Genomic DNA, 57671 nt, shown 5'->3' with positions numbered 1-57671 from the left:
TCATTGTGCCGACCTACATCCAAGAAAACACTCGCACACACTATCGCGGCACAAACACTTGCCGCACTGATGGTCACATACTTAAACCACCTCCTCCCACGTTGGCGTATCGAAACAAAAGTAGCAACAGGCTGTGACGTGTCATCAGGCAATCGCTCCATCATTTGAGAAGCAAAGTCATCAAAATAGCCATCGGGCACCCTGAAAGGCTCCCTGCGACCAAACTTTTCGACAATGAATTTTTCTTCGCTAATCATATTATCCATATATTGTTTAGACTGTCTACCATTTAAAAAGTTTAAACATTTATCTATTATTATTCTGTTTTAAGGCTGGATTCAAATAATGTCCTTGTTAGATTTTAATTTTATTCTCAAAGGCAGGATATTAAGAAAGCAAGGGAGTGTAGCAAGCCGTGCGATCAAGCGTACTTACATTTTCAATCAATGAGAAACCCAAAGATCGAAAAATATAACCCCTATTTTTATATAAGCTCGTTCTAAAATTTAAGATATGCCATAATTTGGACTTATTTTCGAAGTCATAATGTACGTGAGTGAAAGAATGTAGCAAACTACACAAAGAAATGAATTTGCCATTTGAGACGAGAGGTAACCTAAAAATAACAAAGCGTATTTTTATATATTCCAAGTAACACATACATAAGTAATTTTTCAAACCAACCTTCATATTACATTCTGTTATATATTTTAAGACCATTCTTAAAAATGCATCCATACTTGTCATACATCGATGTACCACATTGTACGAGCAACAATACACGTGCTCACTCACTTTGTTCCAAATATTTTTTTACCTTCTTCACGGCCAAGTGATAACTTGCTTTCAACGCTCCCTCTGTTGTATTCAGCAGCGAGCTCATCACCGCATATTTCATTTCACCGTAGTATCTCAAGTTGAAAACCATGCGTTGCACATCGGGTAGCGTCGCTATAGCCTCTTGAAGCAATGCCTCTGCATCGTTGCCATCAAAATATGGGTCTGCTAACAATTTGGTGGCCACGCCATCGTCATGGTCCACGCCTACCCGGTTGGACAATCTTTCACGACGCAAAAAATCCAAACTCTCATTAACCGCAATGCGATAAAGCCAAGTGGAAATTTTAGATTTATTCTGGAAAGACGCTATATTAACCCATGCTTTAACAAATGTATTTTGAAGAACGTCATTGGCATCATCGTGCGATAGCACCAAATGGCGTATCTTCCAATACAGAGACTCGCCGTATCTCGTCACTATTTGCGAGAAGGCTTCTCGCCGGCGTTCTGGGTCTGCGAGCATGTCCATCACCTTTTTATCGTCAAAGGTTCTCACGTCTTGTATATTGATTTGTCGCTTAGAGGTAATTTTTTAAATGTTGATATATCACGTCGTCAAATCCATAAACATCATCAAACGATTCGACCAAACCGCTTGTGTCAGGATACATCGTATAATATAAGATGAAAATAGGCACCGAAGGTTTAACGCCAACCCATGTCACCAACTTCTTCATGTCAAGCGTATCGGCCACAGACTTCATGTTATCGGTCATATCGTCTTTGCTTACATTGACTGGCGAGACATCGGCGTTAATAGAATATTTTATCTTTTCTATCAGTCGGTCGGCTTTGTCATCAAGCAAAAAAACTGTCAGTTCGAACGGTTTTTCAACCCGAACGCAACCATGACTCACGTCGCGTTGTTTTTGGTCAAACACACTTCGCGACGAGGTGTCATGCAGATATATAGAAAAATTGTTCTTAAACCTGAACACCATTCGGCCCATAGCGTTACCCTGACCGCCTCTCTGCACCACCGCATACTGTCCACTCAAAAGCATGTCGGCGGTTACCTTGCGCAGGCTTACCTTTTGTCCTGTGGATCGCTGAATGACAAAATAGCGACGCTGGGCAAAATAAGCCGAGTCGCCTGCGTGCTGTGCAACCGTCTTTCGCACAATGCTTCGAGGCATGACCCATTGCGGATTGATGTTGACGTGCGTCACGCTACTTATCATTTGCGGTGTCTTACTGCTGTTGGCCCCAAAGGCCGTGCGCATAGTGAGCCATTTTTTTCCGTCAACAGCCAGCAGATGATAAGATGGTATATTGACCAACACGTATTTCTCATGAGATTCTGGTGTGTCGGACATACGCCACCGGCAACGCTCCATGTTCACCAATATTTTGGTACGTTCGGCCTTGCTGACATGACCATCGTGCAACATACGCTTCAGCTGTCGATAAAAAACACTTTTTGTTTCCACCTCGCGCATGTATTCGGCTACACTATCCACACGAACCTTATCCAAAGCTTTATTGTAAAATTCACGTCCCGCACGCTCTACCTTAATATCGAAAAGCGTACGAAAAGCTGTACGCTCATCGTCTGTGTCAAGTTTGTCCAAATGGTTAAAAGCGTACATGGGATTAAAAAAACCAAAACGTTGGCCAGCTACATAGCGCAGATAAGCCTTGGTCAAATTATATTCCAACCTGCCCGCGACCTTATTAATTTGATTGTCTCCATTGTCAAAATCCAGTTCCCTGAAACGCCTAATGTCATCCGCAATGCGCGTCAACCTGAATTTTTTTGTGCAGAAACCCATATCTTCCACAGCTCGAAGACCGTTCAACAAACTGTCAGCACGATGGTCCAACCCACGCCTGTCTATCCAAACGAGTGGATTTCTGTTGCCATAATAGCTACGCGTACGATAGTCAGCAGCCATCGAGTCATCGTCCCATTTGGCCATTTGGTCTATATGCTGGCGTATTTTCTCATTGCTAAGCCTGTACAACGAAGTATCAAGCACGGCATAATCGGCTATCGATAGATTGCCGTTAATGTTAGCCTTCTTATCATGGCACGACACCAGCAACAGTGACGCAAAAACTATAAGGAGCGAAACGCTACATTGTTTCAAGGGAAAAAAAGATTCTTATCTGATAGAAATTTTGCGTACCATCTTGCCAACTTTCACAATATAACAACCTTTAGGCAAGTTTAGGTTATAGCTCTTGTCAGCCCCATCCACCTTGATGCTCATCACTCTAACGCCAGTGATATTGTAAATGTACAGAGTCTCGCCTGTCGCTCCCGTTACTCGCAACACAGATTCGGAGTTGATAGAAATGGTAATAGCTTGAAAATCGTTGTCGACAATTTCAACAGCGGACGTCGCCGACGACGTCATAGGGACGCTCATCAGCATAAAAACCATCAGAAAATAGGAAAAAAGCCTTTTATACATACGCAAAATTACCATCTTACGGTTTGTGCAAAGATAATATATTTTATCTACAATTATTGCTTTGGCATTCTTTTTTTATTGTCTAATTAAGATTATTTAACGACTTAATAAAGTAATCAAAACATTTCATCAAAATGTCTATCCCATCTGGCAAACCATCATAACCATGCTCTTTCCATACATGAAAATATATGACAAAACACCTTGCATACGTCGATTATTTGCAAGCAACCATATGTTTGGTCACAAATAACGCAAAAATGCAGAGTGTTTACAACCTATTGTAAACCAAATACATATCTCTTTCTTCAAATATTTTATCGATAAATTGATACTTACGGCACTGCCATTAGATACTAATCGTGGCATGATTAAGCCCTATACATACCGTGAATAAACACCAAACAGCTTGCCATTACGCCCTAAACATGACGCGAATAAATAGTTATGACAGCAAAAAATGAAAATAAAAAATAGAAAATTAAAAAATCATGGACGAACACCAACAATTGGCACGCTAAAACAACAATTTAGACACCCCTGTTTTTTGTGATATTATTTTAACATGTGCTGGACATTCTATGAAACATTGTAGTAAAAAAAGTATGAGAAAATAGCATGATAGGCAATTATAAATACGCGCTGTTGTCACGCCAATTCATTTGGAGGTTTCAAGGCCGCTGCGTTTGTCGCGGTGGTAACTACGGTATTCGTCCAACGGAATTTCAACATCAGGCTCTTCCAACACGCCATCATGGGGCAAACGGAAACGGATGTACTTGATGTTAAGTCCACGCTCAATCCACATACGCTCATAATAAGTCTGAATGTCGAGAATAGGATCTCCCACGAGTTTTTGGGGCGTGTCATGATAGAGATCGGTGGTACAGATGTCGGTTGGCAAGTGGTTTTTTTCCACCATGCACATGGTGTAGGTGAAAAGAAAGTTGGAGTCGGTCTTGAGATGGACAAGCCCTCCATCCACCAAAAAACGGCGATAGCGTTCCATGAAGTAAGTGGAAGTGAGGCGTTTGCGCGCGTTTTTCATCTGCGGGTCAGAGAAGGTGAGCCAAATTTGCCCCACCTCGCCAGCCGAGAAAAAACGATCTATTATCTCAATATTGGTGCGAAGGAACGCCACGTTGGGCAAGCCAAGCTGTAAAGCCTGCTTGGCGCCTGTCCACATGCGCGCCCCTTTTATATCCACACCGATGAAATTGATGTCTGGATAGAGCCTACCCAAACCCACAGTGTATTCCCCCTTGCCGCAACCCAACTCTAACACGATAGGGTTGTCGTTATGAAAATAGGCTTCGCACCATCGCCCTTGCATGTCAAAGGGCACGTGCTCGATGACCGAATGTGGATACTCGAAGACATTTTTCATCTCTTTCATCTCCGCGAACTTGGCTAATTTTCCTTTTCCCATAACGCTTGTTTTGGTTGCAAAGATACAACAAAATAGTCGCTTTCGGCCCTGATGGGTACAAAAAAAGCAACGCAAAAACCATGATTGGCAAGCGCCACAGATGACGTACCCTACTCCAACGCACCAAAAAATACGCATGTGCCGACCATCACGCCCATGCGTCACCAAATTGGCGAGGCGATGAGAGCACAGCGGCATGCAAAAAAAATCCCGCTCGAATGATCAAGCGGGAGTCATGTTTTTAGTATCTTGCTTATTCTATCACGACGGTAGTCCAACCATGTTTGTCCTCAATGGTGCCATATTGGATGCCTCGAAGCGTGTCGTAGAGTTTCTTGGACAAAGGGCCAGGCTTGTCGCCGAAGTTATAACGCTTGCCCGTATCCATATCGTCCAAATAGGAAATGGGCGAGATGACAGCCGCCGTGCCACAAGCCCCTGCCTCTTCGAAGGTTTCCAACTCGTCCTCAGGGATGGGCCTGCGCTCCACTTTCATGCCAAGATCCTCAGCTATCTGCATGAGACTTTTGTTAGTGATGGAAGGCAAGATAGAGGTCGATTTTGGCGTTACATAAGTGTTGTCCTTGATGCCAAAGAAGTTGGCCGCGCCACATTCGTCGACATATTTTTTTTCTTTTGAATCGAGATAGAACTCACTGGCATAGCCTTTGGAATGTGCGATAGAGTTAGCTTTGAGCGAAGCTGCGTAGTTGCCGCCTACCTTGAACGTGCCAGTGCCAAGCGGAGCGGCACGGTCATAGTCGCGCACGATGACGTATGGGTTGCTCGAGAAACCACCCTTGAAATAAGGACCAACGGGCGATACAAATATCATGAAGCAATATTCCTTGGCCGGATGCACCCCAACCTGCGCACTCGTACCGATGAGCAACGGACGGATATAAAGCGTGGCGCCACTCTCATAAGGTGGTATGTAGGCTTGGTTGAGTCGCACAACCTGCTTAACCATCCGCTCGAACAGTTCTGTGGAAACCTCAGGCATCATAATTCCACGACACGTGCGTTGCAGGCGAGCAGCATTTTCATCCATCCTGAACACACGAACCTTGCCGTCCGGACATCGAAAGGCCTTCAGCCCCTCAAAAGCTTCTTGGCCATAGTGCAAACATGTGGCAGCCATGTGGATGCTGAGATATTCGTCCGAAGAGACCTCTATCTCACCCCATTTGCCATCTCTATAATAACAGCGCACGTTGTAATCGGTTTTCAAATAGCCGAAAGACAGGTTGCCCCAATCCAATTGTTTCATAACGAATTAATTTTATTGTTGTTTATAGTGGGATTATCACAAAAGTACAAAATATAATGATACATTGCAAGCAAAAAAGCTTTTTTTAATCAGCCGACAGTATTTTTTGTATCTCGGCATCGGTTTTGGTGAGCCTATCTTTGCAAAGTTTGATGAGTCGTTGAGCGGTTTTGAGTTGCTTTGACAGTTCGTCTATGTCCAACTCATTGTTTTCTAATTTCTCCACAATACTCTCCAATTGCTTAATAGCATCTTCATATTTGGGTTCGTTAGCCATAATATTTCATTGTTTTAAAGGATTTGTTCATAAAACCGAAAGCTATTCCACCACCGATTTGACGCTGCCATGCTCCAGACGTGTCACGATATGGTCTCCGCGCTTGAGCTGGTCGGCATGGCGCACGGCTTTGTTATCGAGCAAGGTGATGCTGTAACCACGGCGCAGGATGAGCTGTGGGTCGAGCGCCTTGACCCGAAATTCCAAGCGCCCAAGCTCATTGTTGGCTCGCTCCAAACGACGCTCCACCAATGGGAGGAGATTGGCCGAGGCCAATTGCAGCCGGTGTCCGGCTGTCGAGACATTGTGATTGACAAGTGAAACCATTCGGGACATAAGCCGATCGAGGTGCGCCTCTTGGCGAGTTTTGACCAAGGAGAAAAGCATGGGCACACGCTCGGCAGATCGGTCAAGGCGACGACGCTCCTTATCCATGACCTGTTTGACGCGCATGGCAACGCGCCGCTCGTAATCGTTGATACAAGATAGCACCGCTACCAGATTGTCGATAAGAACCGCGGCAGCGGCCGTGGGAGTTTTTACACGGGTGTTTGACACCATGTCGAGAATGCTCTCGTCACGCTCATGGCCTATGCCGGTGATGATGGGCAGTGGGAAATTGGCCACGTTCTCGGCCAACTCGAGGGTGTCAAAGCCACTAAGGTCGGCCGTGGCGCCACCTCCACGGATGATGACCACCACGTCGAAATCATCAACGTGACGATTAATCTCGTTGAGAGCGGCCACGACACTTTGCTCCACACGCTCGCCTTGCATGACCGCAGCAAACAGCCGGGGATAGAACTTGAAGCCGTAATCATTGTTCGAAAGCTGACTATAGAAGTCGCCATAGCCCGCCGCACTCTCACTGGATATGACCGCCACGCGCTGCGCGAACATTGGAATGGTGAGTTCTTTCTGCATGTCAAAAACTCCCTCTTGCCGCAGTTGGCGAATAATCTCCAACCGCTTGCGTGCCATGTCACCCATGGTATAGGTGGGGTCTATGTCTTGCACAATCCACGCGAAGCCGTAAGCCTCATGAAAACTCACCGCCACTTGCAACATCACTTTCATGCCAGCACGGAGCGGCTGGCCCGTGACACCCTCAAATTTGGGGCGCAATACCTGCCACCTTTGCTTCCAGCACTTGGCAGAGGCACGGGCTATTGGTGTTGCCGAAAAGATATCTTTCTGAACTAACTCCATGTAGCAGTGCCCACGAACCTCACGTGCTTCAGACAGCTCTGCTTCCACCCAGAACAAGCTATCGAGCGTAGTTTCGAGCACATCGCGCACGAGCGAGTTCAGCTCGAATAGTGTGAGTGTGGTCTTCTGCATGTCAAACCCATATATAAAAAAGTGTGGTGAGTGTTATATCAGGTGACTATAAATAAAGTCGGAGGTAGTCAACAAACTGTCGTAAAAATTATTTGTCCTTGCCCATCAAGTAGGCTTTCCAATAATCAGGGACGCCATAGCCATAAACATTGTCAGGATAAGAAGCCCTGTCGGCCGACCGACGCACGAGGTCCATGATTTCTACAGCCGTCTTGTGGGGCAACGCCTGCCACAAACAAGTGACCATTCCACAGGTAATGGGAGCGGCAAAAGAGGTGCCGTTGGCCGTACCAATGACTCCAGAGCCATCAATAACCGTTGACTTATAACCTTGCGCACCCACATCAGGCTTAACGCGGCCATCAAAGGAAGGCCCTACAGAGCTGAAATTAGCATTGATGCTATCAGCCGTAAGGGCTGCCACCGCGAGAATGTTCGTGGCGTCAGCGGGACAATTGGTACGCTTCCATGGTCGGGAGCCCTCATTGCCCGCGCTGTTGACAAGTATCATTCCCTTGCCCGCAACCATTGAGGCGGTGCGCGAGATGAGCGTGGTCTTGCCGTTCTGCTCACGGTATTTGTGATTGGTGGACTTGTCGTCAAACTTACTGTAACCGAGTGAAGAGTTGATGACATCGGCCCCGACGGAGTCGGCGTATTCAACAGCTTGGGCCCAATAGTCCTCTTCTACCAAGCTCTCATGGTCGCCATCCTCGCTCCTGAGCAACAAAAACGAAGCGTGGGGAGCTGTGCCAACAAACAGGCTGTCGACGTTGGCGCCAATATCCGAGAGCACCATGGTGCCATGATCAAGCAGATCGTAGAGGTTGGCCGTGTAGGGATAGGCGAAGTCGCGCTGCCCAATGATGTTCACATTCTTGAAATAACCTATGCGGTTGACATTCATAAAGCCGCCGTCGACGATGGCTATGAGCATGCCGTCGCCACGAAAGCCAGCTTCATGGAGCTTCAAACCGTTGAGCATTTTTATCTGGTGCCATCCCCGTCCATAGTGATGAGTCTTGAGCATACGTTGGGCCAAGGTGTCAGCCACAATGGAATCGGGCTTGGTGGGATAGATAGAATCGGGTGCGGTAAATACCTTCGTACAGTGAGTTACAAAGTCAAGTTCAGCCAATTGGGGCGCAAGGCTGCTCTCGGTCGACTTGATGAGCACAGTGTTGTTCCATTTGCTGCCGCCGATAACCTGCAAGCCGGCCTTGCGAAGACGTTTGAGATATGTGGCAGACAATGGCAAATCAGTGGAGTCTACGGGCAGACTCTGTTTGGCTCTACGATGCAAAGCCTTGGCGGATAAAAATTTTTCAGGCTTTTTTAACGTGTAAGCAGAGCCTATTTTGTCTTTAAGTTCTACCCTGAAGATATTGAAATGACCACCGGGATAGGCTATTTTTTTGTTGGGCTTAGCCGAAACAGCCATAACGCCAAAAACGAGAAGAGTAAGGAAGAAGATTTTTTTCATCAAAATTTTTCTTTATGTTTTTTGCAAAAGTAACCGTAAATTAGCAGAACTCCAAAACTTTTTAGTACTTTTGCAATTAACCTATGGAGAAAAAAACAATGTCGAACACATTGGAATTGGGTACCAAGCCAGTAGGCCCTTTGCTCATGCAATACGCCCTACCAGCCATCATAGCGATGACCGCCTCATCCCTATACAATATTATTGACCGAGTGGTCATAGGCCAAGTGGTCGGCCCAATGGCCATCTCCGGGCTTGCCATCACGTTTCCTTTCATGAACCTATCGGGTGCGTTTGGAGCCGCCGTGGGCGTGGGTGCGTCTACAGCCATCTCTGTAAAATTAGGCCAACACGACTATCATACAGCTGTAAACCTGTTGGGCAATACCGTGACACTGAACCTTATCGTGGGTTTTGCACTGGCGGTGATCTGCTTGTGGCTACTCGATCCCATACTCTATTTTTTTGGAGCAAGTGAACAAACCATTCCGTATGCACGAGATTTTATGCAAGTTATTATGGCTGGCACCATGATAACGCACATGTATTTTGGAATGAATGCTGCCTTGAGAGCCGCTGGTAAACCTCGACAAGCCATGTACGCTACGATATTTACAGTGGTGATGAACATCATATTGGTGCTCGTTTTTATTATGTGGCTTGGGTGGGGTATACGTGGAGCGGCCTTGCCCACCATCATATCACAGGCCACAGCCATGATTTACCAGCTTAAATTATTCGCCAACAAGAAAGAAATTTTGCATTTCAAACGAGGTATTTATCGTTTGAAATCCACCCTCGTGAAGAACATTGTAGGTATCGGTATATCTCCATTTTTAATGAACGCATGCGCCTGCATTATCGTTATCTTTATGAACAATCAGTTCGTGAAGTACGGTGGAGACCTTACAGTAGGCTCTTACGGCATAGCAAACGCCATCGGAACCATGTTCGTGATGTTTATTATGGGTGTGAACCAAGGCATGCAGCCGATAGCTGGCTACAATTATGGCAGTCAACAAATAGACCGACTGATGGAGGTCTTGAAACTTTCCATTATCACGGCGACATGCATCATGACCGTCGGATGGCTCATCGCGATGTTCCTGCCCTATTATTGTGCTCGCATGTTTACCACCGACGCAACGTTGATAGCCATGTCCATCCATGCCATTCGCATCAACATGCTACTATTTCCAATTATCGGGTTTCAAATGGTAGTTACCAATTTCTTTCAGTGTATCGGGAAAGTGCAGATCAGTATCTTCCTTTCTTTATCGCGCCAACTGTTGTTTTTACTGCCGCTTTTAGCCATACTACCACTGTTTTGGGGGGTGGATGGCGTATGGTATTCACTTCCGGCATCTGATCTTACGGCAGCAATCGTCGCGGCGATAATCATGCAAATATACATGAAAAAAATCAAGAGACAAATACAACAAAAACCATGAGCAATCCAAAGATTATCATTAACATTGGCCGTCAAATAGGCTCAGGCGGACATGTTATCGCCAAAAGGTTAGCTGAAGAGTTCGATTGCGCTTTCTACGACAAGGAATTGCTCAACCTTGCAGCTAAGGAAAGTGGCTTCAGCGAGAAGTTTTTTGAGCAGAACGATGAAAAAAAGGGCTTCTATAAATCAATGTTTCATATCCAAGTGCCTTTAATGGGGGAGAACAATTTCTACAAAAACGACTTCTCACAGGAAAACCTTTACCTCTTCCAGAGCAACGCCATACGCAAAGCCGCAGATGAAGGCAGCTGCGTTTTCGTGGGCAGAACGGCCGACTACGTGCTGCGCGACTACAAAAACACGGTAAGCATTTTCATCACGGCAAGCATGGACCAACGTATCCAACGTGTATGCAAACGGCTCAATTGCGACCGCTCCACCGCAAGAAAAGCGATCAAGAGCGAGGAAGAAAGTCGCTCGTCGTACTACAATTATTACACCGGCAAACGATGGGGACACTCTGAAAGCTACGATTTGTGCGTCAACTCGTCCATCCTCGGCATTGACGAGACGGAAAAATTCATCGCCCAGTTCATCCGCCAGCGATTTGATCTGTAAGCAAGCGGCATACCCATATCCACAATAGACACACCATGGACACATACGCCAAACAAGTGAGTGATTACCTCTCGTTGATGACTGACACGACGTTGTTGGTCAGCGAGCATGACAAAGCCAACATGGATATTCTGATTACCATGCTTGGCGAGGTGGACAAAGATATCATTTGCGCTTACTTCGGCATTTTTGGCAAACCCAAACAAACGCCCGATGACATTGCGGCCAAATACAAAATAACGCCCCAAGACGTTCTTACCATCATAGAAAAAGACTTGAGAAAGATAGCTATCACACCTGAATGGCAGATGATGCGACTGTCTTTCTCACCCACTATCAAACGCAAATTGGCTCATGGAATTAGGTAAAATTATCGAGCTTCCCAAGATAACAGACCCACGTGGCAACCTCACCGTGGTGGAACAGCTCAAAGACGTCCCTTTCAATATAAGCCGGGTGTACTGGACTTACGACGTGCCCGGAGGCGAACACCGAGGTGGCCATGCGCACAAGCATTGCCGCTCGCTCGTCATCGCGGTTAGCGGCGCGTTCACGGTAACGCTTGACGACACTCACCGCAAGACCTCTTTTCTGCTCAATCACCCTTATCAGGGATTGCTTATAGAGACCGGCGTATGGCGCACCTTGGACGATTTCTCGTCCGGGGCAGTGTGTCTCTCAATAGCCGAGGACCCATTTGACGAGGACGACTACATCAGGGAGTACTCAGAGTTTGAGCTATACAAACAACAATTGTCCAAGAAAGAGCTGTGACAAACTACTTTGACATCGTACGATTCGAGCCGAGTCTGGCCGACGAGTGGAACGATTTTGTAGCCCATTCGAGACAAGGCACTTTCCTTTTCAATCGCCGATACATGGACTATCATGCCGATCGGTTCACCGACCACTCTCTCATGTTCCACTCAAAAGGGCATCTTCGAGCCCTGTTGCCAGCCAATGCCGTGGGCGACACATTATGGTCGCACCAAGGACTCACCTATGGCGGCTTGCTCACTGACGACAAGGTCACGGCCGTGGACGTGCGCACAATGCTCGAGGAAATGGGAAGAATGCTGCGTAAACAAGGCTTTTGTCGAGTGGTTTACAAGCCCATACCGTGGATTTACCACTGCATACCATCAGAAGAAGACCTCTTCGCGCTTACCAACACGTGCCACGCCCGTCTTACCGAGCGCAATATCAGTTCGGCCATCCGCCTTTCCCATCCTGTGAAATGGCGACGAGACCGACGCTGGAAAGCCAACAAGGCGCACGCGGAGGGCATCGTCGTGGAGCAAAGCGACACGGAATCCGACTTGAAAAGTTTTTGGAACGTGCTCACCGAGAACCTTCTCCATGCACACAATGCCATCCCAACGCACAATTACGAGGAAATTTCGCTGTTACGATCGGCGTTCCCAGACAATATCAAGCTGTATGTAGCCAAGCATGACGAGCGTGTATTGGCAGGAGTGCTTCTGTTCATTACACCTCGCGTAACACACGCGCAGTATATATCCGCCAACTCTCAGGGCAAACAGTTGCATGCCATTGACGCTATTTTCAAAACCATTCTTGCCAACGACCATGCCAACGACGCGTTCTTCGACTTTGGCATTTCCACCGAGAATCATGGACAATGGCTCAACGAGGGGCTTATAGCCCAAAAAGAAGGCTTCGGCGCACGCGCCGTGTGCTATGACTGGTACGAATGGCAACTTTAATCCCTTATTACCTATTATGAACATTCCCTACCTCTCTTTAAAGAGCGTCACCGCCATGCACATGGACGAAATCATAAACGCCGTGGACGGCGTGGCGCGCTCAGGTTGGTATCTTCAGGGCAAGGCCAACGCCACTTTTGAGCGCGACTACGCCGCCTTCATAAGCACGCAGCATTGCATTGGATGTGGAAATGGTCTCGACGCGCTCACCCTTATCTTTCGCGCCTACAAAGAGATGGGCGCAATGCAAGAAGGCGACGAGGTCATCGTGCCGGCCAACACCTACATAGCCTCAATACTCTCCATCACCGAGAACAGGCTGACACCCGTCTTGGTGGAGCCAAACCCTGACACCTTGCAAATAGACGAGAGCCGCATAGAGCGAGCCATCACCTCTCGCACGCGAGCCATCTTGATAGTGCACCTCTATGGTCGCAACGCTTGGACACCCCGCATAGAGACCATTTGCCAAGAGCGTCAGCTCAAACTCATCGAAGATAACGCGCAAGCCCACGGATGTTTCGCGCCCAAAAAAGACACCAACGGCAACCTTTTCCGCACGGGCGCCATTGGTGACGCCGCCGCGCACTCGTTCTATCCGGGCAAAAACCTTGGCGCTTTAGGCGATGCTGGGGCCATCACAACCAACGACACAGAGTTGGCGAGCATTGTCCGCTCCATGGGCAATTACGGCTCAAGCAAGAAGTATGAGTTTCGCTACGAGGGCAAAAACAGCAGGCTGGACGAACTTCAGGCAGCTGTACTAAGCGTCAAGCTCAAGTATCTCGATACGGACAACCGCCGCCGAAAAACTATCGCGGGCTTTTATTACGCCAATATAAACAATGCGGCCATTGAGCTCCCAGGGCGAAGCCAATGGGCCGCCGCCAAGCCTGTCGACGCAAACGGGCTCACGCATGGCGAACGTTGCGTGTACCATATCTTCCCAGTGTTATGCGCCCAGCGCGACCATTTGCGCCGCCATCTTGCCTCATGCGGCATTGACACGATGATACACTACCCCATCCCACCCCACCAACAGGCTTGTTTCAAAGCATGGAACCATCTGTCACTGCCCATAACCGAGCGCATACACGCGTCAGAGCTCAGCATACCTTGCAATCCCACGATGACTGACGAGGAGGCGGCTTGGGTTTGTCAAAGCATCAACAGTTTCCAGCCAGCCACATAACCCAATGGTTCACAACAAGAAAAAGCCATCTCGCGCGCATCCCTCAACAGGTCAGCGAGATGGTTTTTTCTATTTATTTTAGCCATTCGGAAAAACGCTTCAGTCCTTTGTCATCCCCGACTTAAATTCTCCCATGACAGGTTGAAAGCCCTCATTCCTTCAGCATTGGCTACATGGCCGCACGCACAGGAAACATGTAGAAATGGCGATCGCTATCATAGTCTATCATCCATTGATCCACCACGATATGGTCATCCAATGCCGTGACCTCAAGGGTGTGCTGTCCCTCCGTGAGATATATGTCTTGTACCTTGATTGCCTGACCACGCAACACGTTCTGTTTCCACCCCTCTGACCCGTAGTTTTCTTTCAACGAGAACACCATCGGCGCCGCGCCGTCAACGCTTACGGCATAACGCAAATCGCCGCTATCACTTGGCTGTGTTGGTATAAGTGCCATATAGAGTTTGGCAGGGCCAGTTTTGGCATAAAATTTAAACGATATTTTTCCATTTTTTGGCACCGAAACGGCTTTCATAGAGTGCCCTAACATGTCTACCGTCTGTGTGCCCACGGTACAAGCGGAATAGTCACACGCATTGCGAACAACGCATCCATCAGTTGCCAGATTTGACCTTGCGGGGGAAGCGTCGCCGTATTTCCTAATTTCATCAGAAGTTAGATTGTCGGGCAATACGGGTTCTTGGAAAACAGGCAGCCCTCTCGGGGACCTGCTCATCAACCCATCCCATTTGCCGCCAGCCATCGTCTTGTTATAATAGTCCGTAAGCCTCACTATCTCTTCATGTGCCTTCCAACTCCTGACAGCCGACTCCAAAGCCTCCCGATCCCCATGAAAGCTCGACGGCCGCCCGATGAGGCGCGCCTCTTGGGCTTGCAAATGCTTGGTCGCCATAGCCGCGGCGCAATACACAGGATATTTCACCGCCGCAAAAAAAGCGTCTTTAAGCTCGGGTCTCAGCATCGTCTCCGCATGGGCCACACGCCGTTTCACCTCTGCGTATTCCGCCAAATAGCGTTCCAACTCATTGCCAAACTCCTCTGCGTTAAAATCAGAGTTTCTCACCGGTGTGCAACCATCTTTATAAGTATTATGATCCACTTCCACTTGGCTCCAGCCCATAAACTCGGGTTTACGAATAGCACACAACCGATAAAAATCTGTCATAGGCCGCACCAACTCTTGCCCGACCGACTTGCCAAACTGCTGTACAAGCCAGTTCTCCAAATGCTTTTGAACCGTATTGGCACGCACGCAGTCTATATTCCAAGCCATATCCATGAACAGGCTCAACTGGTACGCCGCCACCTTTGGGTCGTGTATATTGGCTATCCACAGACGGTGGGCGTTATGGTCGTAGGCACGTCTCATCTGGTGATAGAGCAGTCCGGGCTGGGTGGTGGCAAGCCACAAATAGTCGTGCGGCCGTCCACAATAGCTCAGGTGGTAATACACACCCGACCCACCGCTTCTTTTTTGCTGATATTGATTAGACAAACGTGTCATATAACCGTAGTTGTCATCGCACCACATTAGGCACACGTCATCGGGTACACGTAGCCCGTTCTCGTAGATTTCTAACACCTCCTTGTAGGGTATGAACACTTGCGGCACCTTGGCAAGGTCTCTGTTCACCTCCTCAGCAAGCAGTTTGCGTTGCGCGTCAATAACTGCCTGCAAGACTTTACGTTTCTCTTCAAGCGTGCGCGCGCCCTCCATGGCGTCATCGCGCGTCCCCCTCATTCCGATAGTATATAGCGCATCCATGCCAGATGTTTCTCGGGCACGTTCCCGCCAATAGCTCAACACCTGATGTCGATTGCTCATAAAGTTGTATGGGCCACGCTTCTCCGTGTTCCACTCGCCCACATTATTACGCAGTATCGGCTCACTATGGGACGAACCCACATAGATATCGAACGAGTCGACCACCTCCTTGTTTCCTCTCACCTTAAAAAATGCGGTCGTCCCCTCGTGCATAGCGGGCCACAAGGCATTGCCACGCAGTCGCAACAAAAGTTCGCAGAGCTTATGATAATAGTTAGGGCCTAACAAGCCCGTTCTCGAATGAGGGTCTATTTTGCGTTTGTCCCACACACGTGTCGACCAGTCCTCGCCGTTGACAAACACACCACGAAACTCTACAGACGGGCTTTGCGTTGTTTCGTATCGATCGTCGAGCGTGAGCCGATGTTTGCGCTCGGGCCTCGCGTCACCCCAGTATATCCAAGGCGACACACCCGCCAACCTCGACAATTCGAGTATGCCATAAGCTGTTCCACGGCCGTTACTACCCACAATAATTATCTTGCGATCACGCACACCCAACCAAAAGGCATCTGGCTTGACTATAAAATTAGCGTATGGAACGCGATATTTGTCTATAGCTTTCATCTCTTTGTTATTAGCCATATCAAGCTGATAGACTTCTATACGGGCGTTGTCCTTGCGGCGAGCAGACTTGCCCGTCACGGCGCGCATATCCGACTCAAACATTTGAAGGGCTTTTTGCACCACCGTGCCATACCGTTTTTGGACGGCATAAGCTACGTGTCCCCCCGAATACCACACCAACTCCCCTGCTTGCATCGTCATCGAGGCAATCAAGAAAAGAGCTGTTACATAACATCTTATATTCATCTTTTGATTAATTTTAGCTCATTAGCCACCATGCCTAAGCTTACTATAGGCATCCAGCAAGCCACAGCCGACAGGCCTGTCAAACAAAACGATCGCATACATGTTTCACAAAGATAATAATTTTAGAATTGACCATGAAATTATTTGCGCTTTATTTGCGTTTTAAACAAATATTAGGTACTTTTGCCAAACATCATCGGTTATACAAAACAGCTATGACAATATATCCAAAATTAATTACAGACGCACTCTCCACGGTAATTTATGCCGGCACGAAAAAAAACCTCATCGAGAGCGACATGCTGGCTGACACACCGAGCGTCAACGGCAACAAAGTGACTTTCACGCTGATATTTCCACGCGAGACTGACCCATTCCTCAAGTCTACACTCAAAGCAGCCGAGGCCGCCATACATTACCATGTGGGCCAAGATGTGGAGGTGAGCATAAAGACAGAGTTCAAGTCGGCCCCGCGTCCCGAGGTAAGCAAGCTGTTGCCACATGTGAAGAATATCATTGCCGTAAGCAGTGGCAAAGGCGGCGTGGGCAAAAGCACCGTCTCCGCCAACCTTGCCATCTCATTAGCCAAGCTCGGTTACAAGGTGGGCTTATTAGACACAGATATTTTCGGCCCCTCCATCCCCAAGATGTTAGGCGTGGAAGACGCCAAGCCCTACGCCGTGGAGAAAGATGGGCGCCAACTCATCGAGCCAGTACAGAAATACGGTGTAAAGTTGCTTAGCATCGGCTTCTTTGTCAATCCAGACACGGCCACCCTTTGGCGGGGCGCCATGGCCACGTCCGCGCTGAAGCAACTCATCGCCGACGCCAACTGGGGCGAGTTGGACTACTTCATACTCGACACGCCACCGGGCACTTCAGACATACACCTCACGCTCCTGCAAACACTCTCCATAACAGGGGTGGTCATCGTGTCAACACCCCAGAACGTAGCTTTGGCCGACGCGCGCAAAGGCATAGACATGTATACCAACGACAAGGTGAACGTGCCCATTTTGGGCTTGGTGGAAAACATGGCATGGTTCACGCCTGCCGAACTGCCAGAAAACAAATATTACATCTTCGGAAAGGACGGCTGCAAGAACTTGGCCAAGGAGATGGGATGCCCATTGTTGGCACAAATACCCATCGTGCAGAGCATCTGTGAGAATGGAGACAAAGGCACGCCCGCCGCTCTTAACGTCGACACCATCACAGGGCAAGCTTTCATCAACTTGGCGCAAGCTGTGGTCACCGTGACCAACAGGCGCAACAAGGACAAGCCCAAAACACCTATTGTCGAGGTGAAGAAAAGCTAACCCACCCCATAGCACCCCTCCAGCACTTGTTCATGCCCGAGCCAAAACATTGCCGACAATATTGGCAAAGCTGGCTCGGGCATGTTAATACAAGCGTGTGCCGCGTGAAATAAAGTAAAAATTTAATGATAAAAAATAGGCCTTTAAAACTACCCCAAATAGCAATAACAACATCAAAAAAACCGCATAAAACATTCTTTATTTGCCAAGAAAAATATGTCCATAGCACGTTAAAGCACCAATGACGACGCCATTAAGGTTTAATCACAGCGGCTTTAGAACCTAATTGCGACACGTTTGGTATCTTTTCATGTTACCATTAATGCTTAAACGCAAAACCATTTTACAAAGATATTTGCGCCATCTCATCCATAAAACGCATATCTCGCTGATTATTAACAGTATGGCAATATGCTTGATTTTGGGCGTATTTCGAGCAAAGACAAAAGAATTTTCAAATAAACGAAGCTCAACGAGGGTTTTGTTCGTTTTTTTTATCATGATTTTCCACCATGAACAAACATGTTGTAAATAATTATAAAACTTTCAATCGGCTTGCCTTTTTCTTAATTCTTTTCTATAACTTTGCATTTATGAAGCGTATTTTTGCAGTAATAGCCAGCGTCACGCTGTACATCACGGCCATGGCCCAGAGCTCGTTCGTGGAATGCGAAGACACTTGCAAACATATTCACGGCATAGACTTGAGCCACTATCAGGGCACGGTGTTTTGGGAAGCCGTGGGCAAGGCCAAGATATCTTACGTTTATCTTAAAGCGTCGGAGGGTGGTAATCGCATAGATCCCAAATACAAAATGAACATCGACTTGGCCCACCAATACGGCCTTAAAGTAGGATCATATCACTTTTACAGACCCAAGACACCCCAAAAGACGCAAGTGGATAACTTCAGGGCACAGTGTCGCCCCATGGATCAAGACCTTATCCCAATGATAGACGTGGAAACAACGTCTGGGCTTTCTGTCGACGCTTTTCGCGATTCGTTATTCACGTTCCTCAAATTGATAGAGCAAACATACGAGCAAAAGCCCTTGATATACACCGGAGCCAATTTTTACGATCGCTATTTGTTAGGGGCACTTCACGGCTACAAGGTAATGATAGCTCAATACACCCAACGAGTGCCAGTGCTGAAAGACGACCTTGACTTCATGTTGTGGCAATACACTGGTAAGGGACGGCTTGACGGCATCAGTGGCTATGTGGATAAAAGCAGGTTTATGGGCGATTATAACCTGCGCGACATCAGGTTCAGGCACAAATAAAAACATGCTGGCAACATATAATTCAATCTAAAAACAACAATAGAAACAAACAAGGCAAAATGGCTATTATTAAATGTCCGGAATGTGGACGACAAATCAGCGATAAGGCACCAACGTGCCCCAACTGCGGCGTGGAAATCGCAGGCAAGGTTATCAAGTGCGCACAGTGCGGCGAAGTGTATTTCAACAATCAGGAGTCGTGCCCCAATTGTCATCACCATACGCCCCTATCTGTTCAGATAAACAATGACAACACTGCCGAACTAACGCAAAATGAAAAGGAAACTAAACAGCAGGCAGACATTCCAACAGTACAAATACCGGTACCACCGATAAACCACTCATCATCTATCAGTTCAAAGCAGCAACCCCCAAAACGAAAAAAAAGCATCGCCGGGCCTGTCATCATCAGCCTGATCATAGCCGTGGCACTTTGCGGCGTATGCTTCTACTTCTACAACAACACCAAGAAAGAAAAAGAGATGAACGATTATGCCTTTGCCATGAAAAGTGACGACCCTTTGGTGTTGCAAACTTATCTAAACAACAATTTGGACGCGCCTGCGGAGCATCGTGACTCGGTAATGGCACGAATGGAATTTTTGAAACGGCAAGACAGCGATTGGTCTAACGCCTTGGTGAGCGGATCGAAGTTTGCTCTGCAAGACTATTTAGCCAAACATCCTGACTCAGAGCATGCGCAAGAGGCACGCCACAAAATAGACTCCATAGACTGGGCAGATGCCTCCAACGAAAATACGCTCGAGGCCGTGCAGCTTTATTTGGCACAACATGCCAACGGCGAGCATGTGGACGAAGCCAACGCAGCCTTGAAAAAAATAAAGACCCAAACCGTAATGCAGGAAGACAGGGCAATTGTGACACAGTCTTTGCGCAGATTTTTCCAAAGCGTAAACGCACGTAACGAGAGTGGTTTGGAAGATGCCGTCACGCCATTGCTCACAAACTTCTTGGGCAAAACAGACGCTACCAAGGCTGACGTGCTCACCTTTATGCGCAAGATATACAAGGACGACATCATCAACATGAACTGGCGCCTCAACAACGACTACAAGATTGACAAGAAAGAGATAGGAGACGAGCGTTACGAATACACAGTGAGCGTATCTGCTCTGCAGAGCATTGAGCGCACGGACAAGGACAAAGAAAAAGAAGCGCGCTACCGAATCAAGGCCACCATCGACCCCGATGGCTACATCTCTGCCATGACAATGACCAAAATATTGGAATGACCATAAATTCCACGTTCACGGCATGCGTGCTCATGGCATGCTATGAGCAAACCTAAACACAGGCAGCCGTCGCTATTGTGCGACGGCTGCTGTCATTTTTCATTCCACTTCCATGCTAATCCGCCCCGAGAAGCTCACCACCACTTCCACCTCGAAACTGCTCATGCTGTCGGGAATGGCAAGCTGGGCTATATAATGCACGCCACGTTCGTCTATACGCTTGAATATCAAATCGCTCAAGACGGCTTGTCCTAAAAAGTCGGCAGGCACCTTGGCGGCAAAGTCTTTTTTATGAAAATCGCTTGAGAAGAGCTTGCGCGAACCATGAAATATATGCAGGTTGACGATATTGTCATAATAAAAATGGTCTACGCGAACATCGTCATCATTATACGTGCTCTTCACCACCTTATATGAAGTGGGGTTTACCTGCACATAGCAGTGGTATCGCTCACCACCAAAAGCCACCACAGTGTCGCGCTTAATGAGCTTGTTTTGATTGACCGACTTGAGCCTGTTGGCGGCAAACAAGGCGGCATCCTCGCTGTCAGAGCTCAGCATGAGCGACACCTCCTCGCCCGCCTGGTTGCGAAAAACAAACAAATGGGCCGTTTGGCGAATGATGGGATAGCGCGCCTCGACAGAGCCATGAAGCACAAAAGTGTCTTTAATAATCTGAAAATAAACAGGCTGAATGGTGCTGTCAGGATAATACACGGTATCGCCTTTCACCCGAAAGGCCACATCCTGAATATCCTCATTGACCCAAATACCTTGCAATAGCTGCTTGGCTTTCAGGTCTTCTTCTACCGCTTGGGGCTTGGCCTTTCTTTCCTGACAAGAGAAAAGAGCCATGCCACACATTATGAACAATAAATATTTCTTTTTCATTGTTTGCGTCATTGCATACGCCATTGCAAAGATACAACATTTTGCGAAAAATCAAACGAATTACTCCCTTAATATATTTTTTAGTCAACACTTTTTAATCGCGTCGCCAACAAGAAATACTCAAAATGCCAACATCCACTCGGCTACATACGTAAAAAGAAAGTGAGAGGCAACCATGCCAAACGACTTTCGTACCCATTTATGTCCATTTAACAATAAGCAGATAGCATTAAGCAATGTGTCACAAAACCGCATGCATATTTCTGAGAGCCCATTTAAAAATTCTTTTTTACTTTTAGGCGTTGAAGACTTGTCTCGTTAATTTAAATTTGCTATCTTTGCATTCAATGATTGAACTCAATAGACATATTGAAATACTTCTGCTTGACAACGATTGTGTTATCATTCCAAACTTTGGAGGCTTCACGGCACATTACGTCGAAGCGCGCAAAGACGAGAAAGACAACACCTTTCTGCCGCCTATGCGTACCATTGGGTTTAATCCAAAGCTCACGCTCAACGACTCTCTCCTCGCCCAATCGTATGTAGAAGTGTATGACATCAGTTATCCAGACGCTGTGGCTCGCATCGCAGACGAGGTAAGAGAACTTAGGCAACACCTTGAATTCGAGGGACAATATGAGCTGAACGACATAGGCATTCTCAAACTGAACAGTAACGGAGCATACGAGTTTGATCCATGCAGTGCCGGTATATTGACACCATCGCTCTATGCGCTGAGCTATTTTGAGTTTGACACCATCTCACCATCAGAACGCCCCGCACTCACGACAGCTACTGCCACAACCCACGATGAGGTGTTGGCGACTGCGTCAGAAAACACTTCGCAAGACGAAACTTTGACAGCAGAAAATGCCCCCCTAACTGGCGCTCTCACAAGCAGGAGCGCCATAATATGGCGAAACGTCGCTATTGGATTTGCTGCTTTTATCGCTTTTTTGCTTATCCCAGCGCCTTTGGCCAACAACAACGGCCAGCTCACAACGGCTGAGGTGAACACCAAGCTGCTGGAATACATCACGCCCAAAGATGTCACCATAGGGCAAGAGCAGGTGGAAGCAAACATCAAACGACTACAAACAAAACCTGACAAGCCATTCGAGACAAAAACAAATAACACGCAACAACGACCGAAACAAGAGGGCTTTACCATCGTACTCGCAAGCAAGGTAAGCAAAAAAAACGCATACGCCTACGTGAGCGACCTGCAAAAGCGTGGATTTAAAGACGCTCGAGTGTGGTTAAAAAAGCGTCATAACAAGGTGGTATATGGATTGTACAACACACACACCGAAGCATACAACGCGCTGAACAAGCTCAACGATAGCAAAGAGTTTGCTGAGGCATGGGTAATGAAAAACTGAATTGGACATGAAACGAATTAATTGCCCAAAATGCGGAAAGCCTATCGCCTTTGACAACAAGAATTACAATGACGCACACCTATTGGCTTTTGCGTGCCCTAATTGTGGAAAAAAATTTGCAATCAGGCAAAAAAACATGATCAAGCAGCATGAACCAGAGGCGGAACAGACTGTGCCAAAACAAGAAAGCGTGGGATGTCTTTTAGTAATAGAAAACGTATTCCATTACAAACAAGTCATTCCCCTTGTCATGGGAAATAACATTATCGGGCGCTTTATGAAAGACACCCGTATCAATTGCCCCATTATGACCGACGACCCGAGCATTGATATTACCCATTGTGTAATAAACGTGAGTCGAGACAAGAATGGAAAATTGAAATACATACTTCGTGATGGGCCAAGCAACACGGGCACATTTGTAAGCCACGAGATATTGGGCGACCGCGAGCAACGTGTCATCGAGGATGGCACGCTCTTCACCATCGGCGCCACTTCCATTATTCTCAAGGCCGAAGAAGAGAAATAAGCCATCCGCGAAAAGATTATACCAACTCAATATCTACCAATACTTGTCGCACGGCAAACACGTCATGCAATTTTCTTGCATTGCTGAACGTTTCTAAAAGAAATTATGTAATTTTGCATAATAAGCTATAAATAAAGGTAGATTGACATGCTGATTGATTATCAAAAAGTAAACATATATCAACAAGACAAGTTGATATTGGAAAACGTTAACTTCCATGCCGACGAGGGAGAGTTCATATATATTATCGGAAAAGTGGGGTCTGGCAAGAGCTCGCTGTTGAAAACGATGTATTGCGAACTGGATATCGAGGAGGAAAAGACCGAAAAAGCCGAGGTGCTTGGTCGAGATTTGAAAAATATAAAGCGCAAGGAGGTGCCAGCCTTAAGAAAGGAAATGGGCATCATCTTTCAAGATTTCCAATTGCTGCATGACTGCTCGGTATTTGAGAACCTGCGTTTCGTGCTTCGAGCCACGGGCTGGAAGAACAAGGAAGAGATTATACAGCGTATAGACGAAGTGCTGAACGCCGTGGGCATGATAGACAAAAAAGACAGCATGCCACACGAGCTTTCGGGCGGTGAGCAACAGCGCGTGGCCATCGCGCGGGCACTGTTAAATCGTCCCAAGATGATTATCGCTGACGAGCCAACAGGTAATCTCGACCCCGAGACGGCCACTAACATCGTAAAATTGCTCAAAGATATCACAACAAAAGGCACCGCCGTGGTAATGTCCACGCACAACATCTCAATGCTTGACCGTTTTCGGGGTATCGTTTACAAATGCGAAAACAGTATCATTTCTGATATAACAACAGAATACAACACTTTGGAAATAAGCGAAGAAGAAGTGGACGAATAGCATGTTGGAAAGAGGTCTTTCAACCTAAACACCCAAAACAAAGCGAAAATAACACGTCAGACACTATAATCAAAACTGAGAACATGAAGGTACTTAAATTTGGAGGCACATCAGTGGGAAGCCCGGAACGCATGAAAAGCGTGACTTCCTTGGTAACAGCAAGCGGAGAACCTACGTTCATAGTGCTCTCCGCCATGAGTGGCACCACCAATTCGCTTGTGGAAATATGCGACTATCTCTACAAAAAAAATCCAGAAGGTGCCAATGACATCATCAACAACCTTGAGACAAAATACGCCAAACACGTTGACGAGCTATACTCGACAGACGAATACAAGCAAGCTACCAAGGATTTTTTGGACAAGGAATTTGAGTTCCTTCGAACGTTCACCAAAGACATTTTCACCAGTTTCGAGGAGAAAGTCATCGTGGCGCAGGGCGAGATTATATCCACGAATATGGTAGTGAACTATATGAAAGAAATTGGTATCAAAGCTATTCTGCTCAATGCACTCGACTTCATGCGCACTGACAAGAACGCCGAGCCTGACTTGCCGTATATCAAAGATAAATTGAAAGCGGAGATGAGGCAGAACGAAGGCTACCAAATATACATGACACAAGGTTTTATTTGCCGCAACGCTTACGGCGAAATAGACAATCTCCTACGCGGAGGCTCAGACTATACGGCCTCGCTTGTCGGCGCGGCGCTACCCGCAGAGGAAATCCAGATATGGACAGACATTGACGGCATGCACAACAACGACCCGCGCGTGGTAGACAATACCGAGGCCATCAGGCAGTTAAATTTCGAGGAAGCGGCAGAATTGGCCTATTTCGGAGCGAAGATATTGCACCCCACCTGCGTGCAACCCGCCAAGTACGCCGGCATTCCTGTGAGACTGAAAAACACTATGGAGTCAACTGCAGACGGCACTATTATCAACAACGAGCTTGCCCAAGGTAAGATAAAAGCCATCGCCGCAAAAGACAATATCACGGCTATCAAGATAAAATCTTCACGCATGCTGCTGGCGACAGGTTTCCTGCGCAAGGTGTTTGAGATTTTCGAGAGCTACCAGACACCCATAGACATGATTACAACATCAGAGGTTGGCGTCTCGATGAGCATTGACAACGACACTCATCTGGACCATATCGTGGACGAACTGAAAAAATATGGCACCGTGAGCGTGGACAGGGATATGTGCATAGTATGCGTGGTGGGCGACCTTGACTGGGGTAATGTTGGCTTCGAAACATTGGCCACAGATGCCATGAAGGACATTCCAGTGCGAATGATAAGCTATGGCGGAAGTAACTACAACATTTCTTTCCTCATCAAAGAGGCCGACAAGAAACGAGCTCTGCAAAGCCTCAGCGACACCTTGTTTTAACAAGCTACCACACATCGCATAAGCATGAAAGAAGCATTTCCCACAGATGTGTTTCGGAATGTAAACATACCATTCTATCACTATCGACACCACGCTATTACGGCAAACAATATAATGCCTGCGTAAGGCCGCCAATGCGCATGGATACAAAGTGCTATGGTGGCCATTCGCTCCGTCGGTGCCTATAGAGAGGCCATGACAAGCCACTACCATCACAGACCTTTGCCACCAGCATATACATCAGACGACCCTGTTTGTCAACAAGGAATTTCAATTATGAACGCATTATCCATTGATCTTTTCACGATTATTTCAAGCATAGTGCTATTACTTTTGTCCATTGCCTCGGCGCTGCTCAATCCTTTTTTTAGATTTAGCAAAAAGCGGTATGACAAATACACCGGTACGGACCAAGCCTCCGCGATACCGTCCGTGTCGCTAATACTCACGCCACTCGACGACATAAGCCAACTCAAAAAAAATCTGCCGGCGTTCTTAAGCCAGACTTTCCCCACTGCCTATCAAGTGGTTATTGTCATAGAACAAGGAGATCACGACACGGAAAGCCTTGTTGCAAATATCGTCAACGAGACGAAAAACAAGGATGCCCAAACAGATATCTACATCACGTACATACCCAAAACTTACAGATACGTCAGCAAAAAGAAACTCGCCATGACGCTTGGCGTCAAGGCTGCCAAATATGATTGGGTGCTCTTCACGGAGCTATCCTGCCGCCCGGCGTCCGCACAATGGCTCACGTTGATGGCTCGACACTGCACGCAAGACAACAATCTTGTTATTGGATACACTGCCTACGACAGGGCCACGCCATCCTTTCGACGCTTCGAACGCATGTACGAGTCACATTATCTCATGCGCGCCACAGCCAAAGGAATGCCCTTTCGTACCAACGGTTACAATCTGTTAATGCGCAAGAAAGACTTCATGGAGCAAGATGGATTTCTTGGAAACCTGCATTTAATGCGTGGAGAATATGACTTTTTGGTTAACAAATACGCGCGAAAAAATTGCGCAGCGCTTGAAATATCGTCTAATGCGTGGATTGTGGAAGACGCCCCCACTGACAAAACCTTTCTCAACAAACACCTCTACTTATTGGCATCGAGCTCGTATCTTAACCGAAGAGCATGGCAAAAACTGCTTTTCATCATGGACCATACTACCTTACACCTCTCTAACCTGTTATGCGTGATGGCCGCTATATACGCTGCCTTTCGCGACAACTGGCCGTTATTAGGCACCGCCGTGGGGGCTTTTCTCATAGGTGTAACTCTTAGAGGCTTATTCGCGCGCCGCGCCGTGACAGATTTCGAAGAGAGCATCTCGCCGCTAAAAGCACTTTTTTTTGAATACACATTAGCTTTCAGACGGCTGCAATACAAACTGCGCTATCGAATGGCAGACAAGAACGACTTTACCACCCACAAGTTATAAATGTCATGCAACGACTTAAAATACTCTTATTCTTGCCCTCACAAGCTGATACAAACGACATTCACCACGAGCTTGTGACACGTCTTGCCTCTGAATTGGAACCACTCGCGGACATCGACTTGTACACGTCCACTCATATACCGAACACCGAAAAACTTACCTCTTATTCTCTTGTGCATGTTTTTGGATGCTGGAGTACATCGTCTATCAACCTCCTTGACAAAGCCTACGACCATCACATACCCACCGTCTACACTTTGTTAGGCGGACTGCAACCTTGGATTATCAACAAACGCAAGCTATCGCGCCGATACGCTTTGCAGCGAAAAGTCACACAACAAGCCTCTGCCATACACCTATGCAGCAAGCTGGAATGCGACACTTTCTCCCAATTGGCATGGAACCAACGCTTTACGCTCATCATGAACCCCGTGTTGACCAACCAGTTGTCCTTCGCCGACATGGCCTCTGCTATGCTCAAACTCTATCAAAAGACACTCGACACCAATGCCCAGCTGTTGCTGTCGCAAGCATCATGCCAAGCCATCGGCCACTTGTTACAAATTGGATTGGACAAAGACACGCTCTTCGACGAGCAACATATCAAATCGCTACAAGATACCCTCACACAACTTTCACCTACCGATTGGCGTCGCATCATGATTTACGCTAACGACGAACATGTTACAAATATTATCAAAAAAGGGTTGCAACGCATACAATTCTCGGAGCCTAACGTCGTTATTGATAATATAGACAGGTTTTACATCGTACGCTCCTATCCCGATGGCGATCTGCCAAACGAGCGACTCTGCTTTCGCGGGATGATAACAAAAGGACGTCTCGACGATAATATCAAAGCCACAGAGACCAATGAGCGACTGCTGTGCGTTCAACTATTAAATCTCAAACACGAGATGGAGAACCACTCCGCACCCCTACTCCATGTAGCCAATGTATACACTACATTGCGCTTCTATGACATGGACGAAGACCGATTAAAAGAGCTTGTCAAAACATTGGGCATTGAGGATTTTGCCGCCCGACTTATGGTCGTCTTGCAAAACGTGATGCGTCTCTCCGAAGGTTTTATGCCTTTCGTGGCCAAAGACGACAAGCAACGCAAAAATATGCAAAGAAAACTCACCAAATTCAATACTTGGCCAAGCATTGGCAACAAACGTTCATAACAAACCAGACACTTTATACATGAGATATGGAAAACAAATACGACATTGAGAAAGATATGCGCTATCTGCGCCTTCTATCCAAATCTTTCCCCACCGTGGCAGAGGCCAGCACCGAGATCATCAACCTTCAGGCTATACTGCACCTACCCAAAGCCACCGAACACTTCTTGGCCGACTTACACGGAGAGTACCAAGCCTTTCAACACGTCTTGAAAAACGCCTCCGGAAACATAAAGCGCAAGGTCAATGAACTATTCGGCATCTCCCTGCGTGAGACCGAGAAACGCGAGCTATGCACACTCATCTATTACCCAGAGCAAAAATTAGAGCTCGTGAAAGACACCGAGCGAGACATCAACGACTGGTACCACATCACCATTCACCGTTTGGTAGCTGTTTGTCGCACAGTGTCGAGCAAGTACACACGCTCCAAAGTACGCAAGTCTCTACCCAAAGATTTTTCTTACATCATCCAAGAATTGCTTGACGAGCGATCCGAAGATGTTAACAAGGCCGCATATATCAACGTCATCATAGACACCATCATAGACACTGGTCGGGCAGACGACTTTATCATTGCCATATCCAATGTGATACAGCGTTTGGCTATAGACCAGCTGCATATACTTGGCGACGTGTATGACCGAGGGCCCGGAGCACACAAAATCATGGACATTCTCGACCACTATCACAACTGGGACATCACATGGGGCAATCACGACATTGTATGGATGGGGGCTGCAGCGGGCAACAACGCATGTATCTGCACAGTGCTTCGGCTGTCGCTGCGCTACGCCAATCTCACCACACTCGAAGACGGCTACGGCATCAACCTCCTGCCATTGGCCACCTTTGCCATGGAAACATACGGCAATGACCCATGCGCCGAGTTCGCACCGCGTATAGCTGACCATGACACCCGCATAGACTCTAAAACCAAACGGCTCATTGCCCAAATGCACAAGGCCATATCCGTGCTATCTTTCAAGCTCGAAGCCAAACTCTATGACGACCACCCCGAATGGGGCATGCAAGACAGAAAACTATTCGAGCATGTCGATTTCAAGAATGGAACCATAGACCTCTACGGCAAAACCTACCAACTTACCAGCTGTAACTTTCCTACCATAGATCCCAAAAATCCAAACCAACTGTCGGCAGAGGAGCAAGAACTCATCGAGAAATTGCACCACAGTTTCTCTGTATGCGAGAAACTGCAAAAACACATACGCACACTCCTTAACCACGGATGTATGTATGGCATCTACAACAACAACCTGCTATACCATGCTTCCATACCCCTCAACGACAATGGCACGCTCAAAGAGGTGGAAATTTTCCCGGGCTGTAAACGTGCTGGCCTTAAGCTAATGAAAGGTATCGGACAGCTCGTTCGCACAGCCTTCCAAAACGACTCCACCAACATGGACAAAACCTACGCCATCGACTTTTTCCACTATCTATGGTGCGGGCCGAACAGCCCACTATTCGACAAAGCCAAAATGACTACCTTCGAGCGCTATTTCATCAAAGAGAAAGAGGCGCATACCGAACCGAAAGGCAATTACTTCAAATTTAGAGAGGACGAGAAAATATGTGACTACATACTCGATGCCTTTGGTGTCAAGGAGCCTAATCGGCACATCATAAACGGCCATGTGCCCGTCCATGCGCGTGATGGAGAGAAACCTATCAAAGCCAACGGCAAGCTAATGGTGATAGACGGAGGCTTCTCGCAGGCCTATCACAAAGAGACTGGCATTGCCGGGTACACGCTTATCTACCACAGCCGCGGCTTCCAACTGGTGCAACATGAGCCTTTTACCAGCGCCAAAGATGCCATTTTGAGGGGCTCTGACATCAAGTCGACCACGCAAATAGTAGAGATGTCGTCCAATCGCATGCTGGTAGACGACACTGATATTGGCACCGAGCTGCGATCGCAAATAGCCGACCTCGAAGAACTGCTTTACGCCTATCGACACGGATACATCACCGAGCGAGAAACTCGACGATGACTTGCCCAACCAAACGACAGGTCACGCCATAAAAAAAGTAGCGCGAAGATTGACAAGCAACGCGTTTTTGTACCACACATTTCTATTTTTCTCAAACACCAATTAACACAAGGCACGATTCGCGCCGTGCCTTGCCGTGGCTTGTCACAGGTGCCAACGCACTGGCCTTGGCACCACATCCCACTGATGAGAATGACAAGGTAAAAACCATAAAAATATGCGCCACCATGAGCCGCGCGAGAGTTCGGCATCGAAACAACCCACGAACGATGTGTGATCTCAACTGATTACATGGACGAAAAAATAATTGAATTTATCTGACAAAAGCCGCTAAATAATGGCCGTATACACAAATCGAGAAACTCTTGGCCAAAATACAGCCAAAATACAGCCACTTCGACAAATGCTTAATAATCATATTATTACAAAGAAAAAGACACAGGCACAAGCCTAAAAAGCCTTGAGGGCTTTGCCTTTAATACCCAATCGCGCGCCAATTAATACTCAATCGCGCTACGTTGAGACTTTAATCGCAACGGTTTTAGCACTCTTACGCCACATGATAAGATATTAATGGCAAATCGCCAGCTGAACAGAGAAAGAAAAAAGAAAAAGATAAAAAGAAAAAACAAGATTTTTCACGCTAAAACGATCGAAAATAACACCTCTGTTTTTGTGATTTAAATTTTACTTTTGTCAGGAAAAAGAGCGAGTAATTGTAACATGCAATAAAAACCAAACGAACTCGCTATTTGAACCCAAAAGATACCAAGAGATGCTAAAACACAGTTCTTGCCCCCTATAATGATGATACACGGTAACAATTATTAGTACCATCTACAAATAGAAAGGCTGGCACATGCTCCGAAACATCATGCCCCTTTTATTTGCCGTGACAAAAAGTTTCAATATACTATAATTATTCCAATGATTATTTTTCGCCAAAAACAACAAGTGAAACCCACGATCAACCAATCGTAAGTTCCACTTGACAGATATAGTGTCAGGTATTAGAAGGGCAGATCATCGCTGCTCTCGCCACCAATATTGTCGGCCGGAACATTGCTCGGAGCATTGTCAAGTGGCTGCGCAGGCTGAGCGACAGGTTGCGCTTGAGCCGTGGAAGCGTCTGCGTTAACATGATCCACCCGAAAAGCACTGATATCATTGAAGTAACGATCTTGCCATGCACGAGCGTTGATGTCTATCCATACACGCACGTTATCACCCTGATGGATATTAAATTGTTCTATCTTGTCAGCGCCGAACACTCTGAAAAGACAAGTGCGTGGATACTGGTCTTTGGTCTGAATGACAAACTCTTGCGACTTCCAAGGGTTACCAGTACGACTGGAAACGCCTTCCTTGGCAGGGTATTCCTTGATGATAACTCCCTCTACTTCTATTCCTTGTAATGACATGTTATGTGTAATTTAGATATGTTTACTAAGTGATTACGGTATGCGAAATTAATCAAAATATTAAGAAATAGCAAACAAACGCGTCATAAAAAACAAAAAACAAGAAAAATATGCGATAGTATCTCGCCATTATCTGTTTTTTTATTAACTTTGTCATTAAATATAACTAACTATTAATAGACATGAGATTTACATTATCCAGTACTGCGCTCAACAGTCGCCTGCAAACGCTTTCCAAGGTCATTAATAATAAAAACTCTCTCCCCATCCTTGAGAGTTTCTTGTTTCAAGTTCACAATGAGCAACTCACCATCACCGCATCCGACAGCGAGAACATGATGCAGAGCACATTGCAATTAGACAACGCCAGCTCAGAAGGCAGCTTTGCCATCCCAAGTCACACCATTCTCGACGCCGTGAAAGAGCTGCCAGAGCAGCCCCTGACGTTCGAGGTAAATCTCGAGTCGTTCGAGGTGACCGTGGAATACCAAAACGGGCAATACCAATTCGTGGCACAAAACGCACAGGAATATCCCCAAGCAAAACCGCTCGAGGGAGACGTTCATGCAATAACCATTAGCGCCGACGTGATGTACGAGAGCATATCTCGCACTCTCTTCGCCACAGACAACAACGAGATCCGCCCTGTGATGAATGGCATACTTCTCGACATGACACCAGACTATTTAGCTTTTGTAGCAAGCGACGGCCATAAATTAGTGCGTTGCAGGCATTACGGACTGAAAAGCGAGGCGCCCATCTCGCTTATCCTGCCTAAAAAACCCGCCACACTTCTCAAGAACAGCTTGGCTAAAGAACAAGGAGACGTGGTGATAAAGTTTAACAACCAATCGGCAGAAATCTCCTATTCAGAGGGCGTGCTCGTTTGCCGGCTTTTGGAAGGAACTTTCCCCAATTACAACGCCGCTATCCCCACGGTAAACCCCAACGAGCTTATAATAGATCGAAGGGCTCTGCAAAGCGCTATAAAGAGAGTGCTGCCATTTGCCAGCATGAGTAGCCAGTTGGTGCGTCTCAAACTCGACGCAGGCTGTCTCGAGGTATCGTCAGAAGATATCGACTTTGCCACGAAAGCCAAAGAGCAAATCGTATGCGAATACAGTGGGCAACCCTTACAGATAGGTTTCCGAGGAGACTTCCTCATGGAGATACTCAACTCGCTCGACTCTGACGAGATAAAGATGCAACTCGGAGATCCAAGCAGAGCTGGCGTGATACTGCCAGGTACTCAGGCTGAGGGCGAAGACTTGCTCATGCTCATCATGCCGCTATTGCTCAACGATTGAAAAAGAAAATGAAACTAAACCTCACAAAACCACTGATAGTATTCGATTTGGAGACCACGGGATTGGACTTGGCCACAGATCGAATCATTCAGATATCGTATATCAAAGTAAAACCCAATGGCGACGAGGAGCGAAAGAGCATCTTCGTGAACCCGGAGAAAAGCATTCCGCCCACTGTACAAGAGTTGACGCACATCACGGACGAGATGGTGAAAGACGCACCCACGTTCAAGCAAATAGGCAAAAAGCTCTGCGACACATTCGTGGGATGCGACTTCGCGGGCTTCAACTCCAACCGTTTCGACATACCCATGTTGGCCGAGGAGTTTTTGAGAGCGGGCATCGATTTTGATTTCACGAAATGCCGGCTTATCGACGCACAAAACATCTTTCACAAAATGGAGCCGCGAAACCTCGCGGCCGCGTATCGATACTACACCGGGCGCAAGATGGAAGACGACTTCCAAGCCCACCGCGCCGATGAGGACGCCGAGGCTACATATCGCGTGTTGCAGGGGCAAATGGACAGGTACAATCCTGAAAAACCAGTCGACCCTGAAAAAACATTGGCAAACGACATGGACACGCTTGCCGATTTCTCAGCCATGAACGATAACGTTGACTTCGCAGGACGAATCATTTGGCAAGAAATGACCGACGCACAAGGCAATCCCCTGCTTGATGACAAAGGCAAACCAAAGAAACAAGAGGTGTTCAACTTTGGCAAATACAAGGGCACACCCGTGATAGAGGTAGTGCGAAAAGATCCAGGTTTTTGCAGTTGGATGCTCTCAGCCAATTTCACCCTGAATACCAAGCAAGCGCTCACACGCATCCAACTGCGTGAGGCCAAGCTCAACATGCAGGCTTAAAAAAAGACTTTTGCCAATATGTCCATACGCCATCTTCTCTCCATGTGTTGCTGCTCGCTCGCCGTACTCACTACGACAGCCCAAGAACTAAACGCAAAAATTCTGGTCAACCATAACCAGATACAGGGCACTGACGCTTCGGTTTTTGACAATTTGCGACAAACACTCGAGCAGTTTGTCAATGATAAACAGTGGACTAACCTTAAATTTCAAAAAAGAGAGCGCATCAATTGCAGTTTTAACATCACCGTGACCAAATACGACCAAGCCACAGGCGTGTTTACATGCAAAGCTCTTATCCAAGCCAATCGCCCAGTGTACAACGCCTCGTACACCACAACGCTGTTTCAAATAACAGATAACGACTTCAACTTCAAGTTCAACCAGTTTGACCAACTAAACTGGAACGAGCAGGCGGTGGACAACCAGCTCACCGCGCTCATGGCCTACTACGCATACCTCTTCATCGGCATGAACCTTGATAGTTTTGCGCCACAGGGCGGAGAGAGCGTGTTACAACGGTGCATGAACGTGGCCAACAACGCACAAAGCCTTGAGTTTACGGGATGGAAATCGTTTGACAGCGACCGAAACAGATTTGCTATCATCAACGATTACCTTGACCAAGCCATGACACCCTTCAGGCAGTTGCAATACGATTACTATCGCAAGGGGTTGGACGAGATGGCCAACAACGCCGCTCGAGGGCGTACGGAGATAACCACAGCCATAGAGAACGGACTGAAAAGATGCCACGAACAGCGGCCCACAAGCATGTTGCCACAGATATGGACAGACTATAAGCGAGACGAGATAGCCAATATTTACAAAAGTAAAGGAACGCCCAAGGAGAAAGAAACGGTATACGACATTCTCTTTTCCATCAACCCTTCCCAAAACAACGCGTGGGAAACAATCAAGCAATAAAGCTCATGCTGAAACAACTTCATGTCAAAAATTTCACCCTGATAGACCAATTGGATATCGACTTGCACCAAGGGTTCTCTGTCATCACTGGCGAGACGGGCGCTGGCAAGAGCATCATTCTCGGAGCGCTACACCTCTTGTTGGGGCAACGGGCAGACTGCAAGCAGATCAAGGCCGGCAAAGACAAATGTGTGGTAGAAGCGCATTTCGACTTGTCAAATTACAACATGGAAAGTTTCTTTAACGAAAACGACATAGACTTTGAGCCTCAAGACTGTATCGTCAGGCGCGAAGTGAACTCCAACGGCAAGAGCAGGGCATTCATAAACGACACTCCCGTGTCGCTCAACACCATGCGAGAACTGGGCGAGCAGCTCATAGACATACACAGCCAGCACCAAAGTTTACTACTGCAAAAGTCCGATTTCCAACTCAACGTGGTTGACATCATGGCCAAAGACGGCAAAATCATGGGAGCGTACCGCAAAGCTTTTGACGACTATCGCCATGCGCAAGAGGCCTATAAAAGTTTTGAGGACAGCTACAAACAGAACCAAGAGAACGAGGAGTTCTTGAGATTTCAATACACCGAACTGGACAACGCTAAGCTATCCCAAGGCGAGCAAGAGGAGACGGAACGACAAATAAAAACGCTCACCCACGCCGAAGACATCAAGACTGGGCTTTACACGGCGTTCAATTGCCTGTCAGGCGAGACAGTGGGAGCCTTGGACCAACTACGAAATGGCATTGACGAGCTGGAAAAAATTGCCAACTTGTGCGATGGCTTGGACGAGCTCACCACGCGCCTGAACTCAGCTTACATCGAATTGAAAGATATCGCGGGGGAGATTGAGACTCGAACGGACAACATAAGCTATGATCCACAATTGCTACAAAGCCTCACGGAGCGCATAGACTTGATATACTCATTAGAGCGAAAGTTTCACACGGATACGGTGGAGGAGCTTATCAAGAAGCGCGACGATTTACTCTCAGAGCTTGATGGCATTGAAAACGGAACGGAAAGACTGCAAGAACTCAAAAAGAAGATGGACGACACGCATCGCCAGTGCGTGGCCGAAGCCGACAAATTGACCAAAGCCCGCAAGGAAGCGGCTGCCTTGGTGGAGCGTGAGATGAAAGCAAGGTTAGCGCCATTGGGTATTCCGAATGTCAAATTTGCCATCAAATTTGAGCGCAAAGCATTGTCGCCCATGGGCGCGGACAGCGTCTCTTTCTTGTTCAACGCTAACGGCAGCGAGTCGCTCCAGCCTATATCGCAAGTGGCGTCGGGCGGCGAGATCGCGCGCATTATGCTATCACTTAAAGCAATGATCAGCGGAGCCGTGAAATTGCCGACCATCATTTTCGACGAGATAGACACTGGCGTGAGCGGCCGAATCGCGGAGAAAATGGCACGCATCATGCGCGAGATGGGCAACAATAACCGGCAGGTCATATCCATCACGCACCTGCCGCAGATCGCAGCGTTAGGCAATGTGCACTACAAGGTGAGCAAGACAGACTCGCCGCGGGGCACCGTCAGCCACATGAGGCAGCTCAACGAAGACGAGCGCACCATAGAGTTGGCCCAAATGTTAAGCGGAAGCGATGTGTCGGAGGCTGCCATGGAAAACGCGCGCACCTTGCTTCGCAATGGTTCGGAAACTGCTAAGCAGGCATGCCAAGACACACCCCACACTGTAGGCGTCACACAAAACTAAAGTTTCCATGCCACTAACTTCATCTATCAAAATTTTAAATCAATGAGAAAGACTACCATATTTATCCTATTTTTCTCCCTCCTCATAGGGCAAGCCACAATGGCTTGGAGCCAGCCGGCAGCCGTAAAGCGAGCGGCAAAAAGCGTTTTTTCCGTCACTACGTTCAAGGACGATGGATCCATCCACGGCTCTGGCTACGGTGTTTTCACCGGGAAAGCGGGTGAGGGCATCGCCATGTGGAACCTATTTGACGGCGCCAAGCGTGCCGTCGTGGTAGACACGCAAGGTCGTTCGCACGAGGTGGACGTAATCTTAGGCGTGTCGGAACTGTATAACATCTGCCAATTCAGAGTAAAAAACATAAACAACGCAGGGCTGCCAACCATCACCACAGACGTCCCGGCCACCTCGGCGTACTTGGTAGGATATGACATCAAGAAAGCGCCCATCAAGCTAATAAAGCCCGAGAAGGTCGAAAAATTCATGACCTCAAACAATTATTATATTTTCAAGGATATTGACATCTCAAACACAGACCTTGGAAACCCTATCGTCAACGTCAACGGACAGCTCATGGGTATCATGCAACGACACAAAAACGGTGGTCAAGCTTTCGTTACAGACGTGCGCATTATCAACACGTTTAAGACCAATGGGCTATCTCTCAACGACCGTTCCATGCAAGCCACAGGCATTCGTCCCGCACTCCCTACAGACGAGCAACAAGCCATACTGATGCTAATGATGGCGGCTCAACAAGGTGACAGCGCACGCTACGAGGCTTATATTACAGATTTTATCAACCTTTTTCCCACTTCCCACGTGGGTTACCAAACTCGTGCCACACGCCTAATCCAACAACGAGAATTAGCCAAGGCGGACGACATTCTCATGCTATCACTGAAAAACGCAACCCAGAAGGATCAAGCATACTGCGACTACGCTCAGGCCATGTTCCGCGCCGTGGCATTCAAAACGGACACCACCTACACTCAATGGAGCTTCAGTCGCGCGATACAATTGGCCCAAAAAGCCTACGAGATAAACCCACAGCCAATATACCGACACCTTCAAGCGCAAATATTGTATGCCGAGGGTGACTACCAAAAAGCATTAGACATATACTCTGCATTGCAAAAAACACCGCTCGGGAAGAACGGGGAGGTGTATTATGAGGCCGCGCAATGCAAGATGGCACTAAACGCTCCCAAGACCGAAATTATATCATTACTCGACTCCGCGGCCACAATAGCCAAAGGACCGGCAGCGGCACCTTACGTCTTGGCGCGAGGAAGATATTACGACAACGCCGGAGAGTATCGCAAAGCGTTTACCGATTATCTGACTTACGACACATTGGTGAACTATCGTGGCACACACGACTTCTACTACACAAAGTTCAAATGCGAGATGAATTTGCGACAATACCAGCTCGCACTCAACGATATAGCGCACGCCATCGTACTCAATCGCACCGAGCCCACGTACTATGCCGAGATGGGAAACTTGCAATTACAAGTAAACAAACTTGAAGACGCTGTGAGAACATGCGACATGGGATTGGCCATAACACAAGAATACACAGACCTTTATATCATCAAAGGTATCGCGTTGTGCGAGCAATCCAAACGCATGGAAGGCTTGAAAGCATTGCAAAAAGCGCATGAATTGGGCGATAGTAGGGCGCAAAAACTAATTGATAAATATACCAAATAATTGTCTATACAAAACAATGCTCAAGGCAAGCCATATTAAAAAAGCTAACAATATATTTAGAAAATCCAACCATTCAATCATCGAAACATGATCAAAAAGATGAAAATAAAAAGACTTCTACTCTGCTTAGTCATGGTGTCATGCACCATAGCGCTGTCCGCTGCCAACAAACGTAAAACCATTTATATGTTTGGCTTCGCGACTTCATTTAACGATTCCACGGTGTATTTTACCGAAGTTCAACAAGTAGACTCCGCTTACATCGACTCAAAGACCAAGTTTCTTTACAGCCGAAACAGCTATTCCTACCAACTTCGGGATTATTTGGAACAAACGGGATTTCCCAATGCCACTTGCGTCACGTCCTTTGCTTTCACACGCAAAGAAGCGGAGAAGAAATATTTAACACTTCGCAAGAGATACTTGGAGGGCGCCAAGTTTAATATCAAGTACCTAAAATTGTCCGATTTCAAATACAGCGCCATTGCGCCAACCGAGCAATACACCAACGAAAACGGCAGATAGGCAGACATGGAAAATTCTAAAACATACTATTTTCGTGTTGCAGACTTCAATATCCGTATAGTATTCAAATCAAATGGTGAAAAGAAGGATGGCGCTTATGAAAATGGGTTGCATTTAATTCCATCATTGATACCATTCCAAATAGACCGGATAGACAACGACGATCCTCTCTTCGAGCTGGTCGTTGACGATGACTTGCGACCGCGTCCAAAGCAAGAGCGCGAGCCAATCAAAACTTTCGACACCGGCAACGGCGATACCATCGTAGACCTTCTGAATGACGGAGGATACCAATATATTGTCAAAGACATCCAAAAAAAAGACTGTTGCCTGCTCATCACTAATAAGAATTTCGACCATTGCCAGTGTGCCCTCAATGGCAATTTTAATATGCGTCGTTTTGGCATTAATAACGCTTTGATGCTTGCTTTCGCCTTTTCGAGTAGCAGGTTTCAAACCGTTCTCATGCACGCCTCGTTAGTGAGACAAAACGGATACGGCTATGCTTTCATTGCCAAAAGCGGCACAGGAAAGTCCACGCAAGTGAGCATGTGGCTACGATACCTGCCTGGATGCGACCTGATGAACGACGACTCCCCCATTGTCAGGATCATAGACAATCAAGCGTACATCTACGGAAGTCCATGGAGTGGCAAGACCCCATGCTATCGCAACACCAAAGCCAAACTCGGCGCCATCACCCAAATAGACCGTGCCAAAGCCAACTCTGTTGAGCCTTTGGCTCCTATCCAAGCGTTTACAACCCTTCTTCCCGCCTGCTCGTCCATGAAATGGGATGTTGACATCTATCATCATTCGTGCGACACCATTACAAAATTGCTGGAAACCACAGGCATATACACATTGCATTGCTTGCCCAATCGAGAGGCTGCGGAAGTTTGCAACAAGGCTATTAGAGTGGAATGAGACATGACATTGACATATAAAACGATTCAATGCAACCTACAGAGAACCACAATACGCAGAATATCAAAACCATATCATTTCCGAACGCTCTATTGATACCAGAGTTGGTGAAAATAATGGACGAGGGGCACACGATCACAATCACCCCCAAAGGAGTAAGCATGCGTCCGTTCTTGGAGAGCAAACGTGACAAGGCGGTATTAAAAAAGGCCACCAACCCCCAAGTAAGTGATGTTGTTTTGGCAGAGGTTGCGCCCAGAAGATATGTGCTACATCGCATCATTAAAATAAGCGATGGCATTGTCACGCTACGCGGTGACGGAAATATCGGCGTGGAAAAGTGCCGTGTCAAAGACGTAAAGGCCGTAGCTATAGGCTTCTATCGCAAAGGTCGCGAAACCTTGGACCGTACCGATGGGCGTAAATGGAAAATATACTCATGGGCGTGGACCAAGCTGTTTCCCATCAGGCGTTATCTCATAGGAGCATACAAAAAAATATGGATACCCATTTTCGGGGCAATATGAACAATAAAAATAACAAGAAAATATGAGAATTAAAAAAGGCTTTAATATCCGCAATGTGTGCGGACAATTCTTGGTAATGGCAGAAGGCAAGGAAAACTTGGATTTCACTGAGATTATCAGCATGAACGAAAGCAGCGCGTTGCTATGGGAAAAAATACAAGGAAAAGCATTCACGGCAAAAGACCTCGCACGCATATTAATGGACGAATATCAAATTGACGATAACACACCATTGCCCGAGGAGAAAGCCATGCAAGACGCCGAGGCCGTTATTAAACAATGGAAGGAAATTGGTATGATAGAGGAGTAATCTCAGCATCGTTTGCCATGATCGGCCCAACAAATGGCACAAGGGCTACTTTCTATACCGAAAGTAGCCCTTGTGCTATCTTGACATAGTAGCCACTTAGCGACAAACTATCCTATACGCACGCATACGCACACTGGCGATCGACCGTATAGCCTGAGCTTTCAAGTAATATCGTCAGCACAGTCGCACCGTCACACTTACTGAATGACAGCCACCAACGGTCTCTCCAAGGCCTTCATGTAATGGTCTATACGTACCTGCCACTCTTCCTGACATCTCACATCGTATTTGCTCCACGCACTGCCAAAATAGTAAGTGTACCGTTCTTTGTTCTTCAATGCTTTTTTCACGCCGACAGCATGCCCGGCGATGCCATCATCATGCCCGCCATAACGCAACATCCGGGTTTGCGCGCCATACGGGAAAAGGGCCGCCACGTATAGCTGGAATCCATACTTGTCAGGCTGGTCAGTGGGGTCGGCATATTGTACAAAATTCTTACCCAAGACAACACTCTTCGTGTCTGCCGTATGTATCACTACGCCAGCGGCTAAGTCGCACGGCTCGCTCAAACCCTCATACCACACGATCATTTTATTGAAATTGGAGCCCTTGTCAAGACTGATGATGCGATGTTCCACCACGTTTGGGTCGTTTTTTATCCTTGTCGGGTTAAAGACAAGCTCCACGGTAAACCTTAACGGTCCATTGTCCAATATTTTATATGTCTTATAACAATATGGCATCAATAGGTCATTATTAACCATCAACGCCGGCGCGCCACATCCGAGTGTAGGTCCCACGGCGTAGCAGTCGAGACCGTCACCATGATCAAGATGGAAAGATGTTTGCAAGCGACTTTCCCATTTCTTCTTGTCATTAGTGGGTTTTTCATTTCCCGCAATAAAGCCCTCAAGGTTTTTATAGTAACGATCAGACATTTGCAGTTCCTTGCTATTCTTGGTCCACACGTCTATGCCATAGCTTTTCTCGCCCGTGCGTTGCAACGCGGGACCATAAACACGATACATGCCACGGTCGTTCTCCCACCCTATGTCATCCTCGCGCATGGTGTACAATTTACCTTCCACCCATCTGCGCATAGGGGCTGGGTGCCCCACGCTTACTGTAAACACAGTTTGGCCACAAGGTTTCACCGCCGCGTCGATAAGCAACTTGCCGTCATGCGTTATTTGGTAAGTCTCCTCTTGCCCCATTTGGTTTCTTACAATGAAAGGCGTGCCATTGTCAACACCCAACCGTCGCGTCACTTCAACCGCGTCTATCTCCACCAACTCCTGCCGTTGTGTTGGGGCGTCATTGTGCACGGTGATGGTAACGTCAGCTGCCCAAAGTGTCATGGGGGCGAACAATAGATTAGCGAATAAAAGTCTGAAAAGTTTTGTCATACGTATAATTAGTTTTTAATTTGTTGTCAAATGTTCCTTAAACCACGACGTGATCTGCCTGAGCAAGTGATTACGCGTGTTTCCACCGAAAATGCCATGATTGCGATTGGTATAATACAGCTGTTTAAAATCCTTGTCGGCCTGCACCAATGCCTCGGCATACTCGAATGTATTTTGCGGATGCACGTTGTCATCGGCCAATCCGTGGCATATCAGCAGCGCGCCATGCAGCTTGCCGGCCCTAATCAACGCGTTGTCATCGTAGCCCTCCGGATTTTCCTTGGGGGTGCGCATGTACCGCTCGGTGTATACCGAGTCGTAGTAACGAAACGAGGTGGGAGGCGCCACGGCCACGCCGACCTTGAACACCGGCCGTCCCTCGCTCATACTCATGAGCGTGCAGAAACCGCCATAAGACCATCCCCAAATGCCTATGTTATTCTTGTCCACGTAGGGCAACGTGCCCAAATACAGAGCGGTCTCCACTTGATCGCGCGCCTCAAGGTAGCCCAATTTTAGATAAGTGCATTTTTCGAAAGCCGCCCCGCGACCGCCAGTGCCACGCCCATCCACACACACTACGATAAATCCTTGCTGCGCCAAGTACTGGTCGAAGGCGCCACCCTGCCCCATCGATCCAGCGTTCCACGAGTCGGTGACCTGCTGACTGCCAGGCCCACTATATTGGAACATGATGACCGGGTAGCGCTTGTCGGCGCTGAAATTGGCGGGCTTGACCATCCATCCATCGAGCTTGATGCCGTCGGCGGTGGTAAAAGAGAACATCTCCTTGGGCGTCCAACCATATTTCCGTATCTTCTCCTTGAGCGCACGGTTGTCTATATGTGTGGCCATCACCTTGCCGTTGTTATCTCTCGTGGTATAGACGAAAGGCGTGTTACGGTCGCTCCACGTGTTAAGAAAATATCTGTAATCGCCTGAGAACACGGCGTTGTTCCAACCACGCTGGTCTGTCAAGCGCTCAGTCTTGCCATTTTTATGTGTCACCAGCACCTGCCTGTCGTGCGCGTTGAGTGTGGCAGCTTGGTAGTAAATGTCGCCCTTGCCCTCGTCATAGCCATACACATCGGTGATGTCGCACTTGCCATCGCCCACCTTTCTCAGGAGTTTCCCATTGATATCATAGAGATACAGTTGCATAAAGCCATCCCGATCAGACGGCAACAGTACATAGTTTTTGCCTATGACCACTTTGGCCATCGCCTCCTCCTTGACATATTTGGGCACGCTCTCCCTGACAAGCAGTTGGGCCACGGTGCTGCGTGGGTTTACGGTATAAAGGCTCAACTCGTCCTGATGACGATTCATGGCGTACACCACTATCTTGTCCGCATCGCTCGTTGGCTGTATGCGGGGCATGTAATCCTCCTTGCCAATCGGCACCTCCAACTTTTGCGAGCGATGGCTTTTAATGTCGTAACTCCATGCCGACACGGTGGAATTGCGCTCACCAGCCTTTGGGTATTTATAACTGTAATTGCCTGGATAAAGTGCATAGGTCTCACGCGCGGGGCTCAAGCCCTTAAACATTTGCAAGCTATACTCCCGCACATTGGTCTCGTCATACTTTATCCAGCACAGCATGGAGCCATCAGCGTTGAACGTCAGGGCTCGACTTAACCCAAACTCCTCCTCGTTCACCCAGTCTGGAATGCCGTTGATGATTTGTCCAAACTTGCCGTCCTTGGTCACTTGGCTCTCGCTATTGTCATACAATAGTTTTACCAAGAATATATTGTTATCCCGTACAAAAGCCACTTGGTTGCCATCGGGCGACCATACGGGGGCTTGCTGGGGGCCTCCGTCCGACAGCCGTTCCAGCTTATGGCTACCTATATTATATATGTAAAACTCGGCCTTGTACGACCGCCTGTACACCGGCTGCCGCTTGGTGCAGATAAGCATGCGCTTGGCGTCTGGCGACATGATATAGCCGTCAAACGATGTGAGCCGCTCACCCTGCGTGTCATCCACGTCGAATAGTACAGCCGTCTGTTTGCCCGTCCTAAACGAGCACTGCACAATGCGCTTGCCATCTTGCGATATTTGGGCGTACTGGTCAGTGCCGGCTATAGGATTGACGCCCGTGATGCGTTGGGCGGCAAAATCGCCATTCGTCAGCGATCTCAAATCTATACGGTTAGCGCCATAAACAGTGCTCGCGGTCAATAACATCACTATACAGGTGGTTAATATTTGTCTCATGTCTAAGATATTTGTGGTTGATAGCAGCAAAGTTAGCCATTTTTTCGGTAATTTTGTAGTCATGAAGCCACAAATCATGCCAAATTCTGATAAAGATTCTTTATTTTCCGGCAACACCAAACACAAAGATTTCGGAACATGGCTACGCGAGCGATTTGCTTTCAGGGTGCAAAAGCTGTCTGTAGACGCAGGTTTTACCTGTCCCAACAGAGACGGCCGCATCTCGGTGGGTGGTTGCGCGTTTTGCAACAACCGCGCTTTTAGCCCATCGTTTTGTGATGGTCGCAAATCCATCACACGTCAATTGGAAGACGGCAAAGCCTTCTTCGCCCACAAATATCCATCCATGAAGTATTTGGCCTATTTTCAATCGTTCACCAACACCTACGCCCATTTAGACCGATTGAGGGCTATGTACAGCAAGGCGTTGGCCGTACCCGATGTAGTGGGCATCGTGATTGGTACCCGCCCCGACTGCGTGAGCGAAGAGCTCTTGGACTATCTCGAGGCGTTGAGCCACCGCACTTTTCTGATCGTGGAATATGGCATTGAGAGCGCCAACGATCATACGTTGCGCCGCCTGAACCGAGGGCACGACTTCGCATGCAGTCGTGATGCCATCGTCAAGACTCACCAGCGAGGCATATTGACAAGTGGGCACGTCATCCTCGGATTGCCGGGCGAGGACACCAACGAGTCCTTGCGCCAAGCGCCCATCATCTCTGACCTGCCACTCGACATATTGAAGCTACACCAACTGCAAGTGGTGCGTGGCACTGCATTGGCCAACGACTATACCCGCCAGCCGTTCCCACTCTACACCGTAGACGAATACATCGACCTCATCATACGCTACGTGGACAAGTTGAGGCCCGACTTGGTTCTTGATCGGTTTGTAAGCCAAAGCCCACCAGATCTTGTCATCGCTCCCAAATGGGGACTAAAAAACCACGAGTTCGCCGATTTGCTTAACAAAAGGTTGCGCGAGCGCGCCGGCTGAACTACGCCGAGCGCATGCCAGGCGTGTCTCTCAGAGACATCAGCACGCCGTCCTTCCTGTCAAGATAATTGGTAAAAATAAAATTTTAAACGCCATGTTTCTTTGCCCTCAAACGGTAAAGAAAACAGCATTTCTCACCCATTTAAGAAACTACCCTATGGCACGCCGTTGCCATTGATGCCCAATGGCAACGGCTTTAAGGCTCAATCATACGCCGTTTCAAGCCCAAACGGCGCGCGATTAGACACCATTCGCCCCACGATTAGACCTTAAACGCGAAGGCATCCGCACAGGCAGCAACCGCAACAAAACGGAAGGCGATTTTAAACTACTTATAATCAGGCATATACAAAATACCTCTTTTCTGTCCGGAAAAGAGGCCAAGACACTACAATTTGTCGTTTTATTGCAAAACAAAAAGGTGTTGTCAATTATTTTGGGCAACATTTATACCTTGCGTCTTTATTTCTTTCACACACGTTAAGCACGCAGAAAAATATCCTCTTAAAAAGAAGAAGAAATATGTTTTGTAACACTTTATTAGTCTAATTGAAACTTTCTCATAACATTAAAGTTGTTATTTTGCATGCGTAAATAAAGATTAAAACTTACTTAAGAATGAAAAAATTATTAGGAGTGAGAGCTAACATCATGACGCTCTTCCTGTTATGTCTGTCTTTCACAGCACAAGCAGAAACGCAAACCATGCGTGGAAAGGTGGTTGACAGCCAGAATGAGCCTCTCATTGGCGTGAGTGTGGTGCAAAAAGGTACGAACCAAGGCACTATAACAGATGCAAATGGCGATTTCACTTTAGACGTACCCGAGAAAGCAAAGATTGTTTTCAGCTACGTAGGGTTCAAAAATCATGAGATGGTATGGAACGGTCATGGTCCCGTGCACATTGTCATGAAACCCGACCGTACCATCCTCGACGAGGTGGTCGTGGTGGGCTATGGCACACAGAAGCGCATAAACCTTACGGGAGCCGTGTCTACCGTTAATAGCAAAGATTTGGAAAACAGGTTGTCGCACTCAGTGACCAATATGCTACAAGGGTCGGTGGCAGGCCTTAACGTCACCACCTCGTCTGGCAAACCCGGTTCTAATGGTGCCATCAATATTCGTGGTGTCAACTCCATTAACAATTCCGACCCGTTAGTAGTCATAGATGGCGTGACAGGCAACGCTGGCGATTTGTCGCGCCTTAACCCAAACGACATCGAGTCTATCTCTATCATCAAGGATGCCTCAGCAGCCGCTGTTTATGGTGCAAGGGCAGCCTTTGGCGTTATATTGGTTATCACCAAATCGGGTAGCACGATCGCTTCACAATCGAGAAAGTCGGTTGTGGTGCGCTATAGCGGTCGTTTGGGATGGGAGCAACCCACTACATCAACCGATTATGAGAACCGGGGATACTGGTCTGTGTACCATGTGAACAAGTTTTGGCAATCTAACAGCGGCACTAACTATGTGCAATATAATGACCACGACATGGAGGAGCTTTGGGCTCGCGTTAATGACGAGACCGAAAATCCGGAACGTCCATGGGTAATCGAGGAGATGCGCGGCGGGCGCAAGCAATGGGTTTACTATGGCAACTACGACTGGTGGGACATGCTGTTTCGCGAAAAGCGGCCCATACAGCAACACAACCTATCTGTAACAGGTGCCCGAAACGGAATAAGCTATATGCTTTCAGGCAACTACAATCGCCAAGAGGGTATAGAACGAGCTCATCCAGACGTATTCAATCGGTACAACTTGCGCTCAAAGATAGATTTCGAGATGACAAAATGGGCTAAGCTGTCAAACAACACCTCTTATTATAGCTCTGATTATACCTCTATCGGCTGTGGAGATGTAGACGATGCGATAGCTTACAGCTCACGTCATGCCATGGCCTGTTTCCCTATGAAGAACCCAGACGGTACATGGATTTATTCCACACCTTATATTAAATACAAGGTGGCCAACGGCAGACACATCATATTAAACGAAAACACACATCGTAATTTGGACAAACAATTCAACTTTTCCAATACCACCCGTCTTGTCCTTCAACCGATCAAGCAACTTGCCGTCACGGGCGATTTCACTTATCGATTTTATCAAAGACAACACACTGGCCGTACATCAGAACTGTGGTATCGTGAATATCCAGATTCTCCCTTGGTTTCGTACAATACAGGTGCGGGCGAAAATCAGTTGGACGAATCTGTCGTTACAAACCACTTTTATTCTACAAACGTATTTGCCAATTACGATGATACCTTTGACAAGCGGCACCATCTATCAGCAATGGCAGGTTTCAACTATGAATACTTCTACCGTAAAGGCGTGTCGGCTTGGGGCAGAGATCTGTCTTCCATCTACTTGGACGACTTAAACTTAGTGGGGCAAAACGAAAATGGTGAGACCGAGACCGGTGTGGGTGGCGGTCAAGCCGAATATGCACTGTTAGGTTTCTTTGGACGTGTCAATTACGATTACTTAGGGCGTTATCTTGTCGAGGTGAGTGGTCGCTATGACGGCTCTTCACGCTTTGCCAAGGAAAGTCGGTGGGGATGGTTTCCCTCCGCGTCATTGGGATGGCGCGTTTCTGAGGAACCTTTCTTCCATGCTGTGAGAAAATGGGTTGACAATCTGAAACTACGACTATCGTTTGGCTCGTTGGGCAACCAAAACGTATCTTCTTACTACACCTACATGCGATTGGTATCTATGCACAACTTCAGCAATTATACATTCGGCGAAGGTAGCTCCATGCCCAAATACTCATCTCTGAGCGCACCTATCTCTGACAATTTGACGTGGGAAACGGTGCAACAGTGGAATGGAGGCTTAGACCTGTCAATGTTTAACAGCCGACTGTCTTTGGTGGCCGACTTCTATGTTCGAAACACCAAAGACATGCTGACGGCAGGTGTGGCACTGCCTTCCGTATATGGAGCGTCCGTGCCAAAAATGAACGCTGCCAACATGCGCACCGAAGGCTATGAGCTGTCGCTCAACTGGCAAGATAGGTTCAACCTTGCCAACCAGACATTCAGCTATCATATCGGATTTGTGATGAGCGACTATAAGAGCACTATCACTAAGTACGACAACCCTAACAAGTCGTTTGCCAAAGCGCATTATGTGGGGCAACGCTTGGGCGAGATTTGGGGCTTCACCACCGATGGCTTGTTCAAAACCGATGAGGAAGCCAAGGAATATGCCAAAAAAGTGGACCTGAGCTACAGCAGCGGACGTTTGAGAGGAGGCTGGATGGCTGGCGACGTGAAGTTTGTAGACCTTGACGGTGACGGCAAATGGGGCATTGGTCAAAACACAGTGGACCATCCCGGCGACCGAAAGATATTGGGAAACTCGCTGCCTTCACTCTCATACGGCATTACGGCAGGGTTCGATTGGTACGGTGTAGATGCGTCGGTATTCTTCCAGGGCACAGGCAATCACTATTGGTACCCCAGCGGACATACGATGAACTTCTGGGGTGGCTTCTCTTATTCATACCTAACCTACCTTCCCAAAGATTTCTTGGGCAAACTGTGGTCTGAAGAAAATCCAGACTCTTACTTTCCACGGCCACGCGCATACGGTGCCACCGGTGGCTATTTGGCAGAGGTGAATGATCGTTATTTGCAAAACATTCGGTACTTGCGACTCAAAAATCTGACCATCGGCTACTCACTTCCGAGTAAGTGGATCCGTCGTATCGGTATGGAAAAAATAAGGCTGTATTTCTCGGGTGAGAACATATGCTACTGGTCTCCCTTGAAAAAAAACACAAAATACATTGACCCCGAGGCTGCGTTCAACCGTAACAGCTCCGTAATGAACAATGCCTATTACCCCTGGCCATCTTCTTATATGTTTGGCGTGGATGTCACTTTCTAACTCACACTATCAACAAAACAAACATTTACAAAATGAAAAAACCAACCCTCAAGATATTTTTTGTCCTTGCATTGGCATCTTTGACCTCATGCCAGCAAATGGATCTCATGCCAAAGGACCAAATGGTCGAGTCTGAATACTTCAAGAAAGGAACCGAACTCGAACTATTCAGCAATCCATTTTACAACGCCATATTAGACAAATCGCCTTTCGACGAGGAAAGCGACGTGCTTGTGACCTCCATGCTCAACGAGGTGATGGTAGGGGGCAATCGTCGACAGGTGCCTGCCTCTGGTGGCGGTTGGAGCTGGGGAACACTGCGCGATATCAACACACTGCTCGAAGATGTGGAGCGATGTGAAGACTCAGAGGCGGCAACGCATTACACAGCGTTAGCGCGTTTCTTCCGTGCGTACTTCTATTTTGGCAAAGTGCGCCGCTTCGGTGATGTGCCTTGGTACGATCACCAATTGAGCTCGGACGACAAAGCATTGTACAACTCACGCGACTCTCGTGAGTTGATTATGACCAAGATGATTGAGGATATAGACTATGCCATAGAACATTTGCCCTCAAAACGCAGTGCTTATCGTGCCAACCGATGGGCAGCGTTAGCCCTTAAAGCTCGTTTCTGCCTATTTGAGGGAACGTTTCGCAAGTATCACAAGCTCAACCTGCCAGGCCATGACGCCAGATACTATTTGGATCAGGCAGCAAAGGCTTCTGCAGAATTGATGGATGGCGGCAAATATCAGCTTTATTCAACGGGCCATCCCGAGAAAGATTACCAAATGTTGTTTGTTCAACATGATGCCAACGCAAACGAATACATCCTCGCCGTAAAGTTCGACTATGCACTTGACGTTCGAAACAATGCCACAGCGTTCACCATTCTACCCTCGCAGGGGCTGCCGGGGCTTACTCGAAAATTTGTCAACACATATCTGATGGCTGATGGCTCTCGTTTCACCGACCAACAAGGATGGGAAACCATGATGTTTAACGAGGAAACAAAAAATCGAGATCCGCGTATGGCGCAAAGCATGCGAACACCCGGTTATACCCGTCTGAACCAAACCAAGATATTGCCACCTGACCTGAATGTGGCTATTACTGGCTATCAGCTCACCAAATTTGTGCAAGATCCAACCGACAATAGCAGTAATAATGACCGCACGGAATCGTCAGATGTGCCTATGCCAATATTCCGTTACGCAGAAGTTTTGCTAAACTATGCCGAGGCCAAGGCAGAGTTGGGACAGCTGACACAAGCCGATTTGGACCGATCTGTAAACCTGATCAGGGCTCGCGCAGGTATGCCAAAACTGCAAATGACGGAGGCAAACGCAACCCCAGATCCTTATTTAAGCTCCGAAAAATACGGCTATCCGCAGGTGAGTGGCTCTAACAAGGGTGTCATTTTGGAAATACGCAGGGAACGCACTATAGAGCTTTTGCAAGAGGGCTTACGCATGAACGACTTATATCGATGGCACGCTGGCCATTGCATTGACCAGCCCATCACAGGAATGTACTTCAAAGGAGCAGGCGAATACGATCTCTCTGGAGATGGGAAAGTGGACCTTGTACTTTATCCCAAAGGTGCGCACAAACCTAAAGGGCGTGAGGGTGTTACAACATTTGAGATTGGTAAGGATATCATGCTGACCAGTGGCACAAGCGGTTATCTCAACTATCATCGCAATGCCGAGCGCAATGGTTTTGACGAGAAACGAGATTATCTGTACCCCATCCCCATCGATGACCGCACGCTCAATCCTAACCTGACGCAAAATCCGGGTTGGAAAGATGGGTTAGACTTTTAAATGATAAAATAATTTTAGGGCGTCAGAGCCCCTAATATCATGGCATGCAAGTACGTGGCGAAATCGCTAAAACTACGTGCATGCTTGTTGTAACACGTATGTAGGCATCGTTAATAATGAAGTGCTGTCTCGCACGCTATTATGAAGAAAAAGATATGTACGCAGAAAGCCTGCTCCCAAATGGGAACAGGCTTCTATGTTTGTTTGGAATAAGCTGTTAAATTTAAGCCTCAGCTTGCTTGGTTTTGTCAGCGTAAGCCTCTGGCGAGAGCACCGATACGGTACTTTTGTTGCGAGCACCCTTGTGGAAGTAAACCACACCATCAGCCAAGGCATACAGAGTGTCGTCCTTGCCCTGTGCAACATTCTCACCGGGATAGTGCTTGTTACCACGCTGGCGTACAATGATGTTACCAGCAATGATTTTCTGACCACCCCAAATCTTTACGCCTAAACGCTGTGAAGCTGACTCACGTCCGTTCTTAGAACTTCCTACACCTTTTTTGTGTGCCATGATAAATACCTCCTGATTTAAGCGATTACTTGTTTAACTTCAACTTCTGTGAACTGCGAGCGATGGCCATTCATCTTGCGAGAGTCCTTGCGACGCTTCATCTTGAAAACGATGACCTTGTCACCTTTAACAAGCGGGTTCACTACTTCTACTACTACTTTTGCACCGTCTACCTTGGGTGCACCGACCGTCACTGCTCCATCTTTGTCAACAAGCAGCACTTTGTCGAACTCAACAGTGTTTCCAGCCTCCACATCTTTGATGTGATGCACGAACAATTTCTTGCCCTGCTCCGCCTTGAACTGTTGACCGTTAATCTCTACAATTGCGTACATTATTAATGTTATAAACGGGTTTTTCCGCAAGGCGGATAGCTTTTGCTACCTCTTTTTCGGCCTCAACGGAGTAAATCAAGTGCAAAATTACGAAAAAAGACCGATATAAGTATTATTCAAACCAACAATTGTAGCGTATGAATAGAATATTAACTTCTTTTAATAAGAATGCGCAGCACGCCTATAAGCGATTTTAACAATGATGCGCACAAATTTAACTTTTTCATTATTTACCATTCTTATTTTTTTCGTAATTTTGCACTTCTATTTCATTTTTAAAATTATTACAGATGAAAAGAGAAACATTATGCGTGCAAGGAGGATGGAAACCCAAAAACGGTGAACCGCGCGTGCTACCGATTGTACAAAGCACCACATTCAAATACGACAATAGCGAGGAGATGGCCATGCTTTTCGACCTGAAGAAAGAGGGCTATTTCTATTCGCGATTGCAAAACCCAACCAACGATGTTGTGGCTCAAAAGATATGTGCCCTCGAGGGTGGCGTGGGCGCAATGCTCACCTCCAGCGGGCAAGCCGCTAACTTTTACGCCATGCTTAACATTTGCGAAGCAGGGGCGCACATCGTGGCTTCTACCGATATTTATGGCGGAACTTTCAATCTTTTCAACGTGACGATGCGCAAAATGGGCATTGACTGTACATTTGTCAACCCTGACGCAAGCGAAGAAGAATTGCAAAAGGCTTTCAAATCCAATACCAAAGCCATGTTTGGCGAGACTATCAGCAACCCCGGTTGTCGCGTGTTGGACATCGAAAAATTTGCTCGCGTCGCTCACCATAATGGTGTACCACTCATTGTCGACAACACTTTCGCTACGCCAATCAATTGTCGACCATTCGAATGGGGAGCCGACATCGTCACACACTCCACGACCAAATACATGGATGGACATGCCACTCAGGTGGGCGGTGCCATCGTGGACAGTGGACGATTTGATTGGGACGCGCACAGCGAAAAATATCCAGGGCTATGCGAACCAGACCAATCATACCACGGGTTGACCTATACAAAAGATTTTGGCAAAATGGGATATATGACCAAATTAGTGGCGCAACTGATGCGCGATCTTGGCTCTATTCCTGCCCCCCAAAACTCTTTCTTGCTAAACTTAGGACTTGAGACCTTGCACTTGAGAATGCCGCAACACTGTAAAAACGCACAAGCCGTAGCCGAATTTTTACACAATGACGCACGCGTGGCATGGGTGAGGTATAGCGGATTGAAAGACGACGCACACTACAAACTGGCTCAAAAATACCTGCCCAATGGCTCATGCGGCGTAATAGCTTTCGGACTGAAAGGCGGACGAGATACGGCCATCAGGTTCATGGACTCTTTGAAGATGATTAATATTGTTACCCACGTGGCCGACGCGCGCAGTTGCGTGCTGCATCCGGCAAGCCACACGCATCGCCAACTCACTGACGAGCAATTGCGCGAGGCTGGAATAGCCCCCGACTTGATGCGTCTATCGGTGGGCATCGAGGCTGCCGACGACATAATCGACGACATCAAACAAGCGTTGGACAGAATTTAAGAACATAAGCCCCACGGCATACCAACGTAATAAATGATGCCGGCCAAAATCACGATAAGATCGTGTTTGGCCGGCATTATTCTTGTCAATATATATTATCTAAACGGTCATTTCCACTCCACAAAGGCTTCCATAGCCTCGTAGCAAGCCAAACCAAGTTTATCATAAATCTCGGCAGTGCCGCGATTGCGGTCTTCTGCACGCTGCCAAAATAGTCGCTCATCATTGCCAAGGAATGGGGCACTCTCCATCTGGCTTTGGTGTTTGAGAATGGCATTGCGCTTGGCTCGAAGCTCCTCTGGGCTCATCGGCACGCACATCTCAATGTTCTCTATCTCCCACTCAGCCCATGCGCCACGATACATCCATACCCTACAGTCATCCAGCCAACTCTCGCCAGCTTCTTTTTCCAACTCTATGGCTGCCAACACAGCATCTGTGCACTTGCGATGCGTACCGTGCGGATCGGCCAAGTCGCCGGCAACATATATCTGGTGAGGCTGAACCGAATGTAAGAATTGCTGTACTATGCGAACGTCTTTTTCGCTCACGGGGAACTTTTCTATGCGCCCGCTCTCATAGAACGGCAAGTCGAGGAAGTGCACATGGTCGTTGAGAATATTGTTATAGTTGCAAGCTGTACGGGCCTCTCCGCGGCGAATGAGACCTTTGATGGTGAGAATGTTTCGGCTATCGATGTCTCCGTCTTTCTTATTAGCCAAAAATTCCTTTATCTTTTTATACTCCTCGCTGATAACATTATCGCCCGAAGCGCTGAAAAGCTGGTTAAAACCGTTGATAAAGTGCATAAAGCGCATCACCTCTTCGTCGCCTACGGCAATGTTGCCACTGGTTTCATAAGCAACGTGCACGTCATGCCCCTGCTCCACCAGTCGACGAATGGTGCCACCCATAGATATAACATCATCATCGGGATGGGGCGAAAACACCACTACACGTTTGGGATACGGAGTGGCTCTCTCGGGTCGATAGGTGTCATCAGCGTTGGGTTTGCCACCTGGCCACCCGGTGATGGTATGCTGGAGATCATTGAAAATTTTAATATTGGCATTGTAAGCCGAACCGTACAGTGCCAGCAACTCGGAGAGTCCATTCTCATTATAGTCTTTATTGGTAAGTTTGAGAATGGGTTTTTCTGTTTTTTGGCAAAGCCAAACCAAGGCTGCGCGGGTGAGCTTGTCGTCCCACTTACAGCTGGTAACGAGCCATGGATGCACTATTCGCGTGAGCTTTCCGGCTGCGTCAAGGTCGATTACGACATGCGCATCGTTGTGCGTTTGCAAGAAAGAGGCGGGTATGGTGTCAGTGATTTTACTCTCTACCGTTTGCCGTATGATATCGGCCTTAGCCTCGCCCCAAGCTGTGAGATATATGGTGCGTGCGTTGAGAATGGTAGAAACGCCCATTGTGATGGCACATGGCGGAACACTCTCTCGCGAGCCAAAGCTCATAGTCATCTCTTCGCGGGCCACATCGTTGATGAGAATGAGGCGTGTGGCAGACGTGGCCACCGAGCCCGGTTCGTTGGAAGCGATGTTGCCCATACGGCCAATGCCCAACAACATGATATCGATACCACCCACCTCAGCGATGCGTCGCTCATATTTCAGGCAAGAATCCTGCACCATGTCTTGCGCCACCATACTGTCGGGCGAGAAAATATTCTGTTTATCTATGTCGACATGGTCCAAAAAACGCTCACTCAACTGTCTCAAGCTGGAATGAATATTATCCTCGGACAAGGGGAAATATTCGTAAGCATTAAAGACAATGACATTGGAAAAGCTAAGCCCTTCCTCACGATGACGACGTATAAGCTCATTGAAAACAAAGTTGAGCGATATGCCTGTGCCCAACCCCAAGACACAATGTTTGCCAGCCGCCCGCTTGGCTTTTATCTCAGCCTCTATGGCATCGGCAATGCGTTTGGCTCCATCTTCTGGCCGCAAATGGATGGAAGTGGGTATCTTTTCGCATCGAGTGAGCTCTGAAGCCTCCACGGCCGTTTTAGGATTGTAATACTTTTCTGGAATTTGTTTTAGTACAATTTGAGAAGTTAAATTAAGATTGATCATAAAATCGGGTGTTTATTGTGATTAGTCCACAAATTTAACAATAAGCCTTGACATGTGAAAGGTTAATGGCAAATAATTGTGTTTTTTCAACATTTTATAAATATTCCAATGACAATTTCACACATAGGCCCATCGCGATTACACCCATGGCACATGTGGCAACACTTTATCCTAACAAGCGTAACTCGTTGGACATGAGGATAAAAGGTATGGACAGACTAAAATATTTGTGCAATAAGACCAATCAGAGTGACTATTTCTGATAAAAAAATGTAACTTTGCATATGTAATCAACTAAATACATTGGTCTACAAACCTTACATTTAAATTACAATAAAGATGAACAGAACGCAGCTTATCGAATCTTTCGCCAATAAAACAGCGCTTTCCAAGGCCGCAGCCGCCAAACAAGTGAACTGCCTTTTAGGTATCATAGCCGACAACCTATGCGAGGGTGACCACGAATTGGCTATCCCAGACTTTGGCCGTTTCTATGTCAAGCACGTGCCACAACGCCAGGGCATCAACCCAGCCACGGGCGAGAAAATAACAATTGAGGCACATGACAAAGTGGCATTCAAGGCCTCTGACAATCTCTGCATATTCTCGCGCAAACATAGTTGACCTTAAACAAGTGGCTTTATACCCAATCACGGCGCGAGCCCAATTGATGATGACCAATTGGGCTCGCGCCGTGATTTTATATTGTAAGGACGGCATCAACATTCCTGCCGTCATGTTTGGGTTAACCCAAATATTTTATTAGCAACTTGGCGTAACCGCTCTCGCGCAGTTTTACAATACTTTTCTCGCGTATTTGGCGCACGCGCTCGCGTGTCAGCCCAAGCTGGTCTCCTATCTCTTCGAGACCTTTTTCGTGGCAGCCAATGCCAAAACACTCGCGGATGATGGTGATCTCACGCTCTTTAAGCACGTTGCGCAACACGGTGTCAAGTTCTTTCGACATGCTCTCGTAGTCAACCTGCTTGTCCGCACGCGTGTCGTCGCCAGAGGCAAGGACATCTGCCATACTGTTGTCATCGTCCTCTTGAAAAGGCGCGTCAATGCTCATATGATGGTTATCAGCCTTGATAGTCTGGTCTATCTTGGCGGCTTCAATGTTGGTGAGATGTGAAAGCTCTTGCACAGAAGGCCTGCGATGGTTCTCCTGCTCAAATTTAGAAATCTCCGCATTTATCTTTGACAGCGCGCCCACTTGGTTTAGCGGGAGCCTAACTATGCGGCTCTGCTCGGCTATGGCCTGCAAGATGCTCTGCCGTATCCACCACACAGCGTATGAGATAAACTTGAAACCGCGCGTCTCATCAAACTTCTCGGCGGCCTTGACCAGTCCGATATTGCCCTCGTCTATCAGGTCGGTCAAACCCAAACCCTGATGCTGATATTGCTTGGCCACAGACACCACGAAGCGAAGATTGGCTTTCACCAATTTTTCTTTGGCACGCTCTCCCTCCTTGCCTCCTTTCTTGATGGCTTGGGCTAACTCTATCTCCTCGTCCACGGTAATCATGGGCACACGGCCTATTTCCACCAAATACTTGTCCAAGGCCTCGCTTGAGCGGTTTGTTATACTCTTTTGAATTTTTAGCTGACGCATGTACTCTTTTCCTAATTACAATGTTATGACTAATACCTAAGATGCCAATCATACCCATCCTGCTCGGCAAAACGGGTTGCAAAGTTACCAATACTAAACGATAATAAAGCTATTCTAATCTGTTTTTTTAGCGTTTTTATGTGCAATTTGTCATTTTTGTCGACATTATTGACTTTTTCTCATCAATAACACTACATTCTCTACATGTGGCGTGTGTGGGAACATATCCACCGGTTGCACTCGTTCCACCCTGTAATCTTGGTCGAGCAGGGCAAGGTCTCGAGCTTGCGTGGCCGGATTGCAGCTCACGTAGATTATACGTCCCGGAGCGGCTTTCAAGATGACGCGCACCACATCCTCGTGCATGCCAGTTCGAGGTGGATCGGTGATGATAATGTCCGGCCGGCCGTACTGGCTCACAAACTCGTCTGTGAGCACGGTTTTCATATCGCCAGCGAAGAATGTAGTGTTGCCAATGCCGTTGAGACTACTGTTCACCTTGGCATCTTCTATAGCCTCTGGGACAAACTCTATGCCAATCACTTGTCTCGCTTTACGCGCGACAAAATTGGCAATGGTCCCCGTGCCAGTGTACAAGTCGTAGATGAGAGGCATGCCCTT

At 47.4% G+C, this 57671-nt stretch carries 50 protein-coding genes (2 of these 50 cut by a window edge); 31 read left to right on the top strand and 19 right to left on the bottom strand.

Annotation, left to right across the window (positions count from 1 at the left end):
* From C7379_RS05240 to C7379_RS05200, 9 genes are all read right to left on the bottom strand, one after another.
* Positions 1-257, bottom strand: partial view of a hypothetical protein gene (locus C7379_RS05240; RefSeq protein WP_133241871.1) — the 5' portion only. 133 nt of this gene lie to the left of the window's left edge; the window shows 257 of its 390 coding nt (coding positions 1-257); the start codon lies at positions 255-257; its stop codon lies off the left edge, out of view.
* A gap of 530 nt (positions 258-787) precedes the next feature.
* Positions 788-1336 carry an RNA polymerase sigma factor gene (locus C7379_RS05235; protein WP_243406718.1) on the bottom strand — a complete coding sequence of 183 codons (549 nt, stop codon included), beginning with the start codon at positions 1334-1336 and terminating at the stop codon, positions 788-790.
* 22 nt (positions 1337-1358) lie between these two features.
* The gene (locus C7379_RS05230; protein WP_116616311.1) at positions 1359-2930 is read right to left on the bottom strand and encodes a L,D-transpeptidase family protein; all 1572 of its coding nucleotides are present in this window, start codon (positions 2928-2930) and stop codon (positions 1359-1361) included.
* 15 nt (positions 2931-2945) lie between these two features.
* Positions 2946-3227, bottom strand: a complete 282-nt coding sequence (locus C7379_RS05225) for a T9SS type A sorting domain-containing protein (protein ID WP_419185302.1) — start codon at positions 3225-3227, stop codon at positions 2946-2948.
* Positions 3228-3915: 688 nt separating this feature from the next.
* Positions 3916-4686: a tRNA (guanosine(46)-N7)-methyltransferase TrmB gene (gene trmB, locus C7379_RS05220; protein ID WP_116616309.1), complete on the bottom strand. Its 771-nt coding sequence runs from the start codon at positions 4684-4686 to the stop codon at positions 3916-3918.
* A gap of 253 nt (positions 4687-4939) precedes the next feature.
* Entirely contained in the window at positions 4940-5956 is a 1017-nt protein-coding gene (locus tag C7379_RS05215) for a branched-chain amino acid aminotransferase (protein WP_116616308.1), read from the bottom strand.
* 85 nt (positions 5957-6041) lie between these two features.
* Positions 6042-6233 (bottom strand): exodeoxyribonuclease VII small subunit, encoded by a 192-nt coding sequence (gene xseB, locus C7379_RS05210; protein WP_116616307.1) that lies wholly within the window; start codon positions 6231-6233, stop codon positions 6042-6044.
* Between the two features lie 42 nt (positions 6234-6275).
* The gene (gene xseA / locus C7379_RS05205; protein ID WP_116616306.1) at positions 6276-7574 is read right to left on the bottom strand and encodes an exodeoxyribonuclease VII large subunit; all 1299 of its coding nucleotides are present in this window, start codon (positions 7572-7574) and stop codon (positions 6276-6278) included.
* A gap of 88 nt (positions 7575-7662) precedes the next feature.
* A complete protein-coding gene (locus C7379_RS05200; protein WP_116616305.1) occupies positions 7663-9057 on the bottom strand; it encodes a S8 family serine peptidase in 1395 nt (464 codons plus the stop codon).
* An 83-nt stretch (positions 9058-9140) separates the two neighbouring features.
* Between C7379_RS05200 and C7379_RS05195 the strand changes: the two genes are divergently transcribed.
* From C7379_RS05195 to C7379_RS05170, 6 genes are read left to right on the top strand one after another with little or no spacing between them, the layout of a single operon-like run.
* Positions 9141-10508, top strand: coding sequence for an MATE family efflux transporter (locus C7379_RS05195; RefSeq protein WP_116616304.1), 1368 nt, complete (start codon positions 9141-9143; stop codon positions 10506-10508).
* Positions 10505-11128 (top strand): cytidylate kinase-like family protein, encoded by a 624-nt coding sequence (locus C7379_RS05190; protein ID WP_116616303.1) that lies wholly within the window; start codon positions 10505-10507, stop codon positions 11126-11128. Before C7379_RS05195 ends, C7379_RS05190 begins: the two co-directional genes overlap by 4 nt.
* A 35-nt stretch (positions 11129-11163) precedes the next feature.
* Positions 11164-11496: an RNA polymerase subunit sigma gene (locus C7379_RS05185; protein WP_116616302.1), complete on the top strand. Its 333-nt coding sequence runs from the start codon at positions 11164-11166 to the stop codon at positions 11494-11496.
* Entirely contained in the window at positions 11483-11902 is a 420-nt protein-coding gene (locus C7379_RS05180; protein ID WP_116616301.1) for a sugar 3,4-ketoisomerase, read from the top strand. Before C7379_RS05185 ends, C7379_RS05180 begins: the two co-directional genes overlap by 14 nt.
* Positions 11899-12855, top strand: coding sequence for a GNAT family N-acetyltransferase (locus tag C7379_RS05175; RefSeq protein ID WP_243406717.1), 957 nt, complete (start codon positions 11899-11901; stop codon positions 12853-12855). Before C7379_RS05180 ends, C7379_RS05175 begins: the two co-directional genes overlap by 4 nt.
* Positions 12830-14047 (top strand): DegT/DnrJ/EryC1/StrS family aminotransferase, encoded by a 1218-nt coding sequence (locus C7379_RS05170; protein WP_243406716.1) that lies wholly within the window; start codon positions 12830-12832, stop codon positions 14045-14047. Before C7379_RS05175 ends, C7379_RS05170 begins: the two co-directional genes overlap by 26 nt.
* Positions 14048-14216: 169 nt before the next feature.
* Here the strand turns inward: C7379_RS05170 and C7379_RS05165 are convergent, their stop codons facing one another.
* Entirely contained in the window at positions 14217-16709 is a 2493-nt protein-coding gene (locus tag C7379_RS05165) for a glycosyl hydrolase 115 family protein (RefSeq protein WP_116616299.1), read from the bottom strand.
* Between the two features lie 215 nt (positions 16710-16924).
* On the opposite strand from C7379_RS05165, the gene C7379_RS05160 reads away from it, so the two are divergent.
* The 3 genes from C7379_RS05160 (at position 16925) to C7379_RS05145 (ending at position 20567) form a co-directional block, all read left to right on the top strand.
* Positions 16925-18028 (top strand): Mrp/NBP35 family ATP-binding protein, encoded by a 1104-nt coding sequence (locus C7379_RS05160; protein ID WP_116616298.1) that lies wholly within the window; start codon positions 16925-16927, stop codon positions 18026-18028.
* A 593-nt stretch (positions 18029-18621) separates the two neighbouring features.
* Entirely contained in the window at positions 18622-19314 is a 693-nt protein-coding gene (locus C7379_RS05150) for a glycoside hydrolase family 25 protein (RefSeq protein WP_116616296.1), read from the top strand.
* Between the two features lie 59 nt (positions 19315-19373).
* Complete coding sequence (locus tag C7379_RS05145; RefSeq protein WP_116616295.1) at positions 19374-20567, top strand: zinc ribbon domain-containing protein; 1194 nt, start codon at positions 19374-19376, stop codon at positions 20565-20567.
* Between the two features lie 99 nt (positions 20568-20666).
* Here the strand turns inward: C7379_RS05145 and C7379_RS05140 are convergent, their stop codons facing one another.
* Positions 20667-21458: a DUF4738 domain-containing protein gene (locus tag C7379_RS05140; RefSeq protein ID WP_116616294.1), complete on the bottom strand. Its 792-nt coding sequence runs from the start codon at positions 21456-21458 to the stop codon at positions 20667-20669.
* Between the two features lie 347 nt (positions 21459-21805).
* Here C7379_RS05140 and C7379_RS05135 point away from each other — a divergent pair, with 347 nt between their 5' ends.
* The 7 genes from C7379_RS05135 to C7379_RS05105 all read left to right on the top strand — a co-directional run bounded on the left by C7379_RS05135 (position 21806) and on the right by C7379_RS05105 (position 30299).
* Positions 21806-22843, top strand: coding sequence for an HU domain-containing protein (locus C7379_RS05135; protein WP_116616293.1), 1038 nt, complete (start codon positions 21806-21808; stop codon positions 22841-22843).
* A gap of 7 nt (positions 22844-22850) precedes the next feature.
* Positions 22851-23372: an FHA domain-containing protein gene (locus C7379_RS05130; RefSeq protein ID WP_116616292.1), complete on the top strand. Its 522-nt coding sequence runs from the start codon at positions 22851-22853 to the stop codon at positions 23370-23372.
* A 147-nt stretch (positions 23373-23519) separates the two neighbouring features.
* Entirely contained in the window at positions 23520-24236 is a 717-nt protein-coding gene (locus tag C7379_RS05125; RefSeq protein WP_116616291.1) for a cell division ATP-binding protein FtsE, read from the top strand.
* Positions 24237-24319: 83 nt separating this feature from the next.
* Positions 24320-25633 (top strand): aspartate kinase, encoded by a 1314-nt coding sequence (locus C7379_RS05120; protein ID WP_116616290.1) that lies wholly within the window; start codon positions 24320-24322, stop codon positions 25631-25633.
* A gap of 276 nt (positions 25634-25909) precedes the next feature.
* Positions 25910-27091 (top strand): glycosyltransferase family protein, encoded by a 1182-nt coding sequence (locus tag C7379_RS05115; protein ID WP_116616289.1) that lies wholly within the window; start codon positions 25910-25912, stop codon positions 27089-27091.
* A gap of 5 nt (positions 27092-27096) precedes the next feature.
* Positions 27097-28281 carry a hypothetical protein gene (locus tag C7379_RS05110; RefSeq protein ID WP_116616288.1) on the top strand — a complete coding sequence of 395 codons (1185 nt, stop codon included), beginning with the start codon at positions 27097-27099 and terminating at the stop codon, positions 28279-28281.
* Positions 28282-28307: 26 nt separating this feature from the next.
* Positions 28308-30299: a fructose-1,6-bisphosphatase gene (locus C7379_RS05105; RefSeq protein ID WP_116616287.1), complete on the top strand. Its 1992-nt coding sequence runs from the start codon at positions 28308-28310 to the stop codon at positions 30297-30299.
* Between the two features lie 1010 nt (positions 30300-31309).
* Here C7379_RS05105 and C7379_RS05100 read toward each other — a convergent pair.
* A complete protein-coding gene (locus C7379_RS05100; RefSeq protein ID WP_419185303.1) occupies positions 31310-31705 on the bottom strand; it encodes a DUF3127 domain-containing protein in 396 nt (131 codons plus the stop codon).
* A 197-nt stretch (positions 31706-31902) separates the two neighbouring features.
* Here C7379_RS05100 and dnaN point away from each other — a divergent pair, with 197 nt between their 5' ends.
* From dnaN to C7379_RS05055, 9 genes are all read left to right on the top strand, one after another.
* Positions 31903-33027 (top strand): DNA polymerase III subunit beta, encoded by a 1125-nt coding sequence (dnaN, locus tag C7379_RS05095; RefSeq protein WP_116616285.1) that lies wholly within the window; start codon positions 31903-31905, stop codon positions 33025-33027.
* Positions 33028-33035: 8 nt separating this feature from the next.
* On the top strand, positions 33036-33899 hold the full coding sequence (locus C7379_RS05090; RefSeq protein WP_116616333.1) for a 3'-5' exonuclease: 864 nt from the start codon (positions 33036-33038) through the stop codon (positions 33897-33899).
* Positions 33900-33917: 18 nt separating this feature from the next.
* A complete protein-coding gene (gene porD, locus C7379_RS05085; RefSeq protein WP_207773397.1) occupies positions 33918-34826 on the top strand; it encodes a type IX secretion system protein PorD in 909 nt (302 codons plus the stop codon).
* Between the two features lie 5 nt (positions 34827-34831).
* On the top strand, positions 34832-36553 hold the full coding sequence (gene recN / locus C7379_RS05080) for a DNA repair protein RecN (protein WP_116616332.1): 1722 nt from the start codon (positions 34832-34834) through the stop codon (positions 36551-36553).
* Positions 36554-36595: 42 nt separating this feature from the next.
* Positions 36596-38269, top strand: coding sequence for a tetratricopeptide repeat protein (locus C7379_RS05075; protein WP_116616283.1), 1674 nt, complete (start codon positions 36596-36598; stop codon positions 38267-38269).
* Between the two features lie 99 nt (positions 38270-38368).
* Positions 38369-38794: a hypothetical protein gene (locus tag C7379_RS05070; RefSeq protein ID WP_165815028.1), complete on the top strand. Its 426-nt coding sequence runs from the start codon at positions 38369-38371 to the stop codon at positions 38792-38794.
* Between the two features lie 6 nt (positions 38795-38800).
* Complete coding sequence (locus C7379_RS05065) at positions 38801-39721, top strand: hypothetical protein (protein WP_116616282.1); 921 nt, start codon at positions 38801-38803, stop codon at positions 39719-39721.
* 29 nt (positions 39722-39750) lie between these two features.
* Positions 39751-40248 carry a peptidase S41 gene (locus tag C7379_RS05060; protein WP_116616281.1) on the top strand — a complete coding sequence of 166 codons (498 nt, stop codon included), beginning with the start codon at positions 39751-39753 and terminating at the stop codon, positions 40246-40248.
* Between the two features lie 22 nt (positions 40249-40270).
* A complete protein-coding gene (locus C7379_RS05055) occupies positions 40271-40558 on the top strand; it encodes a PqqD family protein (protein WP_116616280.1) in 288 nt (95 codons plus the stop codon).
* 197 nt (positions 40559-40755) lie between these two features.
* Here the strand turns inward: C7379_RS05055 and C7379_RS05050 are convergent, their stop codons facing one another.
* Together C7379_RS05050 and C7379_RS05045 are read right to left on the bottom strand one after the other, a co-directional pair.
* Positions 40756-41967 carry a DUF4861 family protein gene (locus C7379_RS05050; RefSeq protein ID WP_207773396.1) on the bottom strand — a complete coding sequence of 404 codons (1212 nt, stop codon included), beginning with the start codon at positions 41965-41967 and terminating at the stop codon, positions 40756-40758.
* Positions 41968-41982: 15 nt separating this feature from the next.
* Positions 41983-44193: a DPP IV N-terminal domain-containing protein gene (locus C7379_RS05045; protein WP_116616278.1), complete on the bottom strand. Its 2211-nt coding sequence runs from the start codon at positions 44191-44193 to the stop codon at positions 41983-41985.
* Positions 44194-44269: 76 nt separating this feature from the next.
* Between C7379_RS05045 and mnmL the strand changes: the two genes are divergently transcribed.
* From mnmL to C7379_RS05030, 4 genes are all read left to right on the top strand, one after another.
* Positions 44270-45193 (top strand): tRNA modification radical SAM protein MnmL/YtqA, encoded by a 924-nt coding sequence (gene mnmL, locus C7379_RS05040; RefSeq protein ID WP_116616330.1) that lies wholly within the window; start codon positions 44270-44272, stop codon positions 45191-45193.
* Positions 45194-45295: 102 nt separating this feature from the next.
* On the top strand, positions 45296-45466 hold the full coding sequence (locus C7379_RS12695) for a hypothetical protein (protein ID WP_165815027.1): 171 nt from the start codon (positions 45296-45298) through the stop codon (positions 45464-45466).
* Between the two features lie 345 nt (positions 45467-45811).
* Positions 45812-49099, top strand: coding sequence for a SusC/RagA family TonB-linked outer membrane protein (locus C7379_RS05035; protein ID WP_165815026.1), 3288 nt, complete (start codon positions 45812-45814; stop codon positions 49097-49099).
* A 32-nt stretch (positions 49100-49131) separates the two neighbouring features.
* Positions 49132-50925 carry a RagB/SusD family nutrient uptake outer membrane protein gene (locus C7379_RS05030; RefSeq protein ID WP_116616277.1) on the top strand — a complete coding sequence of 598 codons (1794 nt, stop codon included), beginning with the start codon at positions 49132-49134 and terminating at the stop codon, positions 50923-50925.
* Between the two features lie 223 nt (positions 50926-51148).
* Here C7379_RS05030 and rpmA read toward each other — a convergent pair whose 3' ends face one another.
* Both rpmA and rplU read right to left on the bottom strand, forming a co-directional pair.
* Entirely contained in the window at positions 51149-51439 is a 291-nt protein-coding gene (rpmA, locus tag C7379_RS05025; RefSeq protein ID WP_116616276.1) for a 50S ribosomal protein L27, read from the bottom strand.
* A 17-nt stretch (positions 51440-51456) separates the two neighbouring features.
* A complete protein-coding gene (rplU, locus tag C7379_RS05020; protein WP_116616275.1) occupies positions 51457-51774 on the bottom strand; it encodes a 50S ribosomal protein L21 in 318 nt (105 codons plus the stop codon).
* Positions 51775-52064: 290 nt separating this feature from the next.
* Here rplU and C7379_RS05015 point away from each other — a divergent pair, with 290 nt between their 5' ends.
* A complete protein-coding gene (locus tag C7379_RS05015; RefSeq protein WP_116616274.1) occupies positions 52065-53336 on the top strand; it encodes an O-acetylhomoserine aminocarboxypropyltransferase/cysteine synthase family protein in 1272 nt (423 codons plus the stop codon).
* A 107-nt stretch (positions 53337-53443) separates the two neighbouring features.
* Here C7379_RS05015 and C7379_RS05010 read toward each other — a convergent pair whose 3' ends face one another.
* Positions 53444-55429 carry a glucosamine-6-phosphate deaminase gene (locus tag C7379_RS05010; RefSeq protein WP_116616328.1) on the bottom strand — a complete coding sequence of 662 codons (1986 nt, stop codon included), beginning with the start codon at positions 55427-55429 and terminating at the stop codon, positions 53444-53446.
* Between the two features lie 342 nt (positions 55430-55771).
* On the opposite strand from C7379_RS05010, the gene C7379_RS05005 reads away from it, so the two are divergent.
* Positions 55772-56056 (top strand): HU family DNA-binding protein, encoded by a 285-nt coding sequence (locus C7379_RS05005; protein ID WP_116616273.1) that lies wholly within the window; start codon positions 55772-55774, stop codon positions 56054-56056.
* A gap of 121 nt (positions 56057-56177) precedes the next feature.
* On the opposite strand, the gene C7379_RS05000 is transcribed toward C7379_RS05005, so the two are convergent.
* Complete coding sequence (locus tag C7379_RS05000; RefSeq protein WP_116616272.1) at positions 56178-57050, bottom strand: sigma-70 family RNA polymerase sigma factor; 873 nt, start codon at positions 57048-57050, stop codon at positions 56178-56180.
* Positions 57051-57215: 165 nt separating this feature from the next.
* Positions 57216-57671: the final stretch of a 23S rRNA (uracil(1939)-C(5))-methyltransferase RlmD gene (gene rlmD / locus C7379_RS04995; RefSeq protein WP_116616271.1), read on the bottom strand. 1014 nt of this gene lie beyond the right edge of the window; 456 of the gene's 1470 nt are visible here — the last part of the coding sequence; its start codon lies beyond the right edge, outside the window; the stop codon is at positions 57216-57218.

The organism is Hallella colorans, from assembly GCF_003096815.1.
Taxonomy (GTDB): Bacteria; Bacteroidota; Bacteroidia; order Bacteroidales; family Bacteroidaceae; genus Prevotella; species Prevotella colorans.
Note: the sequence above shows the minus strand (reverse complement) of the source record. Positions and strands in the feature narration are given on the sequence as shown.

Bases quoted from the DNA above. Each gene is read 5' to 3' on its own strand.
- C7379_RS05070 (WP_165815028.1), top strand. From the start codon at position 38,369: ATGAAAATAAAAAGACTTCTACTCTGCTTAGTCATGGTGTCATGCACC.
- C7379_RS05135 (WP_116616293.1), top strand. From the start codon at position 21,806: ATGATTGAACTCAATAGACATATTGAAATACTTCTGCTTGACAACGAT.
- C7379_RS05000 (WP_116616272.1), bottom strand. From the start codon at position 57,050: ATGCGTCAGCTAAAAATTCAAAAGAGTATAACAAACCGCTCAAGCGAG.
- C7379_RS05015 (WP_116616274.1), top strand. From the start codon at position 52,065: ATGAAAAGAGAAACATTATGCGTGCAAGGAGGATGGAAACCCAAAAAC.
- C7379_RS05180 (WP_116616301.1), top strand. From the start codon at position 11,483: ATGGAATTAGGTAAAATTATCGAGCTTCCCAAGATAACAGACCCACGT.
- C7379_RS05130 (WP_116616292.1), top strand. From the start codon at position 22,851: ATGAAACGAATTAATTGCCCAAAATGCGGAAAGCCTATCGCCTTTGAC.
- C7379_RS05050 (WP_207773396.1), bottom strand. From the start codon at position 41,967: ATGACAAAACTTTTCAGACTTTTATTCGCTAATCTATTGTTCGCCCCC.
- C7379_RS05170 (WP_243406716.1), top strand. From the start codon at position 12,830: ATGACTGGTACGAATGGCAACTTTAATCCCTTATTACCTATTATGAAC.
- trmB (WP_116616309.1), bottom strand. From the start codon at position 4,686: ATGGGAAAAGGAAAATTAGCCAAGTTCGCGGAGATGAAAGAGATGAAA.
- C7379_RS05160 (WP_116616298.1), top strand. From the start codon at position 16,925: ATGACAATATATCCAAAATTAATTACAGACGCACTCTCCACGGTAATT.
- C7379_RS05045 (WP_116616278.1), bottom strand. From the start codon at position 44,193: ATGAGACAAATATTAACCACCTGTATAGTGATGTTATTGACCGCGAGC.
- recN (WP_116616332.1), top strand. From the start codon at position 34,832: ATGCTGAAACAACTTCATGTCAAAAATTTCACCCTGATAGACCAATTG.
- xseB (WP_116616307.1), bottom strand. From the start codon at position 6,233: ATGGCTAACGAACCCAAATATGAAGATGCTATTAAGCAATTGGAGAGT.
- C7379_RS05105 (WP_116616287.1), top strand. From the start codon at position 28,308: ATGGAAAACAAATACGACATTGAGAAAGATATGCGCTATCTGCGCCTT.
- C7379_RS05140 (WP_116616294.1), bottom strand. From the start codon at position 21,458: ATGAAAAAGAAATATTTATTGTTCATAATGTGTGGCATGGCTCTTTTC.
- xseA (WP_116616306.1), bottom strand. From the start codon at position 7,574: ATGCAGAAGACCACACTCACACTATTCGAGCTGAACTCGCTCGTGCGC.
- C7379_RS05120 (WP_116616290.1), top strand. From the start codon at position 24,320: ATGAAGGTACTTAAATTTGGAGGCACATCAGTGGGAAGCCCGGAACGC.
- porD (WP_207773397.1), top strand. From the start codon at position 33,918: ATGTCCATACGCCATCTTCTCTCCATGTGTTGCTGCTCGCTCGCCGTA.
- C7379_RS05225 (WP_419185302.1), bottom strand. From the start codon at position 3,227: ATGGTTTTTATGCTGATGAGCGTCCCTATGACGTCGTCGGCGACGTCC.
- rplU (WP_116616275.1), bottom strand. From the start codon at position 51,774: ATGTACGCAATTGTAGAGATTAACGGTCAACAGTTCAAGGCGGAGCAG.
- C7379_RS05115 (WP_116616289.1), top strand. From the start codon at position 25,910: ATGAACGCATTATCCATTGATCTTTTCACGATTATTTCAAGCATAGTG.
- C7379_RS05185 (WP_116616302.1), top strand. From the start codon at position 11,164: ATGGACACATACGCCAAACAAGTGAGTGATTACCTCTCGTTGATGACT.
- C7379_RS05030 (WP_116616277.1), top strand. From the start codon at position 49,132: ATGAAAAAACCAACCCTCAAGATATTTTTTGTCCTTGCATTGGCATCT.
- C7379_RS05005 (WP_116616273.1), top strand. From the start codon at position 55,772: ATGAACAGAACGCAGCTTATCGAATCTTTCGCCAATAAAACAGCGCTT.
- C7379_RS05090 (WP_116616333.1), top strand. From the start codon at position 33,036: ATGAAACTAAACCTCACAAAACCACTGATAGTATTCGATTTGGAGACC.
- mnmL (WP_116616330.1), top strand. From the start codon at position 44,270: ATGCCAAATTCTGATAAAGATTCTTTATTTTCCGGCAACACCAAACAC.
- dnaN (WP_116616285.1), top strand. From the start codon at position 31,903: ATGAGATTTACATTATCCAGTACTGCGCTCAACAGTCGCCTGCAAACG.
- C7379_RS05150 (WP_116616296.1), top strand. From the start codon at position 18,622: ATGAAGCGTATTTTTGCAGTAATAGCCAGCGTCACGCTGTACATCACG.
- C7379_RS05060 (WP_116616281.1), top strand. From the start codon at position 39,751: ATGCAACCTACAGAGAACCACAATACGCAGAATATCAAAACCATATCA.
- C7379_RS05165 (WP_116616299.1), bottom strand. From the start codon at position 16,709: ATGAATATAAGATGTTATGTAACAGCTCTTTTCTTGATTGCCTCGATG.
- C7379_RS05075 (WP_116616283.1), top strand. From the start codon at position 36,596: ATGAGAAAGACTACCATATTTATCCTATTTTTCTCCCTCCTCATAGGG.
- C7379_RS05035 (WP_165815026.1), top strand. From the start codon at position 45,812: ATGAAAAAATTATTAGGAGTGAGAGCTAACATCATGACGCTCTTCCTG.
- rpmA (WP_116616276.1), bottom strand. From the start codon at position 51,439: ATGGCACACAAAAAAGGTGTAGGAAGTTCTAAGAACGGACGTGAGTCA.
- C7379_RS05125 (WP_116616291.1), top strand. From the start codon at position 23,520: ATGCTGATTGATTATCAAAAAGTAAACATATATCAACAAGACAAGTTG.
- C7379_RS05055 (WP_116616280.1), top strand. From the start codon at position 40,271: ATGAGAATTAAAAAAGGCTTTAATATCCGCAATGTGTGCGGACAATTC.
- C7379_RS05215 (WP_116616308.1), bottom strand. From the start codon at position 5,956: ATGAAACAATTGGATTGGGGCAACCTGTCTTTCGGCTATTTGAAAACC.
- C7379_RS05145 (WP_116616295.1), top strand. From the start codon at position 19,374: ATGGCTATTATTAAATGTCCGGAATGTGGACGACAAATCAGCGATAAG.
- C7379_RS05065 (WP_116616282.1), top strand. From the start codon at position 38,801: ATGGAAAATTCTAAAACATACTATTTTCGTGTTGCAGACTTCAATATC.
- C7379_RS05110 (WP_116616288.1), top strand. From the start codon at position 27,097: ATGCAACGACTTAAAATACTCTTATTCTTGCCCTCACAAGCTGATACA.
- C7379_RS05195 (WP_116616304.1), top strand. From the start codon at position 9,141: ATGGAGAAAAAAACAATGTCGAACACATTGGAATTGGGTACCAAGCCA.
- C7379_RS05190 (WP_116616303.1), top strand. From the start codon at position 10,505: ATGAGCAATCCAAAGATTATCATTAACATTGGCCGTCAAATAGGCTCA.
- C7379_RS05200 (WP_116616305.1), bottom strand. From the start codon at position 9,057: ATGAAAAAAATCTTCTTCCTTACTCTTCTCGTTTTTGGCGTTATGGCT.